General features: G+C 63.6%; 44 protein-coding genes and 1 pseudogene (1 of these 45 running past the window's edge). 28 read left to right on the top strand and 17 right to left on the bottom strand.

Features of this window, described 5'->3' with window-relative positions; genetic code table 11:
• The 6 genes and pseudogenes from BLV20_RS06300 to BLV20_RS31570 form a co-directional block, all read left to right on the top strand.
• A pseudogene (locus BLV20_RS06300) lies at nt 1–498 on the top strand (type VI secretion system tip protein VgrG); the annotation flags it as partial.
• Nucleotides 495–1,361, top strand: coding sequence for a DUF4123 domain-containing protein (locus tag BLV20_RS06295; protein ID WP_175540143.1), 867 nt, complete (start codon nt 495–497; stop codon nt 1,359–1,361). The pseudogene BLV20_RS06300 and the gene BLV20_RS06295, both read left to right, overlap by 4 nt.
• Nucleotides 1,358–4,639, top strand: a complete 3,282-nt coding sequence (locus BLV20_RS06290; protein ID WP_092298446.1) for a toxin VasX — start codon at nt 1,358–1,360, stop codon at nt 4,637–4,639. Before BLV20_RS06295 ends, BLV20_RS06290 begins: the two co-directional genes overlap by 4 nt.
• Entirely contained in the window at nt 4,636–5,589 is a 954-nt protein-coding gene (locus BLV20_RS06285; RefSeq protein WP_092298443.1) for a DUF6708 domain-containing protein, read from the top strand. Before BLV20_RS06290 ends, BLV20_RS06285 begins: the two co-directional genes overlap by 4 nt.
• A gap of 16 nt (nt 5,590–5,605) precedes the next feature.
• Nucleotides 5,606–6,526 carry a DUF6708 domain-containing protein gene (locus tag BLV20_RS06280; protein ID WP_092298440.1) on the top strand — a complete coding sequence of 307 codons (921 nt, stop codon included), beginning with the start codon at nt 5,606–5,608 and terminating at the stop codon, nt 6,524–6,526.
• A 16-nt stretch (nt 6,527–6,542) separates the two neighbouring features.
• Entirely contained in the window at nt 6,543–6,743 is a 201-nt protein-coding gene (locus BLV20_RS31570; RefSeq protein ID WP_139192686.1) for a hypothetical protein, read from the top strand.
• Here BLV20_RS31570 and BLV20_RS06275 read toward each other — a convergent pair.
• The 7 genes from BLV20_RS06275 to pilG all read right to left on the bottom strand — a co-directional run bounded on the left by BLV20_RS06275 (nt 6,740) and on the right by pilG (nt 17,744).
• A complete protein-coding gene (locus BLV20_RS06275; protein ID WP_092298437.1) occupies nt 6,740–7,000 on the bottom strand; it encodes a hypothetical protein in 261 nt (86 codons plus the stop codon). The genes BLV20_RS31570 and BLV20_RS06275 overlap by 4 nt on opposite strands.
• Nucleotides 7,001–7,761: 761 nt before the next feature.
• Nucleotides 7,762–8,220, bottom strand: coding sequence for a chemotaxis protein CheW (locus tag BLV20_RS06270; protein ID WP_092298434.1), 459 nt, complete (start codon nt 8,218–8,220; stop codon nt 7,762–7,764).
• Nucleotides 8,213–14,170, bottom strand: coding sequence for an Hpt domain-containing protein (locus tag BLV20_RS06265; RefSeq protein ID WP_092298431.1), 5,958 nt, complete (start codon nt 14,168–14,170; stop codon nt 8,213–8,215). Before BLV20_RS06265 ends, BLV20_RS06270 begins: the two co-directional genes overlap by 8 nt.
• A 30-nt stretch (nt 14,171–14,200) precedes the next feature.
• Nucleotides 14,201–16,264: a methyl-accepting chemotaxis protein gene (locus BLV20_RS06260; RefSeq protein WP_092298516.1), complete on the bottom strand. Its 2,064-nt coding sequence runs from the start codon at nt 16,262–16,264 to the stop codon at nt 14,201–14,203.
• 112 nt (nt 16,265–16,376) lie between these two features.
• Nucleotides 16,377–16,916 carry a chemotaxis protein CheW gene (locus tag BLV20_RS06255; protein ID WP_092298427.1) on the bottom strand — a complete coding sequence of 180 codons (540 nt, stop codon included), beginning with the start codon at nt 16,914–16,916 and terminating at the stop codon, nt 16,377–16,379.
• 11 nt (nt 16,917–16,927) lie between these two features.
• Nucleotides 16,928–17,293, bottom strand: coding sequence for a twitching motility response regulator PilH (gene pilH, locus BLV20_RS06250; protein ID WP_092298512.1), 366 nt, complete (start codon nt 17,291–17,293; stop codon nt 16,928–16,930).
• A 43-nt stretch (nt 17,294–17,336) separates the two neighbouring features.
• The gene (gene pilG / locus BLV20_RS06245) at nt 17,337–17,744 is read right to left on the bottom strand and encodes a twitching motility response regulator PilG (RefSeq protein ID WP_092298424.1); all 408 of its coding nucleotides are present in this window, start codon (nt 17,742–17,744) and stop codon (nt 17,337–17,339) included.
• 236 nt (nt 17,745–17,980) lie between these two features.
• Here pilG and gshB point away from each other — a divergent pair, with 236 nt between their 5' ends.
• The 7 genes from gshB (at nt 17,981) to BLV20_RS06205 (ending at nt 24,095) form a co-directional block, all read left to right on the top strand.
• A complete protein-coding gene (gene gshB / locus BLV20_RS06240; protein ID WP_092298421.1) occupies nt 17,981–18,937 on the top strand; it encodes a glutathione synthase in 957 nt (318 codons plus the stop codon).
• Nucleotides 18,938–19,037: 100 nt separating this feature from the next.
• A complete protein-coding gene (locus BLV20_RS06235) occupies nt 19,038–19,937 on the top strand; it encodes an energy transducer TonB (protein ID WP_092298418.1) in 900 nt (299 codons plus the stop codon).
• 224 nt (nt 19,938–20,161) lie between these two features.
• Nucleotides 20,162–20,731, top strand: coding sequence for a YqgE/AlgH family protein (locus BLV20_RS06225; RefSeq protein ID WP_092298412.1), 570 nt, complete (start codon nt 20,162–20,164; stop codon nt 20,729–20,731).
• Nucleotides 20,731–21,168 (top strand): Holliday junction resolvase RuvX, encoded by a 438-nt coding sequence (gene ruvX, locus BLV20_RS06220; RefSeq protein ID WP_092298409.1) that lies wholly within the window; start codon nt 20,731–20,733, stop codon nt 21,166–21,168. Before BLV20_RS06225 ends, ruvX begins: the two co-directional genes overlap by 1 nt.
• A 120-nt stretch (nt 21,169–21,288) precedes the next feature.
• Nucleotides 21,289–21,795, top strand: coding sequence for a bifunctional pyr operon transcriptional regulator/uracil phosphoribosyltransferase PyrR (gene pyrR / locus BLV20_RS06215; protein WP_092298406.1), 507 nt, complete (start codon nt 21,289–21,291; stop codon nt 21,793–21,795).
• Between the two features lie 27 nt (nt 21,796–21,822).
• Nucleotides 21,823–22,827 carry an aspartate carbamoyltransferase catalytic subunit gene (locus BLV20_RS06210; RefSeq protein WP_007929978.1) on the top strand — a complete coding sequence of 335 codons (1,005 nt, stop codon included), beginning with the start codon at nt 21,823–21,825 and terminating at the stop codon, nt 22,825–22,827.
• Entirely contained in the window at nt 22,824–24,095 is a 1,272-nt protein-coding gene (locus tag BLV20_RS06205; protein ID WP_092298403.1) for a dihydroorotase, read from the top strand. Before BLV20_RS06210 ends, BLV20_RS06205 begins: the two co-directional genes overlap by 4 nt.
• An 85-nt stretch (nt 24,096–24,180) precedes the next feature.
• Here BLV20_RS06205 and BLV20_RS06200 read toward each other — a convergent pair whose 3' ends face one another.
• Nucleotides 24,181–24,600: an NINE protein gene (locus tag BLV20_RS06200; RefSeq protein WP_092298400.1), complete on the bottom strand. Its 420-nt coding sequence runs from the start codon at nt 24,598–24,600 to the stop codon at nt 24,181–24,183.
• A 250-nt stretch (nt 24,601–24,850) separates the two neighbouring features.
• Between BLV20_RS06200 and BLV20_RS06195 the strand changes: the two genes are divergently transcribed.
• Nucleotides 24,851–25,498 carry a C40 family peptidase gene (locus BLV20_RS06195; protein WP_092298397.1) on the top strand — a complete coding sequence of 216 codons (648 nt, stop codon included), beginning with the start codon at nt 24,851–24,853 and terminating at the stop codon, nt 25,496–25,498.
• An 84-nt stretch (nt 25,499–25,582) separates the two neighbouring features.
• On the opposite strand, the gene BLV20_RS06190 is transcribed toward BLV20_RS06195, so the two are convergent.
• A complete protein-coding gene (locus BLV20_RS06190) occupies nt 25,583–26,617 on the bottom strand; it encodes a type IV pilus twitching motility protein PilT (protein ID WP_092298394.1) in 1,035 nt (344 codons plus the stop codon).
• A gap of 57 nt (nt 26,618–26,674) precedes the next feature.
• On the opposite strand from BLV20_RS06190, the gene BLV20_RS06185 reads away from it, so the two are divergent.
• The 11 genes from BLV20_RS06185 to BLV20_RS06135 all read left to right on the top strand — a co-directional run bounded on the left by BLV20_RS06185 (nt 26,675) and on the right by BLV20_RS06135 (nt 34,391).
• On the top strand, nt 26,675–27,373 hold the full coding sequence (locus BLV20_RS06185) for a YggS family pyridoxal phosphate-dependent enzyme (protein WP_092298391.1): 699 nt from the start codon (nt 26,675–26,677) through the stop codon (nt 27,371–27,373).
• Nucleotides 27,374–27,407: 34 nt separating this feature from the next.
• A complete protein-coding gene (gene proC / locus BLV20_RS06180; RefSeq protein ID WP_092298388.1) occupies nt 27,408–28,226 on the top strand; it encodes a pyrroline-5-carboxylate reductase in 819 nt (272 codons plus the stop codon).
• 10 nt (nt 28,227–28,236) lie between these two features.
• Entirely contained in the window at nt 28,237–28,827 is a 591-nt protein-coding gene (locus BLV20_RS06175; protein WP_092298385.1) for a YggT family protein, read from the top strand.
• 13 nt (nt 28,828–28,840) lie between these two features.
• Nucleotides 28,841–29,137, top strand: a complete 297-nt coding sequence (locus BLV20_RS06170) for a DUF167 domain-containing protein (RefSeq protein ID WP_092298382.1) — start codon at nt 28,841–28,843, stop codon at nt 29,135–29,137.
• A gap of 181 nt (nt 29,138–29,318) precedes the next feature.
• On the top strand, nt 29,319–30,458 hold the full coding sequence (locus tag BLV20_RS06165) for a homoserine O-succinyltransferase MetX (RefSeq protein WP_092298379.1): 1,140 nt from the start codon (nt 29,319–29,321) through the stop codon (nt 30,456–30,458).
• A 7-nt stretch (nt 30,459–30,465) separates the two neighbouring features.
• Nucleotides 30,466–31,086: a methionine biosynthesis protein MetW gene (metW, locus tag BLV20_RS06160; protein WP_007921185.1), complete on the top strand. Its 621-nt coding sequence runs from the start codon at nt 30,466–30,468 to the stop codon at nt 31,084–31,086.
• 27 nt (nt 31,087–31,113) lie between these two features.
• The gene (locus tag BLV20_RS06155; protein ID WP_092298376.1) at nt 31,114–31,548 is read left to right on the top strand and encodes a DUF4426 domain-containing protein; all 435 of its coding nucleotides are present in this window, start codon (nt 31,114–31,116) and stop codon (nt 31,546–31,548) included.
• The gene (rdgB, locus tag BLV20_RS06150; RefSeq protein WP_092298373.1) at nt 31,545–32,141 is read left to right on the top strand and encodes an RdgB/HAM1 family non-canonical purine NTP pyrophosphatase; all 597 of its coding nucleotides are present in this window, start codon (nt 31,545–31,547) and stop codon (nt 32,139–32,141) included. Before BLV20_RS06155 ends, rdgB begins: the two co-directional genes overlap by 4 nt.
• The gene (gene hemW, locus BLV20_RS06145; RefSeq protein WP_092298370.1) at nt 32,138–33,340 is read left to right on the top strand and encodes a radical SAM family heme chaperone HemW; all 1,203 of its coding nucleotides are present in this window, start codon (nt 32,138–32,140) and stop codon (nt 33,338–33,340) included. The genes rdgB and hemW overlap by 4 nt, the downstream gene beginning before the upstream one ends.
• Nucleotides 33,341–33,361: 21 nt before the next feature.
• On the top strand, nt 33,362–33,685 hold the full coding sequence (locus BLV20_RS06140; protein ID WP_007921199.1) for a DUF3392 domain-containing protein: 324 nt from the start codon (nt 33,362–33,364) through the stop codon (nt 33,683–33,685).
• Nucleotides 33,686–33,842: 157 nt separating this feature from the next.
• Nucleotides 33,843–34,391, top strand: coding sequence for an RNA 2'-phosphotransferase (locus tag BLV20_RS06135; protein WP_092298367.1), 549 nt, complete (start codon nt 33,843–33,845; stop codon nt 34,389–34,391).
• 107 nt (nt 34,392–34,498) lie between these two features.
• Here the strand turns inward: BLV20_RS06135 and trmB are convergent, their stop codons facing one another.
• The 4 genes from trmB to BLV20_RS06115 form a co-directional block, all read right to left on the bottom strand.
• Nucleotides 34,499–35,224 carry a tRNA (guanosine(46)-N7)-methyltransferase TrmB gene (gene trmB, locus BLV20_RS06130; protein ID WP_092298364.1) on the bottom strand — a complete coding sequence of 242 codons (726 nt, stop codon included), beginning with the start codon at nt 35,222–35,224 and terminating at the stop codon, nt 34,499–34,501.
• Nucleotides 35,225–35,233: 9 nt separating this feature from the next.
• Complete coding sequence (locus BLV20_RS06125) at nt 35,234–36,028, bottom strand: thiazole synthase (protein WP_007921204.1); 795 nt, start codon at nt 36,026–36,028, stop codon at nt 35,234–35,236.
• Between the two features lie 201 nt (nt 36,029–36,229).
• Nucleotides 36,230–36,430: a sulfur carrier protein ThiS gene (gene thiS, locus BLV20_RS06120; protein WP_007921206.1), complete on the bottom strand. Its 201-nt coding sequence runs from the start codon at nt 36,428–36,430 to the stop codon at nt 36,230–36,232.
• Between the two features lie 90 nt (nt 36,431–36,520).
• Nucleotides 36,521–36,892 (bottom strand): DUF423 domain-containing protein, encoded by a 372-nt coding sequence (locus tag BLV20_RS06115; RefSeq protein WP_092298360.1) that lies wholly within the window; start codon nt 36,890–36,892, stop codon nt 36,521–36,523.
• A 73-nt stretch (nt 36,893–36,965) separates the two neighbouring features.
• Between BLV20_RS06115 and mtgA the strand changes: the two genes are divergently transcribed.
• The gene (mtgA, locus tag BLV20_RS06110; protein ID WP_092298357.1) at nt 36,966–37,688 is read left to right on the top strand and encodes a monofunctional biosynthetic peptidoglycan transglycosylase; all 723 of its coding nucleotides are present in this window, start codon (nt 36,966–36,968) and stop codon (nt 37,686–37,688) included.
• 145 nt (nt 37,689–37,833) lie between these two features.
• On the opposite strand, the gene rpoH is transcribed toward mtgA, so the two are convergent.
• The 4 genes from rpoH to ftsY form a co-directional block, all read right to left on the bottom strand.
• Nucleotides 37,834–38,688, bottom strand: coding sequence for an RNA polymerase sigma factor RpoH (rpoH, locus tag BLV20_RS06105; RefSeq protein ID WP_007921212.1), 855 nt, complete (start codon nt 38,686–38,688; stop codon nt 37,834–37,836).
• A gap of 115 nt (nt 38,689–38,803) precedes the next feature.
• On the bottom strand, nt 38,804–39,826 hold the full coding sequence (gene ftsX, locus BLV20_RS06100) for a permease-like cell division protein FtsX (RefSeq protein WP_092298354.1): 1,023 nt from the start codon (nt 39,824–39,826) through the stop codon (nt 38,804–38,806).
• Nucleotides 39,823–40,494 (bottom strand): cell division ATP-binding protein FtsE, encoded by a 672-nt coding sequence (ftsE, locus tag BLV20_RS06095; RefSeq protein ID WP_003229148.1) that lies wholly within the window; start codon nt 40,492–40,494, stop codon nt 39,823–39,825. The genes ftsX and ftsE overlap by 4 nt, the downstream gene beginning before the upstream one ends.
• On the bottom strand, nt 40,491–42,047 hold the full coding sequence (ftsY, locus tag BLV20_RS06090; RefSeq protein WP_092298351.1) for a signal recognition particle-docking protein FtsY: 1,557 nt from the start codon (nt 42,045–42,047) through the stop codon (nt 40,491–40,493). The genes ftsE and ftsY overlap by 4 nt, the downstream gene beginning before the upstream one ends.
• Here ftsY and BLV20_RS31335 point away from each other — a divergent pair.
• Entirely contained in the window at nt 42,046–42,237 is a 192-nt protein-coding gene (locus tag BLV20_RS31335) for a hypothetical protein (RefSeq protein WP_175540142.1), read from the top strand. The genes ftsY and BLV20_RS31335 overlap by 2 nt on opposite strands.
• Before the next feature lie 167 nt (nt 42,238–42,404).
• Nucleotides 42,405–42,605, top strand: the 5' end (the start) of a protein-coding gene (locus BLV20_RS06085) for a M16 family metallopeptidase (protein ID WP_092298348.1). The gene runs 1,155 nt beyond the window's last position; only the first 201 of its 1,356 coding nucleotides appear in the window; its start codon is at nt 42,405–42,407; the stop codon falls past the right edge of the window.

Here is a 42,605-nt window from a genome sequence, read left to right as displayed (position 1 = left end):
ATCCGCGTCGGCAACGAACGCCACGACACGGTCGAGGCCAACAGCTACAGCGAATTCAAGGCCGAGGAACACCACACCGTGCACGCCGACCGCAAGGTCGAAGCGCGCGCCAGCGATCACCTCACCGTCGGTGTGAACCAGCACATCAAGATCGGCACCGGGCAGTTCATCGAGGCTGGGCAGGAGATCCATTTCGACAGCGGGCTGAAAATCGTCCTCGAAGCCGGCAGTGAACTGACCCTCAAAGGCGGCGGCAGCTTCGTCAAGATCGATGCAAGTGGCGTGACCCTGAGTGGCCCGCAGGTCAAGGTCAACTCCGGCGGCGCGCCCGGTAGCGGCAGCGGAGCAGCGCCGTTGCTGCCTGGGCTGTTGCAGCAGGCGGATACGGACAAGGCTGGGCAGTTGCTGGTGCCGGCCCTGCGCCAGGCCCTGCAACGGGCAGCCACAACGGCTCAACCGGTCTGTGAGATATGCCAAAAACTGGGGGCCACCAAATGAGCCGCAACGCCTCGCGTTATTTGCTTCTGGATGGGGCAAAGATCGAAAACCTGCCGAACCGCCTGTACAGCCTGGATGACAGCCCGACGCTCGAATGGCTCTACCACGCAACGCCCTATCAAGCCTTGTCCGACGTCGGGCCTGCTCTGGTCGCCTTGCGCGCCAACAGCTCTCTGGAGCAAGCCTTCACCGAGCACTGGCAACACGACGCCGGATTGACGATTGAAAGCGATGCGCCCTTGCAACAACTGGCTGAGCATCTGCGCAGCCTGATCCACGTACGGGTGCCCGGTAATGCCTCTTTGCTGTTTCGCTACTACGACCCACGTGTCATGCGTCACTGGCTGCCCACCCTGGGTTCAGCCGAAAAAGACCGCATGATGGGCCCGGTCAGCCGAATGCGCCTGCCGGCCAGGGACGGCCTCGGCGAGCAGTGGATCGTTCGCGAGCAAGACCCGCAAAGCGCCCAGCAATACGCCGAGCGCCCGTGGTTGTATCTGGATGAGCAGCAGCTGCAGCAGCTTAACCAGGGCCAGCTGGAAGCTTTCGATCAACAACTGCTGGAACACGTGCGCACCTATTTCCCCGACTGCCTGGCCCAACGCTCGACAGTCGAACAGCAAGAATGGGCGGTAATGTGCCGCGAAGGCGCCGCCCGCCACGGCTATTCGGCGCCCAACGAGGTTTCGCGCTGGGCGGCCCTGGTTGCAGAACACGGCACGGCGTTTCCACAGGCGCCCGAACACCAGGCCTATCGCGAGATTCTCCAACAGCCAACGCTCAACGCCCCGCAACGCCTGGATGCCTTGCTGATAGAGCTGCATCGCCATTGGCTACTGACGGACCAGGAGTCCTTTTCATGACCACCCGCCAGCCTGACAAAAACCGCAACCTGGCTGCCGCCGATCAGGCCGCACAGTGTCAGTTCGGCAACGAAGACCTGTCGAGTCCGGTGACCACCTGCCCGGCCCGCCAACCGCAAGTCTTCGTTGTTCCCTGTCGCTATGCCATGGCCGAGCAGGCCGCAGAACACAGTGACTTCAAGCCTTCCAGCCAGACCCAAAGCCACCCCATGGCGTTGCGCCGCCTGCGTGCGGGTTACGTTTACCTGTGGCATGCCGAAGGACCGCTCAAACGTTATGCCGTGGCGGCCGATGGCTTGTTGCTCGAACAGCCCCTGGCACAACCTCATGCCGCCATCACGGCCGGCGAAAAGGCCGGCATTGCCTTGGACAAGGACACCGATGCCTGGATGCTCTACAGCGAAGTGCCCTTGAGCAACGACGCCTGTGAACGCTTGAAGAACAAAGCGCAGCGGCGCAAGCGCATGCGCCAGATAGGCCTCACCGAGATCGCCAAGCGCCTGTCGGCCAAACACTGCCCACCGCTCGACAAAGCCCAGGCGCTGGTGGCCGAACTCATGCCCAAGGTGCGTGAAAAGACCCTGGCACATGACTATCAGCAAAACGGCGCGACCTACCGTGAAGGTCTGAAAGAACAGGGCAAGGTGGTGCACGACGCCCCCACCCAGGACAACGTCAAGGCCTACGCCGCCAGCTCACAGTGGCTGCACGAACGTGAACAGGCGGCCGCCGCACAACCGCCAGGCGAGCCCCTGGTCGAGCCCGGAACCTGGAGCGCCTGCCCTTGGGAGCTGGCCCCTACCCAGGCCTGGCTGGATGCCGCCAAGAACCAGTCGGCACCGCTCTATGCCGTGCTCGCCGCACTTGACGATGATCTGGGCGTATTGCGCGACATCGACCACGAACAGAACAAGGTCGAGGCGGAGCACGAAGAGTGGGTCGCCGACAACAGTCTGCGCCAGACCATCGGCAGCTTTATCCGCAGCATGGTCACCGAAGACGGCGCAGAAGTGGCCAACCTGCTCAACTACCGCTATCGCGAGCACAACCTGCAGTTGACACCGGAACAGGGCGGCACCCTGCTCGACAGCCAGAAGCAGCTCAATACCCTGCTGGCCGAAGAAACCCGCATCAATCAGCAACGCGGCCGACAGTACGGGCATGCCCAGGCGGACTCGATGCTGGCCCAGGTTCGCGCCCGTGAAGAGGCAGTACTGAGCAAGGTGCGCAGCTTTATCCCGACTGAGCTGCACCACGAGGCGCAACAGGTGGTGCGTGAGTATCGCCAGGAAAAAGTCAGCAACCTGGAGGGTGGACGCGGCGCCGCCAAGGTCGGGCAGTACATCGACCTGGCCAGCATGGACCACTGGCTGGACCAGGAAGCACCGCAGCACTTCAAGCAGGTGGAGACACGCCATCGCCTGCTGTACGCGGACCGTAAAACCTACCTGCCACGCAACGAGAGCGGCACCTGGTTCGTCGACCAGGGCAGCGAAGACCACCTCAAATGGCTGGAAAGCCTGACCGTCGCCTGCCTCAGTGCCCAGTGCAGCCGCAGCGAGGGGGCCACACAGTTCGCCGACTACGTGCGCAGCGACAACCCGGGCCTGCTGCGCCTAGTGTTCCAGGCCTGGAGCCCGAGCCTGGAAGCGGCGGTCAACAACGCCTCGCGCCTCAATGAACTGGTGACGGCCCTGGGCATGGAAAACCTCGCGGACGCCCGCGCCGCTGCGGCCAAGACCCTGGACGCCGACACCCTGCGCAACATCGAACGGCTGGCCGGTAACCTCGAAGGGGCGTGGGCCGCGACCATGACTCGCCTTGGCGCGTCCCTGATCCAGACACGCAACGGCACCGCCCTGGCCATGGGACTGTTCCTGGTCATGCGCCTGGGCGAAGACACCCGCCTGCTGCGCAGTATGGAGAACGGCCTGGAAGTCTGGCGCCTGGCCGGCCAGAAAGCCGAAGCCCTCAGCCAATGGGCCCGCAACACCGCCCAGGCCATCAGCCTCGGGCGCGTCAACGGCATCGTCAACGCCCCGTCGGTCAAGGCCTCGGGCGGCCTGCTGCCGCTGGCGGCGCTGGTGGTCAACGTGCTCAATGCCGGCACCTACGCCGGGCAGGCAGCCGCGCTGGAAGGGGCAGATGCGCAGCGGCAGGCGGATAGCCTGTCGGCGTACTTTTATGCCGGGGCGGCGTTGGGGGCGGTGATTCAGAATTGGATGATTTTGGGGAAGGGGCTCAAGGAAATAACGGGGCGACTGCCTTTGGGACTTTCTGCAACGGCACCAACGTTGACGCTTTTTGGGGGGATTGTGGGGGGGCTATCTGGATTTGCCGCCTTCAACGAATGGAACTCGTTGAGTATTCAAATCGAAAGTGCTCAATCCAATGTCGACCCATGGCTGAAACTTAAGCAACTGACTGTTACCGGGCAAGTCGCAGTGTACTTCGCTCAAGGCCTGCTTGGCCTGAGCCTGACCGGCATGCGGCTGGCCAACACCATCAGCACACCCGTAGCCATTCGCCGATTCCGCCTGGGCATGGGGCCGCTTAACCTACTGCTGCTGGGGCTCGGCGGCCTGTACCTGTTCGCCTGGTTTCGCCAGGCCAGCCCGCTGCAGAATTACCTGAGCAACTGCTGTTGGTCCCATCGCAGAGCAAGCTCTAACCAAACAATCGCACCGCAAGCACAACTGGACGAAATCAACGAACTTTTGGTGCTGCTCTACCAGCCACGTCTGGCGATGGACACCAAGGAAATGCGCATCAGGGGTTCGCTGGGTGACACTATTACCCAGGACGGCATCAGCCAACTGACCATCGACTTGCCCGGCGCTGCTCCCGGCGCCGCACAAATCGACCTGGCCATGAGTGGCAACCTGACCCCTGTCTCGGCCGGCTTCGGCACCGGTACCCGGGGTACTCCGACCGACCTCGGTGCCACCTGGCTGAATGCCAGCCAGTGCAGTTGGATCCCTGACGATGCCGGCCAGGGGCTGCGCCTGAGTGGCGACTTCCCTCGGCCCCTCACCCGCCTGTCATTACGCCTGTGTTACCTCAGCCCGGTGGCGCTGCTGGCCGGTGTCGGTGCTACCATCGGCGGCGCCAGGGGTTTGGCCTATACCCTGTCGCCCAATGGCGGGCTGCTGAGCCCGGAGGGCGAAATCATCACCCTACGCCCTGGCGAACCAACCCCCGAACTGGATCGGGCCAGTGTTCACCGCCTGGGCCCACAACAGAACGCCAGCTATTTGAAACCCAAGGATCAGGCATGACTTCAGCCACGCCCGGCAGCCGCAAGGGACTGCTCTCACAAGAGGACTATTTGGCGCCCCCAGCCATCCCGACAGGGCAAACGCCCAAGGATGTGCTCAATACCATCTGGCGCAAAAACGAGGTGTTTCTCGATATTGGTTCTTACAGCATTGGTTCCTTCGTCATGGTGCTCTGGCCAGTGGTACTGCTTTGCCTCTGCATGATCTATATCGATCGAGACTCTGAAAAACTTTTGGGCACAGTCGGTCTGTCCTTGTTCTTGGTCGGTATCCCGATCCTGATTCTCTTGCACAGCCTGACCAGGCCAGTACCACTGCCTGTTCGCTTCAATCGCCAACGCCGTGAAGTGTGTGTGCCATTCAAAGATGGCCGTTACTGGATCGTGCCCTGGGAGCAAGTCACTGCCCAAGCCATCGCCATGTCGTCCGTGGGACAGCATGGTAAAACCACCCAAGGCTTGTTAGTGGTGGGTTTTCGGAATCCCGATCCCGACGCACCTGAGAAGGACCGTGACTTCAGCCTGAGTTTCAGCTGCGGTGGCGGTGAGACTGCCATGAGTCTCTGGGAGTGTATGCGCAGCTATATGGAGGCCGGACCGGACGCGATACCGTTCGGAAACGACCTGGAAGGCATTCGTGGAAAGCTTGGAAAGAAAGGCACTTTCTGGGGTATCTGGTACGGTTTTTTTACGGCCATCCGCGATCACCTGATGGCCAAGGAGTTTGGTCAGGCACTGTGGCTATTCGTGTCCATTTTCCTCTTGGGTACACCTCTGGCCATGATGCTTCAGGTATGGAAACTTGCTCCCCCCCCGGACCTGACCGATCCCGCTATCGTCGAATGGTCCAAGCCCCTACCCCCCGAGCAATGGGCGCAACGTTCTGCCGAACTGGAACAGGCCATTCGCCTGCGAGAAGCAGAGCTGGAGAAAGAGGCACAAGTCGCATGACCGCTAAGGCTCAGGCATGACTTCAGCCACGCCCGGCAGCCGCAAAGGGCTGCTCTCGCGAGAGGACTATCTGGCGCCGCCAGCCATACCGACAGGGCAAACGCCCAAGGATGTGCTCAACACCATCTGGCGCAAAAACGAGGTGTTTCTCGATATAGGTTCATACAGCATTGGCTCGGCAGTGATGGTCATCTGGCCATCGCTATTGGTGGCAATACTGATCTTATGGAACACAGGAGGTTTTGGAGGGCGAAACCTGGGGCTGACGATCATATTCGCTTTCATGCTGGGCATTCCCATTCTTATTATTCTCCATAGCTTGACCAAACCCGTTCCTCCTCCTGTTCGCTTCAACCGTCAACGCCGTGAAGTGTGCGTGCCGTTCAAAGATGGCCGCTATTGGATCGTGCCCTGGGAACAAGTCACTGCCCAAGCCATAGCCATGCACTCAGTAGGCCAGCACGGCAAAACCACTCAGGGTTTGTTGGTGGTGGGCTTTAACAATCCCGATCCGAATGCACCAGAGACAGAGCGCGACTTCAGCTTGAGCTTCAGCTGCGGCGGTGGTGAAACGGCGATGAGTCTGTGGGAATGCATGCGCAGCTATATGGAAATTGGGGCAGATGCTGTTCCAGATAGCCGGTTAGGCCGTAGGCCTTACGCCGAAACGCAGATCGGCTCCATTGTGACCAGCCTGTTCAAGGGTGACATTCTCGACGTGTTGCATGGGCTGTTTTTCATTGTGTTCCTAGGTACTTACTTGGCCGAAAAACTGCAGAACTGGAAACTCGCGCCACCGCCAGAATTGACCGATCCCGCCATCGTCGAATGGTCAAAACCCCTGCCTTCCGAACAATGGGCGCAACGTTCTGCCGAACTGGAACAGGCCACCCGCCTGCGACAAGCCGAGCTGGAGAAAGAGGCACAAGTCGCATGACCGCTAAGGATCAGGCATGACTTCAGCCACGCCCGGCAGCCGCAAAGGGCTGCTCTCGCGAGAGGACTATCTGGCGCCCCCTGCCATACCGACAGGGCAAACACCCAAGGATGTGCTCAACACCATCTGGCGCAAAAACGAGGTGTTTCTCGATATAGCCAAGCCGCCTCCGGGCGTAAGCCGTGATGCTTACGCCCGAAACCGGTTTTGCTTTTAGCGCTCGATGCGCCACTGCAAGGCATCCAGCGCATCGCAGCCGTCCTGCAACAACAGATGGGCCGCATTGACGATGTGGTGCAGGTCCTGGTCGTGGACGCCTTTGAGGCTCAGGCAGTTGAGGCTGTGCATCAGGTCGCGGGTGGCCTTGAGGCGCTGGACGGCACAACCGTGCAGGTCGGATGCCGGGGCGTTGGGGTTGAGGTAAAGCACGGGGGTGGAGGTGAGATTGCTGTGTAGCGGGGTGAAGTCCGTCATGGGTATTTCTCCGTGAATGCTGAAGAGTTACCACCCTATGCGGCTAAACAAAGAGGGTGGCAGCTGTACGCGGGTTAGCCGACCGGACCATTCACGGAAGTCCGGCACACCCGCAGGTGTCCCACGCACAGCCGCCATAGCAAATGCAGGCAGCAAAAAGCGCCAGCATTATAGGAGGGCGCTTGTGCGTCCGTGAACAGTTTCGACCGGCTAAGATCGGCCACCGATGCGTCGGTGGCAAACCCACTATGGCTATGCAAAAAACCAGCGACAACCCGCAATGTGTTGCCATTGCCTTCAACAAAACCAGATCTGCCCCACTCTCCCCTGATGCCTCCCCAAACCTGTAGCCGCTGCCGCAGGCTGCGATAGGACCGCAGGTCCTCCAGCGGTTTCAAAATCCCTGCGCCCCCTGCGGGGTCGATCGCAGCCTCGCAGGCTCGGCAGTGGCTACAGGGTTTAGCGTCGACCGGTAGGTCGCGCCCGGCTTTTGATTTTGATCTACCCGCCCCATCGGGACGCCGGAGCGAAGGCCGTACGCCAGGGGCGAGCGTTTTTGCTTACTTTTTGCTGGGCCGGCATTCCGGCGTCTGAAAAAAGTGAGTCGCCGTAAGGGCGAAACCGCCAGCAGCCGTTACCGCAGGAGTAGATATGCACCCCGTCCAAAAAATGCAGCGCCGGAGCGGGCGCCATCGCGGGCAAGCCTCGCTCCTACAAGATTGGTGTCGACACCGAAAGCCGGTACAACTACACGGCAGCGGCTACAGATGCAGCCCCGCTTCCACGAGCATCGCCTCCAATCGCAAAAGATCGGGGATTTTCGCCACCTGCTCCCCCACCTGCACCGCGGCTTTCTCCAGCGGGCACAGCGGCACATCGACGTAGCTCAGCTGGCTGTCGAGCCGGCAGGAGCGCGGAATGCCCTGGATCACCAGGGCGATGAACTTCAAGCGGTCGCGGCCGCCCAGGGTGTTGAGCACGACGATGCGCGCGCGCTCGCCGATGACCAGGGGCTGGCCGCAGGCGGCCTCGAAGCTGATCAGCGGCAGCTGGCGATCGCGCCAGGCCACGGGGCGCAGGTACCAGGGCGGCGCGTCGCTGGCCGGTTCGCCGCGCTGGTAGTCGATCAGTTCGGCCACCGCGACGTTGGGCAGGATCAGCGTGCGGTCGGCCAGCGGCAGCAGCAGCCCGGTGAGGAAGCTGGCGCGGTAGTCATGCATGGGGTTTGCTCCACTGGGCGATGCTCTCCAGCAGCACCGACTCCTGGTAAGGCTTGCCAAGGTAGTCGTTGACGCCGATGGCCATGGCCCGGTCGCGGTGTTTCTGCCCGGTGCGCGAGGTAATCATGATGATCGGCAGCTGGCGCAGGCGCGGGTCGGCACGTACCTGCATGGCCACCTCGAAGCCGTCCATGCGCGGCATTTCGATGTCCAGCAGCATCAGGTCCGGGGTGTGCTCCTGCAGCAGCGCCATGGCGTCGACCCCGTCTTTGGCAGTCAGCACGTTCATGCCGTGGCGTTCCAGCAGGCGGCTGGTGACCTTGCGCACGGTCACCGAGTCGTCGACCACCAGCACCAGCTTCGGCCGCAGCGGCTCGACCTCAGTGCTGACTTCGTCGCTCGTCGTGCGCGGCGCTGGCAAGCGCGTCTGCAAGGCGCGGATAGGCGCCAGCAGGTCGAGAATCAGCACCACCCGGCCATCGCCGAGAATGGTCGCGCCAGACAAACCCTGCACCGCCGCGAACTGCGGCCCCAGGCTCTTGACCACGATTTCCCGGCTGCCGGCCATGGCGTCCACCTGCACGGCAATCCGGTGTTCGTTGTAATGCACCAGCAGCACCGGCAGCGGCAGGCTCTGCCCCAGCAGTTTCGGCCGGGCCACGGTGTGCAGCAGCTCGCCGAGGTAACACAGCTCATAACGCTGGCCGGCGTATTGATAATGGGGCGGGTCGAGCTGGTAGTAGCTTTCCAGTTCGTTGGGCAGCACGCGGACGATGCCCTCGATGGTGTTCAAGGGAATGGCGTACTGCTCGTCCAGGCACTGCACCATCAGCGCCCGGTTCACCGACAGGGTGAACGGCAGGCGGATGCGGAAATGCACGCCCTGCCCCGGGATCGAGTCGATGGTCATCGAACCGCCGAGCTGGCGCACCTCTTCATGCACCACGTCCATGCCGACCCCGCGCCCGGAAATCTGGGTGATCTTCTCCGCCGTGGAAAACCCCGGCTGCATGATGAATTGCAGCACGTCGCGGTCGCTGATCTCGACATTCGGGTCGAGCAGGCCACGCTTGATCGCCTTGCGCCGCACCGCCTCCAGCGGCACCCCGGCGCCATCGTCGCGCATGTCGAAGACGATATCGCCGCCTTCGTGGGACAGGTCCAGGGTAATCCGCCCCTGCTCCGGCTTGCCCGAGGCGCGCCGCACCTCGGCGGACTCCAGGCCATGGTCGACGGCGTTGCGCAGCATGTGTTCCAGGGGCGCGACCATGCGTTCCAGCACGTTACGGTCCATCTCGCCCTCGGCATTGCCGACGCTGAACGAGACGTCCTTGCCCAGCTCTTCGGCCACCTGCCGGACGATGCGCTTGAGGCGCGGCACCAGGCGCTCGAACGGCACCATGCGCGTGCGCATCAGGCCTTCCTGCAGTTCGGTATTGACCCGGCCTTGCTGCTGCAACAGGTTTTCCGCGTCCTGGTTGCGCCGGTCCAGGGTCTCCTTGAGGTCGAGCAGGTCGGACGCTGACTCGAACAGGGCCCGCGACAGTTGCTGCAACTGCGAATGACGGTCCATTTCCAGCGGATCGAATTCCTCGTAGCCCAGGCGCTCGGCCTCGACCTGCTGGCGGCTGAGAATCCGCCCCTGGGTTTCGGTGTCCAGGCGACGCAATTGATCGCGGATGCGCTCGATGGTGGTTTCCATTTCGCCCAGGGCCACCCGCGCATCGTTGACCTGCTGCTCGATGCGCCCACGGAAGATCGAAGTCTCCCCGGCCAGGTTGACCAGGTCATCCAGCAGCTCGGCCGAGACCTTGACCATGTCCCCCGCCACCGCGGCTTCCGCCGGCACCGCCGGTGGCTCGGGCTTGGCTGGCGGCGTCAGGTCCGGCAGCAGCAGCGGCGGCGCTTCGACCTGGGCCGGGTGGGTAAAGCCGCGAATCGCCTCGATCAGGCTGTCGGCCGGCTTGATCGGTTGTTCGGCGCGGGCGGCGTCGAGCATCTGCGCCAGGCGGTCCTGGCTTTTCTGCAACAGGCCGAACAGCGCCGGGGTCGGTTGCAGCAGGCCCGCGGACAGGCCTTCGTAGAGAAATTCCAGCTCGTGGGCCAGGTCGCCGATCGGCGCGATCTCCACCATGCGCGCGCCACCCTTGAGGGTGTGCAGGTCGCGCAGCAGGTTTTCCACTTCCAGGCGATTCGCCGGCTCAGCCTGCCAGCGCGTCAGCGCCGCCCCCGAACTGTCGAGGATGTCGAAGCCTTCTTCGAGGAAGATCTCCAGCAATTCCGGATCGTGGGCCGCCGAATCGTCGACCACCGCGGCCTCGGGCACCTCGCTGGGGACCCCGCTGCGCTGGCGAAAACCGCGAATCGCCTCGATCAGCGCCCTGGGGTCGCTCAATGCCTGTTGCGCTTGCAATTGCTGCAACAGCAGCGCCAGTTGCGCATGGCTGCGCTGCAGCAGGTCGACCAAGGCCTCGCCATGTTGATAACGGCGATCGACCAGGCCTTCGTAGAGGTTTTCCAGCTCCTGGGCCAGGTCGCCCACCGGCCCGACTTCGGCCATGCGCGCGCCGCCCTTGAGGGTGTGCAGGTCACGCTGCAGGGAAGACAGCGGCGCGCCGTTGTCCGGGTCGGCCAGCCAGCGCTGCAAGGCCTGGCCGGCGCTGTCGAGAATATCCACCGCCTCTTCGAGGAAGATCGCCACGATCTCGTCGTCCGGCTCCTCCACCTCGGCCTGCGTCGCCCGCGCCATTTCGGCGGTGGCGCTGGCCAGGTCGGTGATGCTCAGGGTGCGGCTGCCATCGCTGCGGATCAGGCCCATGGCCGCGGGGTCGAGGCTTTCCTCGAGCAGTTCGCGCAAAGCCCGGAGCATGGCCGGTTGCGGGCTGATTTCCTGCCCGGCGGCCAGTTCGTCGAGCATGTTGATCAGGGCTTCGTGAGCGTTTTCCGCTTCATGGAAGAAGCGCTCGCCGACCGCCAGGCTGCTTTCTTCCACGGCGCCGTACAGGTCCAGCAGCGCTTCGCAGAGCTCGTCCATCGGTTGCAGGTCCGCCAGGTGGGCGCCTTCGCCGAGGGTGGTCAACTCGTCCAGCAGCGCGCTGAGTTCCTGGCGTTCGCCGGGGTGCTGGCGCCAGCGGCGCAGCAGGTTTTCGGCATCCAGCAGGATGTCCATGCCCTGGGCCAGGAAGCTGCTGATCAAACGCGCATCGCGTTTGACCCGCAAACCGGTATTGGGCGTGTTGAGCAGGGTTTCCAGGCGCTCGGCGGTCAGCGCCTGGACGCGTTCGATCAAGCCGGCCGCGCCGTCGATGGGCGCCAGCGGGTCCTTGCCCAGCTGTTGCAGGCCACGGCGAAACAGGCCTTCGGCCTCCAGCAGCAGCTCGACTTCGTCCAGGTCCAGGGCCATCAGGTGCGCGCGGTATTCGCGGGCCAGCAGGTCCAGCGGCGCCGCCAGCTCGGCGATCGGCAGCACGCCGGCCACGTAGGCGCTGCCCTTGAGGGTGTGCAAGGCGCGCTGCAATTCGTCGCTGGCCTGAAGGGGCAGATGCTCGGCGGCCTGGTCGAGAAAGCGGTTGAGGCATTCCAGATGGGTTTCGGCCTCGTTGCGAAAGATCTCCAGCAACTGCGGATCGAGCCCGTCGTCCGGCCCGTTTTCCGCCAGCGGCGCGGCATCGCCCTTAGCCAGGGCGTGCGCCCGGGCAGCCAGGCGATCGACATCGTTGCGCTGGCGCTGGGCCTGGGCGGCGAACTCGGCGACCAGTTCCGGCAGCAATTGCAGCACCTCGTCGAGCAGTTGCCGCACCTGCGGCCCCGGCTCCACGCTGTGTTCCAGGACGCGGTTGAGCAGGTTTTCCACGGCCCAGGCCAGCTCGCCCAACACCAGCGCGCGCACCATCCGCCCGCTGCCCTTGAGGGTGTGGAAGGCCCGGCGCAGCTCACCCAGCGCCGCCGTGCCGTGGGGGTCGGCGGCCCAGCGCGGGAGGTATTCGCGCAGCACGTCGAGCACTTCGTCGGTCTCTTCGAGGAAGACTTCGCGCAGTTCCTCGTCCACCGGCGCTTCGTCGCCCGGCGGCGGCAACAGGCTGCCCGGCGTGTCCAGCGCCGGCGGGTTGAGCACCGAGACCGGGCTGGCCAGCACATCGGCCAGGGACTGCGCCACTTGCGGGCTGTCCAGTTCCTGCAGGTCCTGCATCACCAGGGCCTCGTTGGGGCTGAGCACATCGCTGAGCAGCGGCACTTGTTCGTCCGGCAGCTGCTCGTCCGGCGTCCGCTGTTGTGGCACATAGCCCAGTGCGGCCAGGCCCTGCTCGGCCACGTCGAGGATCTTTTCCCCCGGCGCCTGGTGGTCGTCGTTCAGGCGCTCCAGGTAATACTCGATGCTGGTCATCACGTCGGCCAGGCTGTCGAGCTGCTGCCAGCCGGGCTGGCGCGGGTCCAGCAGCAGGCGCTCGCGCACGAAACCGATGCAGGCTTGCAGCAGGCCCGCCGCCCGGCCCAGGGGAATCATCGCCAGGGCGCCGCGCACCTGGGTCAGTAGTTCCGGCAGCGCCTGCAAGTGTTCGCGATCCCAGCCGGCGTCGATGCAATCGACGATCAACTCCTTGGCCTGCTGCAGGCAGATCCGCGCCTCCTTGATCACCAACTGGTGGATCTGGGTCAGGTCGGTGGTCGGCAGGCGGCTTTCCTCGCGGCTCTCGGGTTCGGCCGGGCCGACCATGCCGGCCAGGGTCGCCTCGACATACAGCAGGGCCCCGGCCACATCCATCAGCACCGCGTCGTTCGGTTCGCGCTGGCCCTGGGCCAGGCTCAGCACCACCGCCAGCTGGTCGATGATGACCTTGCGCGGCTGGCCGAACCCCAGCACCGCCAGGGTATCGGCGATCTGCCGCAGGGGCGCCAGCAGGCTGTCCAGCTCGGACGCGTGCTGGCGGTCGCTGCGCACGAACAGGTCCAGGCGCTCCTTGACCCGCACCAGCTCCTCGCACAGGGCCGCCAGCACCGAGCGCATGGCGTCGCGGTCGGGGCCGGCCAGGCGGGCCCGCTCCTGATCGACCAGCGCACTGTCGGGCAAAGCGTCATCGAGTCCGTAGGTGTCTTTCATGGTCTGCATCTGCGCGGTGGGGTAGCGGGCCTTGGCGATATAAAACAGCAGGCTTTTGAGTAGTTCGTCGGGGGCCGGCTGGTTGACCCCGGCGATGCCTTGTTCATAGAGGCGCTTGAGTTCGCGGTCGGCATCCTTGAGCAGGCTGCGCACCGCCGGGCTGTTGGCGATCGCCCCGCTGCCCATGCCTTCCACCAGGGCCAGGGCGATCTGCCACAAGGGCCCCAGCGGCGCGTTCTGGCACAACACCTGGAGGCGCTCGAAGACCTTGGCCATGTAGCCCAGGCTGTTCTTCACATCCTGTTCGCGCAGCAGGTCGACCAGCGCGGTTTGCAGCATGTGCCGCAACTTGCGCAGCAAGATGGTCAGGTCGGGGGGCGCCAGGCGGTTCAGCGTGGCTTCGTCGAGCGCCGGCAGGTCCGGCAGCTGCGGGCTGAACAGGCTGGTTTCGGTGAGCAGGCTTTCGCCGCGGGCGCTGCGCAGGTCGTTGAGCAGCGGCAACACCACCAGCGGCAGGTCGCGGCGCGCGCTTTGCACCCGGTCCAGGTACTGCGGCAACTGGCTGATGGCTTGGCGCAGCAGGTAGATCGCCTCGTCCCGCCGGGCCACGCGGGACTCGCGCAGGGCCAGGGCCAGGGCTTCCATTTCTTCGGCAAGCAGCGCCGCGCCATAGAATTCGACCATCTGCAGGCTGCCGTGCACCAGGTGGATGCACTCCAGGCATTGGTCGAGGGCGTCTACCGCCTGCGGCTCGTCGACCAGATGATCGAGCGCCTGGTGAGCCTGCTTCAGCGTTTCGGCAATTTCGCCCTTGACCCATTCCAGGGCCACATAGTCGTGCCGATCACCCATTACCATTCCCATCAAAGTCGTGCCTCGGCCTCAGCGGTTTTCGCGCGGCGTCTGCTCGCGATTGGCCGGCAAGGTGAAACCGGACACCGAGCGCCGCAGCTGGCTGGCCATTTTCGCCAGGTTGCCGATGCTCTCGGCCGTCGCGGTCGAGCCGGACGAAGTCTGTGAAGTAATCTGCTGGATCACGTTCATGGTCAAGGATATCTGTCCGGCCGACGAAGTCTGCTGCTGGGCGGCGTTGGAGATGCTCTGGATCAGCGCCGCCAGGGTCTTGGAGACGCCTTCGATTTCTTCCAGGGCCACCCCGGCATCCTGCGCCAGCCGGGCGCCGCGCACCACTTCCGAGGTGGTCTGCTCCATGGAGATCACCGCCTCGTTGGTGTCGGTCTGGATCGCCCGCACCAGGGTCTCGATTTGCCGGGTCGCCGCCGAAGAACGCTCCGCCAGGCGCTGCACCTCATCGGCCACCACCGCGAAACCGCGCCCGGCGTCGCCGGCCATGGAGGCCTGGATCGCCGCATTGAGCGCGAGGATGTTGGTCTGGTCGGCAATGTCATCGATCAAGCTGACAATGTCGCCAATTTCCTGGGACGACTCGCCCAGGCGCTTGATGCGCTTGGCGGTGTCCTGGATCTGCTCGCGGATGTTGTCCATGCCGTGGATGGTGTTGTGCACCACCTCGTTGCCCTTGTTGGCGATCTCCACCGAACGCTCGGCCACCGCCGAGGACTCGGCGGCGTTGGCCGACACCTGGTCGATCGACTGGGCCATTTCGTTGATCGCGGTGGAAGCCTCGGAAATCTGCTGGGCCTGATGCTCCGAGGCTTCGGCCAGTTGCATGGCGGTGGCCTGGGTTTCCTGCACCGCGCCGGCGACCTGGCCGGCGGTGAGGTTGATGGTCGCCACCAGGTCGCGCAGCTGGTCGACGGAATAGTTGATCGAGTCGGCGATGGTGCCGGTGAAATCCTCGGTCACCGAGGCGGTCACGGTGAGGTCGCCGTCGGCCAGGTCCTCGATTTCGTCCAGCAACCGCATGATCGCGTTCTGGTTGCGCTCGTTCTTCTCGGCGGTCTCATGCAGCTGACGATTGGTTTCACGGACCATCACCAGGCCAATGAGGATGATCGAGGCCAGCGCCGCCAGGCCCAGGACGTAGCCGCCGATAGTGTCCAGCGAACGGCCGCCGGCCAGGTTCTCGAAGCCGATGGCCAGGTGCGAGGCCTCGTCGAGCAGGGTCTGCGACAGGCTGAAGATATTGCTTGCCGATTCGCGGACCTGGAACAGCTCGGGGGAGGTTTCGAGAATTTCGTCCACCGAGCCCGAGACGAACTGGAACAGCTCGCTGATCTCGGTCAGGCGCGCCCGCGCATCGCGGTCCTCGACCTGGCTGATCTTCAGGCTCGGGTTGCCCTGGAGCATACCGCCGAGCACCTGGCCGAAGCGCGCCGCGTCACGGCCAAAGGCATCGGCGGCCTGGACCGCGTTCTCGTCGCCGGCCAGCACGGTATTCACCGCGCCCAGAATGCGTTCGGCGAGCAACGACTGGCGCTGCGCCATGGCCACCTGGGCGGCCGGGGCGCCGCGCTGCAGGAGGATTTCCACGACCTTTTCATACTCGACCTGCAACTGCGGCACGGTTTCGGCCAGGGTCGCGGCCACCTGGTGCAGCGACAGCACCGTCTGCTCGCTGGCGAGGATCGCGTCGGCGTTCTGCAGCAGCTTGTCCCAATCCTTCTGGACCGCGTGCATTTCCTGGCGCACCGCCACGGGCGCGGCGGGCAGCCCGGTGGCCGGGTCGCCCTTTTTCAGGTAGCCCCAACGCTGGGCAAAATCGTTGCGCGCCTCGCCCAGCAGCTTGAACGCCGCGGCCTTGCCCGCCGCGGCTTCGGTGGCGTTCTTGGCGATGCGCTGGGACAGCACCCGCAGCTCGCCGGCGTGGCCGATGTACTGCTTGTCGTAGGTGGCCTGAGTGTTGAGGTAAGCGAAGTTGGCGAACAGCAGCATGATGAACACGATCAGGGCGATGAACAGCACGATGATCTGCGAGCGGCTGCGCGATCCTTCCATTGGCTTGCCTGGGTTGGCTTTTAGCATCTGCACACCTGAATTCCGGTTGTTCTGTCGCCTGCAATGAGCAGCATCATGCGGTGAGCCTGCAAAACCGCGTCATCCGTTTCGCGGGCAAGGGCTAGGCGCCCCCCTGCTTCTACAACGCCACGTCGAGAAACCCCGGCGACTGCGCCAGGGCAAAGGGGCTGAATACCCACCAGACCGGCTCGCAGGGGAAATATCCGCGCAGGTATGGCGCGATGGCGCCCTGTTCGTCACTGCTGGCGGTCATTTCCAGGCTGCTTTGCTGGAAATGCTGCATGCCGGCCACTTCGTCCACCATCAAGCCGGCGAACACTTCCTTATGCTCGACCACCAGCACCCGCCGCTGCTTGCGCAGGGCCGACAGCTCATGGCCGAAGAACCCACACAGGTCCATGATCGGCAGCAACCGCCCGCGCAGGTTGGCCAGGCCCTTGACCCAGGGCTTGACCCCGGGCAGCAGGGTGTAACGGGGCTCGTGCAGGACTTCGCTGACTTCGCCCATCGGCGCCACATACCAATGCTCGCCGATGCGAAAGCCGATACCGCTCCAGCCATGCTGGCGGGTTTCCTGGGAAGGCAGGTCGGCCGCCAGCAGGCGGCAACGCTGGTCGATCTCGAGCAGCAGTTCGAAGGCGGTTTGCGACTCGGCCATGGCGCGGGCGGTCAGCCGGCCAGGACGCTGTTCAGGGTCTTGATCAGGATGTCTTCGTCGACCGGCTTGGTCAGGTAATCCTTGGCGCCCTGGCGGGTGCCCCAGACCTTGTCGGTTTCCTGATCCTTGGTGGTGATGATGATCACCGGGATATGGCTGGTTTCCGCGTCCTTGGTCAACTGACGGGTGGCCTGGAAGCCGTTGAGGCCGGGCATGACGATGTCCATCAAGACCGCGTCGGGCTTTTCCTGGCGCGCCAGGGCCACGCCGTCGGCGCCGTTTTCGGCCTTCAGGACTTGATGGCCGTGCTTTTCCAGCATGCCGGTCAGTTTGTACATTTCAGTCGGCGAGTCATCGACGATCAGAATACGAGCCATGGTCTTCCCCATACGAATAGGCGTGCGGCCCGCTGGCCGAACCTCAATGTGCTTGTTCTACTGCGGCGAACCCCGGCACGTGGGCCTTGATCGCGCTCAGCAGCTCTTCCTTGCTGAAAGGCTTGGTCAAAAACTGGTCAGAGCCGACGATGCGACCCTTGGCCTTGTCGAACAGGCCGTCCTTGGAGGACAGCATAATCACCGGCGTGGACTTGAACGCGCTGTTGTTCTTGATCAGTGCACAGGTCTGATAGCCATCGAGCCGCGGCATCATGATGTCGACGAAGATAATGCCTGGGTGGTTATCGGCGATCTTGGCCAGGGCCTCGAAACCGTCGACTGCGGTAATGACTTCACAGCCCACATTCTTGAGCAGCGTTTCGGCGGTGCGACGGATCGTCTTCGAATCATCGATCACCATCACCTTGAGGGCGCTGGGTTGCTGTTCCATATCTGCTCTACCATCGCCACAGCGAATCGATTTTCTGCCCGTACTGGTGGCCGATGCCTCAAGCCCTTGATGTTCAAGGCCTGAGCACGGCATGCGAGCCTTTTTAGCATACTCTCCCCATGCAATCTATCGGCCGGCCGGCACGGTGGTTTTTCCTTGACCGGGAACCGCCCGGGCGCCACTCTGACGCCACTTTTTCAAGCCATTGCGCCCACTTATTTTCGAGGAAACCGCCCATGAGCGTTCGCGTCGGGATTGTCATGGACCCTATCGCCAGCATCTCCTATAAGAAGGACAGCTCGCTGGCCATGCTGCTGGCCGCCCAGGAGCGCGGCTGGACCCTGTTCTATATGGAACAGCAGGATCTGTACCAGGCGAGCGGTGGCGAGGCGCGGGCGCGGATGCGCCCGCTGAAGGTGTTCGCCAACCCGCAGAAGTGGTTCGAACTGGAAGCCGAGACCGACAGCGCCCTGAGCGAGCTGGACGTGATCCTGATGCGCAAGGACCCGCCGTTCGACATGGAGTTCGTCTACTCCACCTACCTGCTCGAGCAGGCCGAGCGCGACGGCGTGCTGGTGGTCAACAAGCCGCAGAGCCTGCGCGACTGCAATGAAAAGCTGTTCGCCACGCTGTTCCCGCAGTGCACGCCGCCGACCATCGTCAGCCGTCGCCCGGACGTGCTGCGCGAATTCGCCGACCATCACGGCGACGTGATCCTCAAGCCGCTGGACGGCATGGGCGGTTCGTCGATCTTCCGCCACACCGCTGGCCATCCGAACCTCTCGGTGATCCTGGAAACCCTGACCCATCACGGCAAGCAGCAGATCATGATCCAGGGCTACCTGCCGGCCATCGTCGATGGCGACAAGCGCATCCTGATGATCGACGGCGAGCCGGTGGATTACTGCCTGGCGCGGATTCCCGCCCTCGGCGAAACCCGCGGCAACCTCGCCGCCGGCGGCCGTGGCGAAGCCCGTCCGCTGACCGAGAAAGACCGCTGGATCGCCGCGCAAGTCGGCCCGACCCTGCGTGAAAAAGGCCTGCTGTTCGTGGGCCTGGACGTGATCGGCGAGCACCTGACCGAAATCAACGTCACCAGCCCGACCTGCATCCGCGAGATCGACAACGCGTTCGGCACCAATATCGGCGCAATGCTGATGGATGCCATCGATCAGAAGCTCAAGGCTCGTTGATCCAGAACCGCCAAGCACAAACCAACATTGCGTTATCATGCGCCGCCTGTGAAACGCGCGATGTTGGTTTTGTGATGCTTTTTGTGATGTTGAACCGCTAATGGCTTTCCCTTCCGATCTGCCCCCCGAGCTGGCCCCCAGCGGCGTGCGCCCGGCCGATCGCCTGGGGTTTACCCTGTTCCTGGCCGCCCTGCTGCATATCGCGCTGATTCTCGGCCTGAGTTTCTCCTTCGCCGAACCCAAGCAGATCAGCAAGACCCTGGAAATCACCCTGGCCACCTTCAAGAGCGAGACCAAGCCGAAGAAGGCCGATTTCCTCGCCCAGGAAAACCAGCAAGGCAGCGGCACCCTGGACAAGAAGGCGATCCCGAAGACCACCGAGGTGGCGCCGTTCCAGGAAAACAAGGTGAACAAGGTCACCCCGCCGCCTCCGGCCAAGACCGAAGTCAAGGAAGCCGCGCCCAAGGCCGCGGTCGCCACCACCGCGCCGAAGCCGAAAAAGACCGTCACCAAGCGTGAAGAGGTCAAGACCGAGACCAAGCCCAAGGTTCCCGTACCGACGTTCGACAGCGAGCAGCTGTCCAGCGACATCGCCAGCCTGGAGGCCGAGCTGGCCCAGGAGCAGCAGCTGTACGCCAAGCGCCCGCGCATCCACCGCCTGAGCGCGGCCTCGACCATGCGCGACAAGGGCGCCTGGTACAAGGATGAGTGGCGCAAGAAAGTCGAGCGCATCGGCAACCTCAATTACCCGGAAGAAGCCCGGCGCAAGCAGATCTACGGCAACCTGCGGCTGATGGTGTCGATCAACCGCGACGGCTCGCTGTACGAAGTGCTGGTGCTGGAATCCTCCGGCCAACCGCTGCTGGACCAGGCGGCGCAGCGCATCGTGCGCCTGGCGGCGCCGTTCGCGCCGTTTACCGGTGATTTGTCGGACATCGACCGCCTGGAAATCATCCGCACCTGGAAATTCGCCCGCGGCGACCGCCTGTCCAGCAACTGATCCCCTACCTCTTGTAGCCGCTGCCGAGCCTGCGAGGCTGCGTACGGGCGCGTAGCGGCCGCAAAAAATGTCCATGCGGTGTGCCAGGCAAAACGTACGGGCAGATTTGCGCCTGCTGCGCAGTCGTACGCAGCCTCGCAGGCTCGACAGCGGCTACAGGATTCATGGGGAATGAGAGCATCCCCAGCTTGTCAGTTTGCCCCTCCACCGCCACACTAGCGCTCATGAAAAACGTCAGCCCCAGCTACCTCAAGCATCACTTCCTGATCGCCATGCCGCACATGGCCGACCCGAACTTTGCGCACACCTTGACCTACATCGTCGAGCACAATGCCAATGGCGCCATGGGGTTGGTGGTCAACCGTCCGCAGGACCTGAACCTCGCCGACATCCTCGAACAATTGCGCCCCGAGATCGAACCGCCAGCGCTCTGCCAGCATGTGCCGATCTTTACCGGCGGCCCGGTGCAGACCGATCGCGGTTTCGTGCTGCACCCCAGCGGCCCGACTTTCCAGGCCACGGTCGAGCTTGATGGCCTGTCGCTATCGACGTCCCAGGACGTGCTGTTCGCCATCGCCGATGGCGTCGGCCCGGCCAGAAGCCTGATCGCCCTCGGTTATGCCGGCTGGGAGGCAGGGCAACTGGAAGCCGAACTGGCGGACAACGCCTGGCTGACCTGCCCGTTCGACGCCGACATTTTGTTCAACACCAGCAGCGAACTGCGCCTGGAAGCGGCGGCCAAGCACCTGGGCATCAACCTCGCCCTGCTGACCAGCCAGGCGGGCCACGCCTGATGGCCCTGCGACTGATCCTCGGTTTCGACTACGGCACCAAACAGATCGGCGTGGCAGTCGGCCAGGCCGTTACCGGCCAGGCCCGTGAACTCTGCACCCTGAAAGCGCAAAATGGCGTGCCGGACTGGAATCAGGTCGAAGCCCTGATCAAGGAATGGAAACCCGACGCGGTGGTGGTCGGCCTGCCGCTGAACATGGACGGCACCCCGAGCGAGATGTGCGTGCGCGCCGAGAAGTTCGCCCGGCGCCTGAACGGCCGCTTCAATGTGCCGTTCTATACCCACGACGAACGCCTGACCACTTTCGAAGCCAAGGGCGAACGCCTGACCCGCGGCGGCCAGAAAGGCAGTTATCGCGACAACCCGGTCGACGCCATCGCCGCCGCCCTGCTGCTGCAAGGCTGGCTCGACGAAAACGCAGCGCTGTTGAACAACTGAAACGCCGAATCCTGAAGATGCGCGGTCACCCCCGGCCACGCGCCTCCTGGCCACAACACCAGCCGTAAGACCCTGCGCCTTGCTGCACGCAACCAGGCGCGGGCCCACGAAGGAGCAATCATGAGCCTGCCCAATCCCGCCGAACTGATCAGCCAGATGGCCACGCGCCTCAGCGCCCACCTGGAACAACGCGCCATCAGCGAGCCCCGCTACATCGGCATTCGTACCGGCGGCGTCTGGGTAGCCCAGGCCCTGCTCGCCGAACTGGGCAGCGACGCGCCGCTGGGCACCCTGGATGTGTCCTTCTACCGCGACGATTTCAGCCAGAACGGCTTGCACCCGCAAGTGCGCCCTTCCGAGCTGCCGTTCGAGATCGAAGGCCAGCACCTGATCCTGATCGACGACGTGCTGATGAGCGGCCGCACCGTCCGCGCCGCCCTCAACGAGTTGTTCGACTACGGCCGCCCGGCCAGCGTGACCCTGGTTTGCCTGCTCGACCTGGACGCCGCCGAGCTGCCGATTCGCCCGAACGTGGTCGGCGCGACCCTGTCGCTGGCCGCCCACGAACGGGTAAAATTGTCCGGTCCTGCGCCGCTTCAACTCGAGCTTCAAGACCTCGCCCTTTAATTTGCCCCTCTCACAGAGTCCATTGCGATGACGCCTCTAGACGCCAAGCGCCCGCTGCAGCTCAACGATCAGGGCCAGCTGCGCCACTTCCTCTCGCTCGACGGTCTGCGTCGCGAGCTGCTGACGGAAATCCTCGATACCGCCGACTCCTTCCTCGAAGTCGGCGCCCGGGCGGTGAAGAAAGTCCCTTTGCTGCGCGGCAAGACCGTGTGCAACGTGTTCTTCGAGAACTCCACCCGGACCCGCACCACCTTCGAACTGGCGGCCCAGCGCCTGTCGGCGGACGTGATCACGCTCAACGTGTCCACCTCCTCGGCCAGCAAGGGTGAAACCCTGCTCGATACCCTGCGCAACCTCGAGGCCATGGCCGCCGACATGTTCGTCGTGCGCCACGGCGACTCCGGCGCTGCGCATTTCATCGCCGAGCATGTGTGCCCGCAGGTAGCGATCATCAACGGCGGCGACGGCCGCCACGCCCACCCGACCCAGGGCATGCTCGACATGCTCACCATCCGTCGGCACAAGGGCGGCTTCGAAAACCTCTCGGTGGCCATCGTCGGCGACATCCTGCACTCGCGGGTCGCGCGCTCGAACATGCTGGCCCTGAAAACCCTCGGCTGCCCGGACATCCGCGTGATCGCGCCCAAGACCCTGCTGCCGATCGGCATCGAGCAATACGGGGTCAAGGTCTACACCGACATGGCCGAAGGCCTGAAAGACGTCGACGTGGTGATCATGCTGCGCCTGCAACGTGAGCGCATGCAGGGCGGCCTGTTGCCGAGCGAGGGCGAGTTCTACCGCCTGTTCGGCCTGACCACCGCGCGCCTGGCCGGCGCCAAGCCGGATGCCATCGTCATGCACCCGGGGCCGATCAACCGCGGCGTGGAGATCGAATCGGCAGTGGCCGACGGCCCGCATTCGGTGATCCTCAACCAGGTGACCTACGGCATCGCGGTACGCATGGCCGTACTGTCCATGGCCATGAGCGGGCAAACCGCCCAGCGACAATTCGAGCAGGAGAACGCCCAGTGAAGCTCAGCATTCTCGGCGCCCGTGTCATCGATCCAAGCAGCGGCCTGGATCAAGTCAGCGATATTCATCTGGAAGCCGGCAAGATCGTCGCCATCGGCGCCGCGCCCGAAGGTTTCAGCGCGATTGAAAGCATCGACGCCAAAGGCCTGGTGGCCGCGCCCGGGCTGGTGGACCTGAACGTTTCCCTGCGCGAGCCGGGCTACAGCCGCAAAGGCACCATCGCCAGCGAAACCCGCGCCGCCGCGGCCGGTGGCGTCACCAGCCTGTGCTGCCCACCGCGCACCAAGCCGGTGCTGGACACCTCGGCGGTGGCCGAGCTGATCCTCGATCGCGCCCGCGAGGCCGGCAATACCAAGGTGTTCCCGATCGGCGCCCTGAGCAAAGGCCTGGACGGCGAACAGCTGGCCGAGCTGATCGCCCTGCGCGACGCTGGTTGCGTGGCCTTCGGCAACGGCCTGGACGGTTTTCGCAGCACCCGCACCCTGTGCCGGGCGCTGGAATATGCGGCAACCTTCGACCTGACGGTGATTTTCCACTCCCAGGACCGCGACCTGGCCGAAGGCGGCCTGGCCCACGAAGGCGCCACCGCCAGCTTCCTCGGCCTGCCGGGCATTCCGGAAACCGCGGAAACCGTGGCCCTGGCCCGCGACCTGCTGCTGGTGGAGCAAAGCGGCGTGCGCGCCCACTTCAGCCAACTGACCAGCGCCCGCGGCGCCGCCCTGATTGCCCAGGCCCAGGCCCGTGGCCTGCCGGTGACCGCCGACGTGGCGCTGTACCAGCTGATCCTCACCGACGACGCGCTGATCGACTTCTCCAGCCTCTATCACGTGCAACCGCCGCTGCGCTCGCGCGCCGACCGCGAAGGCCTGCGTGAGGCAGTGAAATCCGGAGTGATCCAGGCTATTTCCAGCCATCACCAGCCCCATGAGCGCGATGCCAAGCTGGCGCCTTTCGGGGCCACCGAACCGGGCATCAGCAGCGTCGAGCTGCTGCTGCCGCTGGCCATGACCCTGGTGGAAGACGGCCTGCTCGACCTGCCGACCCTGCTGGCACGCCTGAGCAGCGGCCCGGCCGACGCCCTGCGCCTGCCAGCCGGCAAGCTGGCGGTGGGCGCACCGGCGGACCTGGTGCTGTTCGACCCGAGCACGTCCACCGTGGCTGGCGAGCACTGGTTGTCCAAAGGCGAGAACTGCCCGTTCCTCGGCCATAGCCTGCCGGGCGTGGTGCGTTACACCCTGATGGACGGGCGGATCAGCCACCAGGGCTGAGGCCTGCGGCGCCTGTTATCGCGGGCAAGCCTCGCTCCTACGGTTCTGTAGGAGCGAGGCTTGCCCGCGATGACGCTCTCGGTACTTAACGCCGCTGCGCGTTACGCAACGACACCTGGTCGTTCAGCGTCCAGAAGTCATACAACACCCCCAGAAAGAACACCCCGCCGGTCAGCAGGTACAGCAGGCCGCTGATCCACTTGCCCTGATACATGCGGTGCACGCCAAAGATCCCGAGAAAGGTCAGCAGGATCCAGGCGACGCTGTACTCGATGGGGCCCGGGGTAAAACGCAGGTCCGCCTCGCGGTCCATGGCCGGGATCAGGAACAGGTCGATCAGCCAGCCGATGCCCAGCAAGCCGAGGGTGAAAAACCAGATAGTCCCGGTAATCGGCCTGCCGTAATAGAAGCGGTGGGAACCGGTAAAACCGAAAATCCACAGCAGATAGCCGATCACCTTGCTGTGGGTGTCGTGGGTCGAACCGTCCGGACGATAGGTGTTCATTGAGTACCTCGTTCCACGCGATAGATAAATTTTCTTTAATTCTTTGTGACTTTTTTACAGGCAGCCGACGTGTGGCAAATGTTAAGGTCGCTGCCGTGAAACCCTTGCACCGCCTGACTTCTGTCGGAGAATTGCGTCAATTTGCCGCCTCTTCAACGAAATTGACCGCCAGGTTGAATCGACCAACGGCCTGAGAAGTGACAAAAAAGCTGTTATAAAGTTGCGCGCTAACCCATATGAGCCCTGCCTAATGCGTCCATTTTTCAAGACATGGCTAACCATTTGCCTATTAATGCCACTGGCCGCCCACGCCACCAATCGTGAGCAACGTCTTCCCAACGTGAACGGCTTCACTCCAAAAGCCCACGTTACCCAGATCAGCAAAACCCAAGCCGGCAAAACCAGCACCAAGAACAAGCAGTCGGTCAAACGCCCGACTCACCTGAGCAGCGTCAGCAGCAAGCCGGTGCCGCAGATGGCGGCCAAGCAGAGCAGCGCCGTGCTCAGCCGTGCCGTCAACGTCCTCGGTACGCCTTACCGTTGGGGCGGCAGCAGCCCAAGTAAAGGTTTCGACTGCAGCGGCCTGGTGAAATATGCGTTCAATGACGTCGCCGCCGTCGACCTGCCGCGCACTTCGAACGCCATGGCCCGCGGCCATGGGCAGAAAGTCGAGCGCAAGGACCTCAAGCCTGGCGACCTGCTGTTCTTCAACCTCAAGAGCCGTCGGGTCAACCACGTCGCCATCTACCTGGGCAACGATCGCTTCATCCACGCGCCGCGCCGCGGCAAGTCGGTGACCATCGATACCCTGAAAAAGCCCTACTGGGACAAGAACTACGTCGTGGCCAAGCGGGTCCTGCCAAAAGAGCCGAACACCCTGCGCATCGTCCAGCGCTGATCCGCCCCGCCTGATCGCGAGCCCTCGAGCCACCTGCTCGGTGGCTCGCGATTGCATTTACCGCCCCGATACTTTTTCCCGCCCTTAGATGCTGTCCGGTGCCCGTGCCTTCTCCCGGGCGTGCTCGCGGCTGACCAGCCCCGCGTCCACCAGCGCCTTCAGGCTCATGTCCAGGGTCTGCATTCCCTGCGCCCCGCCGGTCTGGATCGCCGAGTACATCTGCGCCACCTTGTCCTCGCGGATCAGGTTACGGATTGCCGCGCTGCCCAGCATGATTTCATGAGCCGCTACCCGGCCACCGCCGATACGCTTCACCAATGCCTGGGAAATCACCGCCTGCAGCGATTCCGAGAGCATGGAGCGAACCATCGCCTTCTCCTCGGCCGGGAACACGTCCACCACCCGGTCCACGGTTTTCGCCGCCGACGTGGTGTGCAGGGTGCCGAACACCAGGTGCCCGGTCTCCGCGGCCGTCAGCGCCAGGCGGATGGTCTCCAGGTCGCGCATCTCCCCTACCAGGATCACGTCCGGATCTTCGCGCAACGCCGAACGCAGCGCCGTGGAGAAGCTGCGGGTGTCGCGATGCACTTCGCGCTGGTTGATCAGGCACTTCTTCGATTCGTGGATGAACTCGATGGGGTCCTCGATGGTGAGGATGTGCTGGTGCCGGTGCTGGTTCAGGTGATCGATCATCGCCGCCAGGGTGGTCGACTTGCCCGACCCCGTCGGCCCGGTCACCAGCACCAGGCCGCGAGGCACTTCGCTGATCCGCCGAAACACCTCGCCCATGCCCAGCTCGTCCAGGCTCGGCACCCTGGCCGCGATGCTGCGAAAGACCGCACCGCCGCCGCGCTGATGGTTGAAGGCATTGACCCGGAAGCGCGCCAGGCCCGGCACCGCGAAGGAAAAGTCGATCTCCAGCGCGGCCTTGAACTCGGCCCGCTGCGCATCGTTCATGCTGGCCAGGATCAACTCGTGCACCTGCTGGGCCTCCAGCACCGGCAGGTTGATGCGGCGAATATCGCCGTCGATGCGAATCATCGGCGGCAAACCGGCCGAGAGGTGCAGGTCCGAAGCGCCCTGTTTGACGCTGAAGGCCAGCAACTCAGTGATATCCATAGCGTTCCCCAATTCCAGTAGAATGCCGCGAACCCAAGAGCCGCTGGCGTACATCGAATGTCCACGATAGCAGACAACATCGCCCTGGTTAGCGCACGGATCCGTGCCGCGGCGCAGGCCTCGCAACGTGACGAAAGCAGCATCCATCTGCTGGCCGTGAGCAAGACCAAGCCTGCCGCGGCGCTGCGCGAAGCCTATGCCGCCGGCTTGCGCGACTTCGGCGAGAACTACCTGCAAGAAGCCCTGGGCAAGCAGGCAGAACTCGGCGACTTGCCCTTGAGTTGGCACTTCATCGGCCCCATTCAGTCGAACAAGACGCGAGCTATCGCCGAGAACTTCGCCTGGGTGCATTCCGTGGATCGCTTGAAAATCGCTCAACGCCTCTCCGAACAACGCCCGGCCGACTTGCCGCCGTTGAATATCTGCATTCAGGTCAATGTCAGTGGCGAAGCCAGCAAATCCGGCTGCACGCCGGCCGACCTGCCCGCCCTGGCCAGCGCCATCAGTGCCTTGCCGCGCCTGAAGCTGCGCGGGCTGATGGCGATTCCCGAACCGACCGACGATCGAGCCGCCCAGGACGCCGCCTTCGCGGCCGTGCGCCGCCTGAACGAAAACCTGCGCGATCGCCTGGACCTGCCAACCGACACACTTTCCATGGGCATGAGCCACGACCTCGAAGCGGCCATCGCCCAAGGCGCCACCTGGGTACGTATCGGTACCGCTTTATTTGGCGCACGCGATTATGGCCAGCCATGACCGTGGCGGCCTCACCTCTGAATAAGGACCTGTCATGAGCAAGACTCGTATCGCCTTTATCGGCGCCGGCAACATGGCTGCCAGCTTGATCGGCGGCCTGCGCGCCAAGGGCCTGGAAGCCAGCCGGATCCGCGCCAGCGACCCGGGCGCCGAAACCCGCGCCAAGGTCCAGGCCGAGCACGGCATTGAGCTGTTCGCCGATAACGCCGAGGCCATCGACGGCGCCGACGTGGTGGTGCTGGCGGTCAAGCCGCAGGCCATGAAGGCCGTGTGCGAAGCCCTGCGCCCCAGCCTGAAACCGCATCAGCTGGTGGTGTCCATCGCCGCAGGCATCACCTGCGCCAGCATGAACAAGTGGCTCGGCGAGCAGCCGATCGTGCGCTGCATGCCCAACACCCCGGCCCTGCTGCGCCAGGGCGCCAGCGGCCTGTTCGCCACCGCTGCGGTAAGCGCCGAGCAACGCCAGCAGGCCGAAGAACTGCTGTCCGCCGTGGGCATCGTCCTGTGGCTGGAACAGGAACAGCAGCTGGACGCGGTCACCGCCGTATCCGGCAGCGGCCCGGCGTATTTCTTCCTGCTGATCGAAGCCATGACCGCCGCCGGCGAGAAACTCGGCCTGCCACGGGAAACCGCGCGGCAACTGACCCTGCAAACCGCGCTGGGCGCCGCCCACATGGCCGTTTCCAGCGATGTGGACGCAGCCGAACTGCGCCGTCGCGTGACCTCGCCGGCCGGCACCACCGAAGCCGCGATCAAATCGTTCCAGGCCAGCGGCTTCGAAGCCCTGGTGGAAAAAGCATTGGGTGCCGCCGCGCACCGCTCGGCCGAGATGGCCGAACAACTGGGCCAATAAGGAGCCAATGATGATTGGATTGAACACTGCGGCGGTGTACGTGCTGCAAACCCTGGGCAGCCTGTACCTGCTGATCGTGCTGCTGCGCTTTGTGCTGCAACTGGTACGCGCCGACTTCTACAACCCGCTGTGCCAGTTCGCCGTGCGCGCCACCCAGCCGCTGCTCAAGCCGATGCGCCGGGTCATCCCGAGCCTGTTCGGCCTGGACATGTCGTCGCTGATCCTGGCGATCGTCGTGCAGCTGCTGCTGATGGCCCTGACCCTGCTGCTGACCTACGGCACCATCGGCAACCCGGTGCAATTGCTGATCTGGTCGATCATTGGCGTGACCGCGCTGTTCATGAAGATTTTCTTCTTCGCCCTGATCATCAGCGTGATCCTGTCGTGGGTCGCCCCGGGCAGCCATAACCCGGGCGCCGAGTTGGTCAACCAGATCTGCGAGCCGGCCCTGGCGCCGTTCCGCCGCATCCTGCCGAGCATGGGCGGCCTGGATATCTCGCCGATCCTGGCGTTCATGGTGCTCAAGCTGATCGACATGCTGGTGATCAACAACCTCGCGGCGATGACCATGATGCCGGAAATCCTGCGTCTGCTGATCTGACCCGGCCTCTGCGATGAGCTACTTTCGCTGGGACGGCGACGACCTGATCCTGGAGTGCCACCTGCAACCTGCGGCCCGTAGCGATGATTTCGCCGGGCTGCATGGCGAGCGCCTGAAGATCCGCCTCACCGCGCCGCCGGTGGAGGGCAAGGCCAACGCTTATTTGATGGCGTTCCTGGCCAAGGCGTTCGGCGTATCCAAGAGCCAGGTCAGCCTGATCAGCGGCGAGCTGAACCGGCAGAAACGGGTGCGGATCAACGCCCCGAAAAAACTCCCGGACCTGCCGGAATTGAAGTGGCCGGCCAGCTGACTTCGTCACCGTTCATCGCGGGCAAGCCTCGCTCCTACACGACCGCGTGGACCTGTAGGAGCGAGGCTTGCCCGCGATTGCCTGACTGCGCTGCAACCGCCTGAAATCAGCCCCGGCCTTTGCTTGCCGCTGGGGGCAGCGGTCTTTAGACTTACGCCTCATTTAAACGAGAGCAGGGTCGATGCCAACTGCCTTTCCCGCCGATTCCGTTGGTCTGGTGACGCCGCAAGTGGCGCATTTCAGCGAGCCCCTGGCCCTGGCCTGCGGTCGCTCCCTGCCAGCCTATGATCTGATCTTTGAGACCTACGGCCAGCTGAACGCCACGGCGAGCAACGCCGTGCTGATCTGCCACGCGCTGTCCGGCCACCATCACGCCGCGGGCTACCACAGCCCCGACGACCGCAAGCCGGGCTGGTGGGACAGCTGCATTGGCCCGGGCAAACCGATCGACACCAACAAGTTCTTTGTCGTCAGCCTGAACAACCTGGGCGGCTGCAACGGCTCCACCGGCCCGAGCAGCACCAACCCGGACACCGGCAAGCCGTTCGGCGCCGACTTCCCGGTGCTGACCGTGGAAGACTGGGTGCACAGCCAGGCGCGCCTGGCCGACCGCATCGGCATCCGCCAATGGGCCGCCGTGATCGGTGGCAGCCTGGGCGGCATGCAGGCCCTGCAATGGACCATCACCTACCCGGACCGGGTGCGTCATTGCCTGGCCATCGCCTCGGCCCCCAAGCTCTCGGCACAGAACATCGCCTTCAACGAAGTGGCGCGCCAGGCGATCCTCACCGACCCCGAATTCCACGGCGGCTCGTTCCAGGAACAGGGCGTGATCCCCAAGCGCGGGCTGATGCTGGCGCGGATGGTCGGGCACATCACCTACCTGTCCGACGACTCCATGGGCGAGAAATTCGGCCGCGGCCTGAAGAGCGAGAAGCTCAACTACGACTTCCACAGCGTCGAGTTCCAGGTCGAAAGCTACCTGCGCTACCAGGGCGAAGAGTTCTCCGGGCGCTTCGATGCCAACACCTACCTGCTGATGACCAAGGCGCTGGATTACTTCGATCCGGCGGCGAACTTCGACAATAACCTGGCTAAAACCTTCGAAGGCGCCAAGGCCAAGTTCTGCGTGATGTCGTTTACCACCGACTGGCGTTTCTCCCCGGCCCGCTCGCGGGAGCTGGTGGATGCGCTGATGGCCGCGCGCAAGGACGTCAGCTACCTGGAAATCGATGCCCCACAGGGCCACGACGCCTTTCTGATTCCGATCCCGCGTTACCTGCAGGCGTTCGGCAACTACATGAACCGTATAACGCTGTGAGGACGCCATGAGAGCCGATCTGGAAATCATCCAAGAATGGATCCCCGCCGGCAGCCGCGTGCTCGACCTCGGTTGCGGCAATGGCGAACTGCTGAGCTGGCTGCGCGATCACAAGCAAGTCACCGGCTATGGCCTGGAAAACGATCCGGACAACATCGCCGAGTGCGTGGCCAAGGGCATCAACGTCATCGAGCAGGACCTGGACAAGGGCCTGGGCAACTTCGCCAGCAACAGCTTCGATATCGTGGTCATGACCCAGGCCCTGCAGGCCGTGCATTACCCGGACCGGATCCTCGACGAAATGCTGCGGGTCGGCCGCCAGTGCATCATCACTTTCCCCAACTTCGGCCACTGGCGCTGCCGCTGGTACCTGGCCAGCAAGGGACGGATGCCGGTCTCGGAATTCCTGCCGTACACCTGGTACAACACGCCGAACATCCACTTCTGCACCTTCGAGGACTTCGAAGAGCTTTGCCGCGAACGTGAGGCCAAGGTCATCGATCGCCTTGCGGTGGATCAACAGCACCGGCACGGGTGGGCCAGTAAGCTATGGCCTAATCTGTTAGGTGAGATCGGCATCTACCGCGTCAGCAGCCCCGGCCTGCAGGATCACCAGATCGCGGTATAAACCAGGTTCAAAGCAAGGAGAACGATCATGGGTCGCTTGGTTACTTTTTTATTGGCAGCGTGCCTGAGCGCGTCGGCGGTGGCCGCCGACACCATCAAGGGCGAGCGCCAGGAAGTGTTCGGTGACGTGACCGTGCACTACAACACTTTCAACTCCACCTTCCTGCAACCGGATATCGCCAAGGCCGCGGAGCTGGTGCGCAGCAAGAATCAGGGGGTGATCAACGTTTCGGTGCTCAAGGCTGGCAAGCCGCAGGTCGCCCAGGTCTCCGGGACCGTCAAGGACCTGACCAGCCAATCGATACCGCTGAAATTCAAGCAAGTCACCGAACAGGGCGCGATCTACTACATCGCCCAGTACCCGGTGGAACAGCAGGAAACCCGCACCTTTCAAATCAAGGTGCAGACCGGTGACGCAATCAACACCATCAACTTCAACCAAGAGCTTTTCCCCGGCGAATGATGACTTTTACCCAACTCGTACTGGCCAGCCATAACGCCGGCAAACTCAAGGAATTGCAGGCCATGCTCGGCGACTCGGTGCACCTGCGCTCGATCGGCGAGTTCAGCAGCGTCGAACCGGAAGAAACCGGCCTGTCGTTCGTCGAGAACGCCATCCTCAAGGCCCGCAACGCCTCGCGCATTTCCGGCCTGCCGGCATTGGCGGACGATTCGGGCCTGGCGGTGGACTTCCTCGGCGGCGCGCCGGGCATCTACTCGGCGCGCTATGCCGACGGCCAGGGCGACGCGGCGAACAACGCCAAGCTGCTGGACGCCCTGAAGGACGTTCCCGAAGCCGAGCGCGGCGCGCAGTTCGTCTGCGTGCTGGCACTGGTGCGACACGCCGAGGATCCACTGCCGATCCTCTGCGAAGGCCTGTGGCACGGGCGCATCCTCACCGCGGCCAGCGGCGAGCACGGCTTCGGCTACGACCCATTGTTCTGGGTACCGGAGCGCAACTGCTCCAGCGCCGAACTGGACCCGGTCCAAAAGAACCAGCTCAGCCATCGCGCCCGCGCCATGGCCATTCTGCGGCAACGCCTGGGTCTGCAATGACCATCGATTCGTCCGCGCCACCGCTGATCCACGGCGGTGTGCAAACGCCCCGGGCGGCCCTGCCCCAACTGCCGCCCCTGGCGCTGTACATCCACATCCCGTGGTGTGTGCGCAAATGCCCTTACTGCGACTTCAACTCCCACGCCGCCAGCCCGGTGCTGCCGGAAGAGGAATATGTCGACGCCCTGCTGGCCGACCTCGACCAGGACCTGCCCGCCGTCTACGGCCGCGAGCTGAGTTCGATCTTCTTCGGCGGCGGCACGCCGAGCCTGTTCAGCGCCCAGGCCCTGGGCCGGCTGCTCGAAGGCGTGGAACAACGCATCCGGTTCGCCGACGACATCGAGATCACCCTCGAAGCCAACCCCGGGACCTTCGAGCAGGAGAAGTTCACCGCCTATCGCGCCCTGGGTATCAACCGCCTGTCGATTGGCATCCAGAGCTTCCAGGAAGACAAGCTCAAGGCCCTGGGCCGCATCCATAACGGCGACGAAGCGGTACGCGCCGCCGGTATGGCGCGCCAGGCCGGGTTCGACAACTTCAACCTGGACCTGATGCACGGCTTGCCCGACCAGTCCCTGGAAGACGCCCTGGGCGACCTGCGCCAGGCCATCGCCATGAAGCCGACGCACCTGTCCTGGTACCAGCTGACCCTGGAACCCAATACGGTGTTCTGGAACCAGCCGCCGACGCTGCCGGAAGACGACACCCTGTGGGACATCCAGGAAGCCGGCCAGGCGCTTTTGGCCGAGCACGGCTACGCCCAGTACGAAGTCTCGGCCTATGCCCAGCCCGGCCGGGCGGCCCGGCACAATTTGAATTACTGGAGCTTTGGCGACTTCATCGGCATCGGCGCCGGCGCCCACGGCAAGCTCAGCCACCCGGACGGGCGCATCGTGCGCACCTGGAAGACCCGCCTGCCCAAGGACTACCTCAACCCGGCGAAAAACTTCAAGGCCGGCGAAAAGTCCCTGGGCAACGACGAACTGCCGTTCGAATTCCTGATGAACGCCCTGCGCCTGACCGAAGGCGTCGAGGCCCGGCTGTATCCGGAACGCACCGGGCTGCCCCTGGAAAGCCTCGCCGAAGGCCGTCGCGACGCCGAACAAAGCGGCCTGTTGCAGGTCGAACCGTCACGCCTGGCGGCCACCCCGCGCGGCCAGCTGTTCCTCAATGACTTGCTGCAGAAATTTCTGTGCTGATTTCGCCCTAAGGGAAAACGAATGGATTTGATACTCGACCTGCTCGCTACCGTGTCCCGCTGGAGTCGCAGCAACCTTTCAGAAATCTCCCTGGCCCTTGTCGGCTGCCTGCTGGTGCTGTTCGGCGCCGACATCAAGGGCTGGGTCGAAGCGCGCCTGGGTGGCCTCGCCGGCGCCCTGCGCGTCCCGATGATGGCGCTGCTGTGCATGATCGGCAGCGGCGCGGCGCTGATCTACGCCACGCCATGGATCGTCCGCGGCCTGAGCCAGTTCAACAACTACAGCCTGGCGCCGGTGCTGCTGGTGGTGCTGGTGTTGATCGGCGTGGTCGCCGACCGTCGCTGACCTGTAGCCGCTGCCGCAGGCTGCGATTGGCTGCGCAGCAGCCATAAACCCAGACACTGCGTTACACCTGACGTATCGCATCGACAGGCTTGGCGGTCGCTTCGCAACCGATCGCAGCCTGCGGCAGCGGCTACATGACTTATGCACAAGGATGAATATGAGCAGGAAAGCCGCCGAAGAAGTCAGCAAGTTCCTCAGCTACGTGCTGCGTCATGAGCCGCAGGCGATTGGCCTGCTGCTGGACAGCGAAGGCTGGGCCGAAGTCGAGGCCTTGATCGGCGGCGCAGCCAGGGAAGGACGCCAGCTGACACCCGAACTGATCGCCGAGGTGGTCGCCAGCAACGACAAGAAGCGCTTCGCCCTCTCCGAGGACGGCCAGCGCATCCGCGCCGTGCAAGGCCACTCCAGCAAGACCGTGAACCTGCAACTGGCTGAACAGCAGCCACCGGCCGTGCTTTACCACGGCACCGCCACCCGTTTCATGGACTCGATCAACCAGCAAGGCCTGATCCCAGGCGCCCGCCACCACGTGCACCTGTCACAGGACCTGGCGACCGCCGAGGCGGTGGGGCAGCGTTACGGGAAGGTAGTGATACTCAAGATCGCCGCACAGGACATGCAGGCGCAGGGCTACACGTTCTATCAAGCAGAGAACGGGGTCTGGCTGACCGATCACGTTCCCGTCGATTTCCTCTCGCCCCTGTAGGAGCGAAGCTTGCTCGCGATAGCGGACTTTGCAGCGCCGCTATCTTTCAGCCTGGCAGCTGATCGCGAGCAATCGAGCATCGAGCGGATGCTCCTACACAGCAGGCCTCAGGCCAGCTTTTCGAACTTCAGATCCCACACCCCATGGCCCAGGCGCTCGCCACGGCGTTCGAACTTGGTGATCGGACGCTCGGCCGGGCGCGGTACGCACTTGCCATCTTCGGCCAGGTTGCGGTAACCCGGCGCGACATTCATCACTTCCAACATGTACTCGGCGTACGGTTCCCAGTCGGTGGCCATATGCAGGATGCCGCCGACCTTCAGCTTGCTGCGCACCAGCTCGGCGAAGGACGCCTGGACGATACGCCGCTTGTGGTGACGACTCTTGTGCCATGGATCGGGGAAAAACAGCATCAGGCGATCCAGGCTGTTATCGGCGATGCAGCGGTTGAGCACTTCGATCGCATCGCAATCGTAGACCCGCAGATTGGTCAGGCCCTGGGTCAGCACGCCGTTGAGCAGCGCGCCAACACCCGGACGGTGCACTTCCACACCGATGAAATCCTGCTCCGGCGCGGCCGCGGCCATTTCCAGCAGCGAGTGGCCCATGCCGAAGCCGATTTCCAGGGAACGTGGCGCCGAGCGGCCAAACACCTGGTCGAAATCCACCGGCGCATCGGCCAGCGGCAGCACGTACAGCGGTGCGCCCTGCTCCAGGCCGCGTTGCTGGCCTTCGGTCATGCGCCCGGCGCGCATCACGAAACTCTTGATGCGGCGGTGTTGGCGCTCTTCGCCTGCTTCCGGCTGGATTGGCATGTCGTTTGATTCAGTCATCAATGGCTCTTACTTGATCAGACCATCCAGCGGCGAGGAAGCGCTGGCATAGAGTTTCTTCGGCATGCGGCCGGCGAGGTACGCCAGGCGGCCTGCCACAATGGCGTGCTTCATGGCTTCAGCCATCAGCACCGGTTGTTGCGCATGGGCGATGGCCGAGTTCATCAGCACCGCTTCGCAGCCCAGCTCCATGGCGATGGTGGCGTCGGAGGCAGTGCCGACACCGGCATCCACCAGCACCGGGACCTTGGCTTCTTCGAGGATGATCTGCAGGTTGTACGGGTTGCAGATCCCCAGGCCAGTACCGATCAGGCCGGCCAGCGGCATGACCGCGATGCAGCCCATTTCCGCCAGCTGGCGGGCGATGATCGGGTCATCGCTGGTGTACACCATTACGTCGAAACCTTCCTTGACCAGCACTTCGGCGGCCTTGAGGGTTTCCAGCACGTTGGGGAACAGGGTTTTCTGGTCGGCCAGCACTTCCAGCTTCACCAGGTTGTGGCCGTCGAGCAGCTCACGGGCCAGGCGGCAGGTGCGCACGGCTTCGACCGCGTCGTAGCAGCCGGCGGTGTTCGGCAGGATGGTGTAGCGATCCGGTGGCAGGATATCCAGGAGGTTCGGCTCGCCCGGGTTCTGCCCGATATTGGTCCGGCGCACGGCGACGGTGACAATCTCGGCACCCGAGGCTTCGATGGCCAGGCGGGTTTCTTCCATGTCACGGTACTTGCCGGTACCTACCAGCAAACGCGACTGGTAAGTACGACCGGCCAGGACGAAAGGCTTGTCGCTGCGAACGTTGCTCATCGGAAATCCTCTGTTGGGGTGAGGTTCTTGCAGAATTCTGTATTGGACCAGGCGCCGTGAAAACGTAGCGAGCCAAGGCAAGACAAGGAACGGTTGGAGTCGTGCTCGACTTTACTGGCGGTAAATGAGCATTCCGAGTCTGCTTTTAATGCAGTCTTTCTTGCGTGCGGCCCGGCACGCAGCAGTTTTCACGGTGTTTGGCTAGCCGCCGCCGATGGCGTGCACCACTTCGACCTGGTCGCCCTCGTTGAGGGTGGTCTCGGCATGCTGGCTGCGCGGGACGATATCCAGGTTGAGTTCGACCGCGATCCGGCGTCCGGTCAGGTCCAGACGGGTCAGCAGGGCCGCAACGGTTTCGCCGTCGGGCAGTTCAAAGGATTCGCCGTTCAACTGAATGCGCATGCCGAATGCCGCCATCATTTTTAGGGGTCAGCATTCTAGCCCGATCAGTCTGGCCGACCCAAGCCATTCGTCTCGAAATGGACCTGCCGGTCAGCTCAGCCGCCAGGCGGCAAGCCCCAGGCACAACCAGCCCGCCAGGAAGGCCAGGCCACCGAAGGGCGTGATCATGCCCAGCTTGCCGATGCCGGTCAGGGTCAGCAGGTAGAGGCTGCCGGAAAACAGCAGGATGCCGATGGCGAACGAAGCGCCGGCCCAGGCCACCAGGCGATCGGAGACCTGCGTGGCGAGCAATGCCACGCCCAGCAACGCCAGGGTGTGCACCAGCTGGTAGGTGACGCCGGTATGGAAAATCGCCAGGTACTCGGCGGTCAGGCGATTCTTCAGGCCATGGGCGGCAAATGCGCCCAGGCCAACGCCGGTAAATCCGAAAAAGGCGGCCAGCATCAGAAAGCCACGCAGCATGAGGAACTCCAGTCAGAATCGTCGGTCGGGCCTGTATAATGGCCCGCTCAACGGGTTCGGCCAAGCCATCTCTATGCTGCGTTTATTTTTCCGTCGTTTCTCCAAAGCCCTGCTCTGGTTCGCCATCGGCAGCGTTTTCCTGGTACTGGTGTTCCGTGTCGTGCCGCCTCCGGGCACGGCATTGATGGTCGAACGCAAGGTTGAATCCTGGATCGACGGCGACCCCATCGACCTGCAACGCAGCTGGAAACCCTGGGACGAGATCTCCGACGACCTGAAGTTGGCGGTGATCGCCGGCGAAGACCAGAAATTCCCCGAACACTGGGGTTTCGACATCGGCGCAATCCAGGCGGCTTTCGCCCATAACGAGCGCGGCGGCTCGATTCGCGGCGCCAGCACCCTGAGCCAACAGGTGGCGAAAAACCTGTTCCTGTGGTCCGGGCGCAGCTGGCTGCGCAAGGGCCTGGAAGCCTGGTTCACCGGGCTGATCGAGCTCTTCTGGCCCAAGCAACGGATCCTCGAGGTCTACCTCAACAGCGTCGAATGGGACGCCGGCGTATTTGGCGCCGAGGCCGCGGCGCGGCATCACTTCGGCGTCGGCGCAGGCTCGCTGTCGCGGCAACAGGCCAGTCTGCTGGCCGCGGTCCTGCCCAATCCACGGGTGTGGAGCGCCAGCCATCCGAGCAGCTATGTGGCACGGCGTGCCGGCTGGATCCGGCGGCAGATGAGCCAGCTGGGCGGAGACAGCTACCTGCTGGGCCTGAACGATTCGCGCAAGGCGCTGTGGGCGCAGTGACGCTCAAGCCACAGCCTCCGCGCATCTTCTGTAGGAGCGAAGCTTGCTCGCGATAGCACCCCCACAGACACCAAAGCCACAACACCACAACGCCACAAACAAAAACGCCCCGATCGGATCGGGGCGTTTTTTATTGCGTGGCGTATTACGCGGCAATCGACAACTTGAGCTTGTTCATCGCGCTCTTCTCGAGCTGGCGGATGCGCTCGGCCGAGACGTTGTACTTCTGCGCCAGGTCGTGCAGCGTGGCTTTCTCTTCCGCCAGCCAGCGCTGGTAGAGGATGTCGCGGCTGCGGTCGTCCAGCACTTCCAGCGCCTCGTGCAGGTTGCTGGTGGAATTGTCGGTCCAGTCGGCGTCTTCCAGCTGGCGCGCCGGGTCGTACCGGTGGTCTTCCAGGTAGTTGGCCGGCGATTGGAAGGCGCTGTCGTCATCCGCTTCGGCGGCTGGGTCGAAGGCCATGTCATGACCGGTCAGGCGACTTTCCATCTCGCGCACTTCGCGTGGCTCTACGCCGAGGCTTTCGGCCACACGATGGACTTCTTCGTTGTTCAACCAGGCCAGGCGCTTCTTCTGGCTGCGCAGGTTGAAGAACAGCTTGCGCTGGGCCTTGGTGGTCGCGACTTTCACAATGCGCCAGTTGCGCAGGATGAACTCGTGGATTTCCGCCTTGATCCAGTGCACGGCGAACGAAACCAGGCGCACACCCATTTCCGGGTTGAAGCGCTTGACAGCCTTCATCAGGCCGACGTTGCCTTCCTGGATCAGGTCAGCCTGGGCCAGGCCGTAGCCGGAATAGCTACGGGCGATATGTACGACAAAACGCAGGTGGGCGAGCACCATCTGCCGAGCCGCCTCAAGATCCTGCTCATAGTAGAGACTCTCGGCCAGTTCACGCTCCTGCTCGGGCGTCAGCAATGGAATGCTGTTCACCGTGTGCACATAGGCCTCCAGGTTCGCACCCGGGACCAAGGCATAAGCAGGTTGCAAAGAAGTGGTCATACGAAAAAACCTCCGACTCACATAACTCGTGCTTATTCAGCACTGCTGAAAATTGACCGGGAACCACAAAACAAGTTCCCAAAAATACTGAAAGGTCAATACAAGCAAAAAGACACTATTTCGGCGCCAGCTCCCGCAAGTGGCGGGCGACCGCAATCCACGCACCGATATACCCCAACAACACCGCGCCAAGCAAGAGCGAAAGACCATCGGCGACCGGCACGCCAGCCAGGGCGAAATCACTGCCGTACAAGCCGGCAAGCCCCACCACTGCGTCGTTCAGCCAATCGAGGCCGAACGCCAGAACCCCCCAGGACAAAATCCCCGCACCGAAGCCATACAAGGCGCCCATATAAAGGAAGGGACGCCGTACATAGCTGTCAGTGCCGCCGACGAGTTTAATCACTTCTATCTCGGTGCGGCGGTTTTCAATATGAAGACGAATGGTATTGCCTATCACCAAAAGTAATGCAGAAACCAGCAACACCGTCAGGCCGAAGACAAACCGGTCGCCCAGCTTGAGGATCGCCGCCAGCCGCTCGACCCATACCAGGTCCAGTTGCGCCTGCTGCACCTTGGGCATTTCCGCAAGGCGCTGGCGCAAGGCTTCCAGGGCGGCCTTGTCCACTTCGTTCGGCGTGACCAGGACTACGCCCGGCAGCGGGTTCTGCGGCAACTCCTTGAGCGCCTCGCCCAGCCCGGACTGCTGCTGGAACTCGTCCAGGGCCTTGTCCTTGCTGATGAACTCGGCGTCCGCCACGCCCGGCATGGCCTTGATCTGCTCGCTCAGGCTTTCGCCCTCGGTGGCGCTGGCATCGAGCTCCAGGTACAGGGAAATCTGCGCTGCGCGCTGCCAGGAGCCGCCCAGGCGCTCGACATTATTGAGCAACAGCGACAGGCCCATCGGCAGGCTCAGGGCCACGGCCATCACCAGGCAGGTGAAGAAACTGCCAATCGGCTGCTTGCCCAGGCGACGCAAGCTGTCGAGCAGGCTGGCGCGGTGGCTCTCGACCCAGGCGTGCAGCAGGGTGCTGAAATCCGGGCCGTCGTCTTCGTCGCGTTTTTTCTTCTGCGGCGGCTGGTCCGAGGCTTTCGGAGCCACGCGTTCGGCCACTTTAGGGCTGCGGGTCGCACTCATACGCCAGCCTCCCCATCGCCGATCAATCGGCCGCGTTGCAGGGTCAGCATGCGGTGACGCATGCGCGCGATCAGCGCCAGGTCGTGACTGGCGATCAGCACACTGGTGCCCAGACGGTTGATATCTTCGAATACGCCCATGATTTCCGCCGCCAGACGCGGGTCGAGGTTACCTGTGGGTTCGTCCGCCAGCAGCAAGGCCGGGCGGTGCACGATGGCGCGGGCAATACCGACGCGCTGCTGTTGGCCGGTGGACAGGTCGCCCGGGTAGAGATCGGTCTTGTCCGACAGCGCCACGCGCTCCAGGGCCGAGTCCACGCGCTTGGCGATTTCAGCCTTGGACAGGCCAAGGATCTGCAACGGCAAGGCGACGTTGTTGAAAACGGTGCGATCGAACAGCAACTGGTGATTCTGGAACACCACGCCGATCTGCCGCCGCAGGAATGGAATCTGCGCATTGCTGATGGTGCTCAGGTCCTGGCCGGCCAGCAGCAGCTTGCCGCTGGTGGGGCGCTCCATGGCCAGCAGCAGCCGCAGCAGCGTGGACTTGCCAGCGCCGGAATGGCCGGTGACGAACAGAAACTCGCCGCGACGGACCCGGAAGCTCAGCTCGTGCAGGCCGACATGGCCGTTCGGATAACGCTTACCGACCTGTTCGAAACGAATCATGAACGCTCCCGCTCGGCAAACAGTGCCTGGACAAAGGGTTCGGCTTCAAAGGTACGCAGGTCGTCGATGCTCTCACCGACGCCGATGTAGCGGATCGGCAGGCCAAACTGCTTGGCCAGGGCGAAGATCACCCCACCCTTGGCGGTACCGTCGAGCTTGGTCAGGGCCAGGCCGGTCAGTTCGACACTCTGGTTGAAATGCTTGGCCTGGTTGATGGCGTTCTGGCCGGTACCGGCATCGAGTACCAGCAGCACTTCGTGCGGTGCGTCGGCATCGAGCTTGCCGATCACCCGGCGAACCTTCTTCAGCTCTTCCATCAGGTTGTCTTTGGTGTGCAGGCGACCGGCGGTGTCGGCGATCAGTACGTCGATACCACGGGCCTTGGCGGCCTGCACGGCGTCGAAGATCACGGAGGCCGAGTCGGCGCCGGTATGCTGGGCGATCACCGGAATCTTGTTGCGCTCGCCCCAGACCTGCAGCTGTTCCACGGCCGCGGCGCGGAAGGTGTCGCCCGCGGCGAGCATGACCTTCTTGCCTTCGAGCTGCAGCTTCTTGGCCAGCTTGCCGATGGTGGTGGTCTTGCCGGCGCCGTTGACGCCGACCACCAGGATCACGAACGGCTTGGTCTGCGAAGCGATCTGCAGCGGCTGCTCCACCGGCTTGAGCATGCTCGACAGCTCGGCCTGCAGCGACTTGTACAGCGCATCGACGTCGGTCAGTTGCTTGCGCGCGACTTTCTGGGTCAGGTTCTGAATGATCACCGCGGTGGCTTCCACGCCCACGTCGGCGGTCAGCAGGCGGGTCTCGATATCTTCCAGCAGCTCGTCATCGATGGTCTTCTTGCCCAGGAACAGGCTGGCCATGCCTTCGCCGATGCTGGCGCTGGTCTTGGACAGGCCCTGCTTGAGGCGGGCAAAGAAGCCGACCTTGTTCTCCTCGGCGCGGGACGGCTCGACGGCAGCTGGCGCTTCGACCGGAGCCGTCGCAACCACCGGCGCGACTACTGGGCTTGGAGCTGGAGCTGGAGCTGGAGCTGGAGCTGGAGCTGGAGCTGGAGCTGGAGCTGGAACAGGTTGCGGTGCAACAAAGGCAGGCGCAACAGGCGCCGGGGCCACAGGCTCGACCACCGGGGCCGGGGTGGCAGCGACCGGCTCTGGCGGTTGCGGCGCGCTGACGGTCGCAGCGGGAATCGGCGGGACGACATGCGGCGCCTGCTCGTTTTCCACCAGCGCCACTGGCTCTTCCGCCACCGGCAGGGTCAGCCAGGGCTTGTGATCGGGATCGGGGGTCAGCGGCAGGTCCGGCGCGGCCGCGGGCTCGGTCGCGGCAGCAGGTCGTTCAGGCTGCAGGATCGGCTCGGCGATCGGCAACACCACAGGCGCTACGACTTCGACAACCGGGGTTTCTTCTATAACGGGAGCCGGGGCAGGCTCGACAGGAACTTGTGACTGTTCGACGACGGTTTCCTGCGGCTTTTTGCGCAGCCATCCGAACAGGCCTTTTTTCTCGCCAGCCGCGGCTGGGGTCTTCTTGTCGTCGTTGGAACCAAACATGGAGGACGGCTATCTCAAGGTAGCGACGCGCCAGCAAGGCGCATCGGCAAATAAATATTCGATGCAGAACAGACTGCGTTTCCGCCGGCTTGTTCACGCGCAACATTTTGTCGAGGTGCCCAGCGGCATCTCAAGGATCGATTTTACTAAAGGACTGAAACGGCAAAATCGGCGAAAAGTCGAAGTTTAGCTGATAAATCCAGACTTCCTGCCGGAAACCCATACAACCTGCTCAAGCACACTCTGATCCGCAAAGGCCTGATAGGCGTGGCCGCCAGTAAAACGGATCAGTATCCTAGCATCTCCTCGCCCGCCGACGCTAAGACCAAGCGGGCAGTCCAACAGGTTTAAAAACGAATGAATGCTCTAGCCCGCCGCGCCGCAGGCCTGCTGCTCAGTACGGTTTGTCTGCCCCTTTCAGCCTTGGCTGCCGATCCACAACCCACCCATGAATTCACCCTCGACAACGGCCTCAAGGTCGTGGTCCGCGAAGACCACCGGGCTCCGGTCGTGGTCTCCCAGGTCTGGTACAAAGTCGGCTCCAGTTACGAAACCCCG

The sequence above is a fragment of the Pseudomonas sp. NFIX28 genome (genome assembly GCF_900107395.1).
Lineage (GTDB): Bacteria > Pseudomonadota > Gammaproteobacteria > Pseudomonadales > Pseudomonadaceae > Aquipseudomonas.
This window is presented reverse-complemented; position numbering and strand designations above follow the sequence as displayed.

Excerpts from the sequence above, each read along its gene's own strand:
- BLV20_RS06295 (WP_175540143.1), top strand. The coding sequence starts at position 495 with ATGAGCCGCAACGCCTCGCGTTATTTGCTTCTGGATGGGGCAAAGATC.
- BLV20_RS06290 (WP_092298446.1), top strand. The coding sequence starts at position 1,358 with ATGACCACCCGCCAGCCTGACAAAAACCGCAACCTGGCTGCCGCCGAT.
- BLV20_RS06285 (WP_092298443.1), top strand. The coding sequence starts at position 4,636 with ATGACTTCAGCCACGCCCGGCAGCCGCAAGGGACTGCTCTCACAAGAG.
- BLV20_RS06280 (WP_092298440.1), top strand. The coding sequence starts at position 5,606 with ATGACTTCAGCCACGCCCGGCAGCCGCAAAGGGCTGCTCTCGCGAGAG.
- BLV20_RS31570 (WP_139192686.1), top strand. The coding sequence starts at position 6,543 with ATGACTTCAGCCACGCCCGGCAGCCGCAAAGGGCTGCTCTCGCGAGAG.
- BLV20_RS06275 (WP_092298437.1), bottom strand. The coding sequence starts at position 7,000 with ATGACGGACTTCACCCCGCTACACAGCAATCTCACCTCCACCCCCGTG.
- BLV20_RS06270 (WP_092298434.1), bottom strand. The coding sequence starts at position 8,220 with ATGCATGACTACCGCGCCAGCTTCCTCACCGGGCTGCTGCTGCCGCTG.
- BLV20_RS06265 (WP_092298431.1), bottom strand. The coding sequence starts at position 14,170 with ATGGGTGATCGGCACGACTATGTGGCCCTGGAATGGGTCAAGGGCGAA.
- BLV20_RS06260 (WP_092298516.1), bottom strand. The coding sequence starts at position 16,264 with ATGCTAAAAGCCAACCCAGGCAAGCCAATGGAAGGATCGCGCAGCCGC.
- BLV20_RS06255 (WP_092298427.1), bottom strand. The coding sequence starts at position 16,916 with ATGGCCGAGTCGCAAACCGCCTTCGAACTGCTGCTCGAGATCGACCAG.
- pilH (WP_092298512.1), bottom strand. The coding sequence starts at position 17,293 with ATGGCTCGTATTCTGATCGTCGATGACTCGCCGACTGAAATGTACAAA.
- pilG (WP_092298424.1), bottom strand. The coding sequence starts at position 17,744 with ATGGAACAGCAACCCAGCGCCCTCAAGGTGATGGTGATCGATGATTCG.
- gshB (WP_092298421.1), top strand. The coding sequence starts at position 17,981 with ATGAGCGTTCGCGTCGGGATTGTCATGGACCCTATCGCCAGCATCTCC.
- BLV20_RS06235 (WP_092298418.1), top strand. The coding sequence starts at position 19,038 with ATGGCTTTCCCTTCCGATCTGCCCCCCGAGCTGGCCCCCAGCGGCGTG.
- BLV20_RS06225 (WP_092298412.1), top strand. The coding sequence starts at position 20,162 with ATGAAAAACGTCAGCCCCAGCTACCTCAAGCATCACTTCCTGATCGCC.
- ruvX (WP_092298409.1), top strand. The coding sequence starts at position 20,731 with ATGGCCCTGCGACTGATCCTCGGTTTCGACTACGGCACCAAACAGATC.
- pyrR (WP_092298406.1), top strand. The coding sequence starts at position 21,289 with ATGAGCCTGCCCAATCCCGCCGAACTGATCAGCCAGATGGCCACGCGC.
- BLV20_RS06210 (WP_007929978.1), top strand. The coding sequence starts at position 21,823 with ATGACGCCTCTAGACGCCAAGCGCCCGCTGCAGCTCAACGATCAGGGC.
- BLV20_RS06200 (WP_092298400.1), bottom strand. The coding sequence starts at position 24,600 with ATGAACACCTATCGTCCGGACGGTTCGACCCACGACACCCACAGCAAG.
- BLV20_RS06195 (WP_092298397.1), top strand. The coding sequence starts at position 24,851 with ATGCGTCCATTTTTCAAGACATGGCTAACCATTTGCCTATTAATGCCA.
- BLV20_RS06190 (WP_092298394.1), bottom strand. The coding sequence starts at position 26,617 with ATGGATATCACTGAGTTGCTGGCCTTCAGCGTCAAACAGGGCGCTTCG.
- BLV20_RS06185 (WP_092298391.1), top strand. The coding sequence starts at position 26,675 with ATGTCCACGATAGCAGACAACATCGCCCTGGTTAGCGCACGGATCCGT.
- proC (WP_092298388.1), top strand. The coding sequence starts at position 27,408 with ATGAGCAAGACTCGTATCGCCTTTATCGGCGCCGGCAACATGGCTGCC.
- BLV20_RS06175 (WP_092298385.1), top strand. The coding sequence starts at position 28,237 with ATGATTGGATTGAACACTGCGGCGGTGTACGTGCTGCAAACCCTGGGC.
- BLV20_RS06170 (WP_092298382.1), top strand. The coding sequence starts at position 28,841 with ATGAGCTACTTTCGCTGGGACGGCGACGACCTGATCCTGGAGTGCCAC.
- BLV20_RS06165 (WP_092298379.1), top strand. The coding sequence starts at position 29,319 with ATGCCAACTGCCTTTCCCGCCGATTCCGTTGGTCTGGTGACGCCGCAA.
- metW (WP_007921185.1), top strand. The coding sequence starts at position 30,466 with ATGAGAGCCGATCTGGAAATCATCCAAGAATGGATCCCCGCCGGCAGC.
- BLV20_RS06155 (WP_092298376.1), top strand. The coding sequence starts at position 31,114 with ATGGGTCGCTTGGTTACTTTTTTATTGGCAGCGTGCCTGAGCGCGTCG.
- rdgB (WP_092298373.1), top strand. The coding sequence starts at position 31,545 with ATGATGACTTTTACCCAACTCGTACTGGCCAGCCATAACGCCGGCAAA.
- hemW (WP_092298370.1), top strand. The coding sequence starts at position 32,138 with ATGACCATCGATTCGTCCGCGCCACCGCTGATCCACGGCGGTGTGCAA.
- BLV20_RS06140 (WP_007921199.1), top strand. The coding sequence starts at position 33,362 with ATGGATTTGATACTCGACCTGCTCGCTACCGTGTCCCGCTGGAGTCGC.
- BLV20_RS06135 (WP_092298367.1), top strand. The coding sequence starts at position 33,843 with ATGAGCAGGAAAGCCGCCGAAGAAGTCAGCAAGTTCCTCAGCTACGTG.
- trmB (WP_092298364.1), bottom strand. The coding sequence starts at position 35,224 with ATGACTGAATCAAACGACATGCCAATCCAGCCGGAAGCAGGCGAAGAG.
- BLV20_RS06125 (WP_007921204.1), bottom strand. The coding sequence starts at position 36,028 with ATGAGCAACGTTCGCAGCGACAAGCCTTTCGTCCTGGCCGGTCGTACT.
- thiS (WP_007921206.1), bottom strand. The coding sequence starts at position 36,430 with ATGCGCATTCAGTTGAACGGCGAATCCTTTGAACTGCCCGACGGCGAA.
- BLV20_RS06115 (WP_092298360.1), bottom strand. The coding sequence starts at position 36,892 with ATGCTGCGTGGCTTTCTGATGCTGGCCGCCTTTTTCGGATTTACCGGC.
- mtgA (WP_092298357.1), top strand. The coding sequence starts at position 36,966 with ATGCTGCGTTTATTTTTCCGTCGTTTCTCCAAAGCCCTGCTCTGGTTC.
- rpoH (WP_007921212.1), bottom strand. The coding sequence starts at position 38,688 with ATGACCACTTCTTTGCAACCTGCTTATGCCTTGGTCCCGGGTGCGAAC.
- ftsX (WP_092298354.1), bottom strand. The coding sequence starts at position 39,826 with ATGAGTGCGACCCGCAGCCCTAAAGTGGCCGAACGCGTGGCTCCGAAA.
- ftsE (WP_003229148.1), bottom strand. The coding sequence starts at position 40,494 with ATGATTCGTTTCGAACAGGTCGGTAAGCGTTATCCGAACGGCCATGTC.
- BLV20_RS31335 (WP_175540142.1), top strand. The coding sequence starts at position 42,046 with ATGGAGGACGGCTATCTCAAGGTAGCGACGCGCCAGCAAGGCGCATCG.
- ftsY (WP_092298351.1), bottom strand. The coding sequence starts at position 42,047 with ATGTTTGGTTCCAACGACGACAAGAAGACCCCAGCCGCGGCTGGCGAG.